Origin of the sequence: Nonomuraea turkmeniaca (assembly GCF_005889735.1) — a bacterium.
Taxonomy (GTDB): domain Bacteria; phylum Actinomycetota; class Actinomycetes; order Streptosporangiales; family Streptosporangiaceae; genus Nonomuraea; species Nonomuraea turkmeniaca.
On sequence record NZ_VCKY01000001.1, the window covers coordinates 1 to 54,793 of the forward strand.

The window sequence follows — 54,793 nt, forward strand, 5'->3', positions numbered from 1 at the left end:
CCTGGTCCCCGACTCCCTCCCCCTGCCATCCGTCCTGGACAGGATGCGCACGGCCAGGGACGACATCGCCCTGGTCATCGACGAGTACGGCGGCCTGGCAGGCGTGATCACCATTGAGGACCTGGCCGAGGAGCTGGTCGGCGAGCTGCTGGACGAGAACGACCCCGAGCCCGCGGGCGCCGTGGAACGCGAGTCCGGCGTCTGGGAGGTGCCCGGCTGGCTGCGCCTGGACGAGGTGGAGCGCGCCACCGGCATCTCGCTCCCCGAGAGCGACGACTACGACACCCTCGCCGGTCTGGTCCTGGCCAGACTGGGCCGGATGCCGGACCCCGGCGACGAGGTGACGGTTCCCGTCAGCCCACCCACCGACGACCCGTTCACGGACAACGAAGCCGACCACGTGGCGCACTTGACGGTCATGTCCCTGAACCGCCGCGTGCCCGAATGGGTCCGCCTCGTCCCCGAACCGCTCACCGAGCCGGCGGAGGCGACCCGATGACGATGCTCCTCATCAGTCTCGCCCTCCTGGCCTTCAACGCGCTGTTCGTAGCAGCGGAGTTCGCCTTCGTCTCGGCCAGACGCCACCGCCTGGAAGAGATGGCCACAGGCAGCAACCGCCTGGTGAGATTCGCCGCCAAGTCCGCCGTGGCAGGCGGCAGACAACTCTCCCTCATGCTGGCCGGCGCCCAACTGGGCATCACTCTGTGCACCCTGGGACTGGGCCAGGTCTCGGAGCCGGCACTGGAACACGCGCTGGAGCCGGTTTTCGCCGCGATAGCGATCCCGGAGTCCTTCCGCCTCCCCATCTCACTGACGATCGCCCTGGCCCTGGTGACCTTCCTCCACATGGTGATCGGCGAAATGGCCCCGAAGTCCTGGGCCCTGACCCACCCGGAACGAGCGGCCCTCCTGCTGACCCTGCCGTTCCGCGCCTTCACCCACGTGATGCGCCCCCTGCTCACGACCCTGAACGGCCTCACCAACGCCATCCTCCGCCTCTTCGGCGTCCAGCCGAGAGACGAACTGGCCACGACCCGCACCCCCCGGCAACTGGCGATGCTGGTAGGCGAATCAGGCCGAATGGGCCTCCTGGACCGAGAAGAACACGACCTTTTGACAAGGGCCCTACGCCTACAGGCAGAAGGCATAGAACGCCTCATGGTCCCGATAACAGAGGCAATCATGGTTCCATCAACGGCAACAGCAGCAGAGATCAGAGCGACCGCGGCAGAATGCGGTCACCTGCGACTCCTGGTAGGCACCCCGAACGCCGTAGAGGGAACCCTGCACGCAAGAGACGCCCTCCTGAACCCGAGCAGCAAGGCAAGGGACCTGACGCACCCCCTCCCCGAACTGGCCTGCGTAACGCAGGTCCCAGAGGCGGTGACAGCACTGCAAGAGGCGAGATCCCACCTGGCCCTGGTAACGAACCAATCAGGATCGGTCATCGGAATGGTGAGCCTCACCGACCTCTTGGGCGAACTGCTAGACACGAACGTGTGACGTAAAACACAGCAAGCAGCACGAAAGCGCCCTGCAACCACCCTGACGTACCGTCCGAAGGCGACCACGACCGCAACCAAGAAAAGAGGCCCCACCTCTTGCGATCCGCCGATGACTTCGTCAGGGTGGGGACCGGCAACAACGGCGGCCACCACGCAAGAACGGCGGCCAACCCAAGAACGATGGGCAACCCAAACAGCGGCGGGCAACCACCGCAGACAAAGGGGGGCCCGGGGGGCAAAGCGCCCCGAAAACGCTGGGGGTCCGGGGGTTACCCCCCGGAAAACACGACGAGGGGACCCGCGGAAGGAAGCAAAGCTTCCGACCAGGGGTCCCCAGTCACCGAGTGGGCGAGGAGGGATTTGAACCCTCACGTCCTTTCGGACACACGGACCTGAACCGTGCGCGTCTGCCGTTCCGCCACCCGCCCTTTTTTGGGTGCGGAGAAACAGTAGCACGGAACAGCCACTGGTACTGAACCCGGATACGATCGCATAAGACACGGGAGCGGAGGAGCTGGGCGCTACAGCCGACGGGGCGCCGGGACCGCCGCGACGTGGAAACGAGCGGAAACCGGGCGCCGTACGCGTCGGGGAAACGCGATCATATGCACGGAGGAAGGGAGGTACCCGGTGGGAGTCCTTCAGCGCTTCGAGCGAAGGCTCGAAGGCTTGGTTGAGGGGGCCTTTGCGCGGGCGTTCAAATCTGACCTTCAGCCGGTCGAGGTCGCCAGCGCGGTTCAGCGGGAGATGGATGAGCGTGCGGCGATCGTCGCTCAAGGTCGCACGCTCGTGCCCAACGACTTCGTGGTTGAGCTGTCCACGACCGACAGCGAACGGCTAGAGGTCTACGCCGACAGCATCAGTCACGAGCTGGCCAACCTCGCCAGGGAGTACGCCAAGGAACAGGGCTACTCTTTCGTAGGACCGGTCCGGGTGCGCTTCGAGACCGCCGGCGATCTGGCTGTGGGCCTGTTCCGCATCAGGTCCGGCGTCATTCGCGGCGCGACGGTCGAACAGGACGAGATCCGCCAGCCGGCGAGCGACCTGCCTCCGTCCCGGCCGCATGCGTTCAACGGGCGGCCCAGGCTGCTCGTCTCCACCCAGGATGACCCGCAGGGCGACCGCTCTTACGAGCTCACCACTCCGGTGACCTTGCTAGGCAGGGGCACCGACTGCGATCTTCGTCTAGTCGATCCCGGCGTTTCGCGGCACCACGCGGAGCTGCGTGTCGAGGGCCAGACTGTGGTCCTCGTCGATTTGGGATCGACGAACGGCACTTTCGTCAACGGCCAGCCGGTACGCAGGATCGAGCTCCAGAACGGCACGCGAGTGACCCTGGGGCGTACGACTCTGGTGTTCCGGCGCGATTAGGGGTAGACAAACGGTCCATGTCCGAGCTCACGCTGCTGCTGATCCGGCTCGCCTTCCTGGCGGTGCTGTGGTTCTTCGTCATTGCCGCAGTCGGCGTGATCCGGACTGACTTGTTCGGTTCACGCACGGCTCCCGCGGGTCCACGCAAAGCCGCCAAACCCGCCAAGGCCGTGGCGAAGCCCAAGAGCAAAAAGGGCGAGCCACGCCAGCTCATCGTCACAGGTGGCCCGCTGCAAGGCACCACCATCGATCTCACGGAGACGCCCATCACCATTGGCCGGGCGAACGACGCCACGCTGGTAGTCACCGACGACTACGCATCCAGCCGGCATGCCCGGCTCTTCCCTCAGGACGGTCAGTGGATCGTGGAAGACCTCGGGTCGACCAACGGCACGTATCTCGACCGCTCGAAAGTCACCCGCCCGACCCCGGTGCCGCTCGGTGTTCCGATCCGCGTCGGCAAGACAGTCATTGAATTGCGCAAATGACCATCGCACTCCGCTACGCCGCCCGCTCGGACGTCGGCCTCCTCCGCGAAGGAAACGAGGACTCGGCGTACGCTAGCGGCCGCCTGCTCGCCGTCGCCGACGGCATGGGCGGGCACGCACACGGCGAGGTGGCGAGCTCAGTCGCCATCGCCGCCATGGCCTCGCTCGAAGAGGCCCAACAGGGGGGTGACCTGCTCAACACCATCGAGGCAGCGGTACGCGACGCCAATCGCAAGCTGCACGAGATGGTCGGGCGGGATCCCAGCCTCAAAGGCATGGGCACGACTCTCACAGCCATGCTCTGGCACGGCACCCAGGTCGCCCTCGTGCACGTCGGCGACTCGCGCGCCTACCTGCTCAGGCGCGGGGAGCTCTACCAGATCACCCACGACCACACGCTGGTGCAGCAGCTCGTCGACGACGGGCGCATCACGCCGGAAGAGGCCGCCACGCATCCGCAGCGCTCGATCCTGCTGCGGGCGCTCGACGGCAGCGGCGAGGTCGATCCCGACCTCACGCTCCGGGAGGCGCAGGTGGGCGACCGCTACCTGCTGTGCTCCGACGGGTTGTCCGGTGTGGTGAGCGCGGAGACGCTGCACGCCACACTCACCAACATCGACGACCCGGAAGAGGTCGTCCGCCAGCTCATCGACCTGGCGAACAGGGGAGGCGGGCCGGACAACATCACGTGTGTGCTGGCCGACGTCCTGGAGATCACCGATGGGCAGCAGGTGCCTGCCGAGGCCGCCATCGTAGGCGCCGCGGGCATGACCAGGCTGCGCGGAAATCCGCAGGACACCTCGCCGGGGCGACCTGGCTCGGTGACCGCACCCCAGCCGGCGATCACCGACGACGACTTCGACGAGCCGATCGCGCAGGCGTCCCGGCGGTCGGGCAGGCGTCGTCGTCTGTGGCCCGTGCTGGTCACCGTGCTCGGCATTGGCATCGCGGCCGTCGGCGCCGGCGGCTACTTTGGATATCAGTGGACCCAGGACCAGTTCTTCGTCGGTGCCAGGGGCGACGAAGTGGTCGTGTTCCAGGGCGTCCAGAAGGAGCTGGGTCCGCTCCAGCTTTTCAGCGTCTCCAAGCCCACGGGACGGAAGCTCTCCCAGCTGTCCGAGGCCGACCAGGCACTGATCAAGAGCGGAATACCCGTCCTTTCCGTCGACGAAGGCCTCACGAAAATCAACGCGTTGAAGTTCTCCGGAGATCAGCCGAGCGAAACGACCGCGACGACTAGTGCGTCTCCCACGCCATCCGCGAGCCCGACAAAGACGAAACAGCAGTAAATGAGCGAAGTCGCCGAAGCCCCCGTCCCGATGCCGGCCAAGCGCCGCGTGGCCCAGCTGGTCATGCTCGCGCTGGCGGTGGTCATCGTCATGGGCGCGTACGCCAACGTCGGCCTGGCGATCGACGACCAGATCCCGGCGGGCATGCTGACGTACGGTCTGGGTCTGGGCGGCCTGATGCTGATCGCCTACATCGTGCTGGCCAAGTTCGCCCCATGGGCGGATCCGCTGATCCTGCCGCTGGTGACCGTGATCAACGGTCTCGGCCTGGTGATGATCTACCGGCTCGAGTCGGCGAAGATGCCCGGCGCGTCAGCCGCCAACCAGATCATGTGGACGGCCGTCGGCGTCGTCATGTTCGCGGCCACACTGCTCGTGATCCGCGATCATCGTATGCTCCAGCGCCTCACCTACACCGCCGGCGCCATCGGCCTGGTCCTGCTCGCGATCCCCGCGGTGCTGCCCAGCTCGCTGAGCGAGGTGCAGGGCGCCAAGATCTGGATCCGCATCGGCGGTTTCTCCATCCAGCCGGGCGAGTTCGCCAAGCTGGCGCTGGTGGTCTTCTTCGCCGGTTACCTCGTGGCCAAGCGGGACGTGCTGGCGCTGGCCGGGCGGCGGCTGCTCCTCATCGACCTGCCGCGGGCCAGAGACCTCGGCCCGGTCCTCGTCACGTGGGCGCTCAGCCTGCTCGTCCTGGTCTTCGAGAAGGACCTGGGCACGTCGCTGTTGCTGTTCGGCACGTTCATCGCGATGCTCTACATCGCCACCCAGCGCACGTCGTGGGTGCTGATCGGCGTGCTGCTCTTCGCCGGTGGCGCTTTCCTCGCGGGCATGGTCTTCGACCACGTCGGCGACCGGTTCCAGATCTGGCTCAACCCGAGCTCCGACGAGTTCTACAACCGGGAGATCGGCGGCAGTTTCCAGATCATGCAGAGCCTGTTCGGGCTGGGCGCGGGCGGCATTCTGGGCACCGGGCTCGGGCAGGGCAATCCCGACCTGATCCCGCTGTCGTTCTCCGACTTCATCTTCGCCGCGGTCGGCGAGGAGCTCGGCCTGACCGGCCTGATGGCGCTGCTCATGCTCTACGCGCTGCTGGTCGAGCGGGGCCTGCGCACGTCGCTCGCGGCTCGCGAGCCGTTCTCGAAGCTGCTGGCGGGCGGCCTGTCGTTCATCCTGGCCTGGCAGGTGTTCATCATCGTCGGCGGTGTGACGAACCTCATTCCCCTGACCGGCCTGGTCACCCCGTTCATGTCCCAGGGTGGCTCGGCGTTGCTGGCTAACTGGATCCTTATCGCGCTTTTGGTACGAATGTCAGATTCGGCGCGAAAGCCCCCGCCTCAGGCGATCCAGAACGAAGGACTGACGCAGGTGTTCCAGCGATGAACAAGACCCTGAAGCGCGCGGCCGTGGCCTGCCTGGTCATGTTCGCGCTCCTGATGATCAACGTGAACATCCTGCAGGCGGTCCGCGCGGAGGAGCTGAGCGGCGACTCCCGCAACACCCGCAACTACTACGCGCGTTACGCCATCGAGCGGGGACGCATCGTCGCGGGCGGCAAGGTGATCGCGCAGTCCGTCGAGACCGAGAGCAAGAAGTTCAGGTTCGCCAGGGAATACCCGGACGCCAAGCTGTACGCGCACGTCACCGGCTTCTTCTCGCCCGAGAGCGAGAGCGCGATCGAGAGGTCCGAGAACGACCTGCTCGACGGCTCCAGCGCGGATCTGCTGCTGCGGCGGAGCATCGACCTGTTCACCGGCGAGCCGACCAAGGGCGCCAACGTCGAGGTCACGATCAATCCCAAGGCGCAGAAGGCGGCCTACGACGCGCTGCGCAACAGCGGCAAGCGCGGCGCCGTCGTCGCGCTCGACCCGAAGACCGGCGCGATCCTGGCGATGGTCTCGCTGCCGACCTACGACCCCACCGAGCTGTCGGGCACCGAAAAGGGCAAGGTCTTCACGCGCTACGACGTGCTGGCCAAGGACAAGAGCCAGCCGCTGCTCAACCGCACCATCGGGCAGACGTACCCGCCGGGTTCGACCTTCAAGGTGGTGACGATGGCCGCCTATCTCGAGGACGACTCCTCACGCGGGCCGGACACCACCATCGAGGCGCCACAGCAGCTGCCGCTGCCCAACACGAACATCAGCCTGCCCAACTACGGCGGCGCGGCGTGCGGCTCTGGCCAGGTGACGCTGAAGTTCGCTCTGGAGAGGTCCTGCAACACGCCTTTCGGCAAGATGGGCTTGGAGCTGGGCTACGACAAGATGAAGGAGCAGACCGAGAAGTTCGGCATGGGCGAGCAGATCGCCGTGCCGATGTCGGTCGCCCAGAGCGACTTCGGCGAGAAGGAGGACCAGGCGGCCGTGGCGATGGCCTCGATCGGGCAGCGCAGCAACCGGATGACGCCGCTGCAGATGGCCATGATCGCGGCGGGGATCGGCAATAACGGCACGGTGATGAAGCCGTACCTCGTCAACAAGATCACCGACGCCAAGGGCGACTCGGTCGACGAGGCCAAGCCTGAGGAGCTGTCGCAGGCGGTGAGCCCCGAGACCGCGGGCAAGCTGAGCGAGATGATGGTGAGCGTCGTCAACAACGGCACGGCAAACCTCGCGCAGGTTCCAGGCGTCCAAGTAGCGGGAAAGACAGGCACCGCGGAGTCCGGCGACCGCGCCGCGCCGCACGCCTGGTTCATCTCCTTCGCGCCCGCGGAGGACCCGAAAGTGGCGCTGGCGGTCATCGTCGAGTCCGGCGCCGCGAACGTCGGCGCGGAGGCGACAGGCGGTCACACGGCCGCGCCGATCGCAAAGGCCGTGCTGGAGGCGGTGCTGAACAAGTGAGTGACGGTAACCTGCTGGACCATGCGGCTCCGTAACCGCTACTTCCTGGTCTCCCGCATCGCCACGGGCGGTATGGGAGAGGTGTGGCGTGCCCGCGACGAGCTCCTCGGCCGCGAGGTGGCGGTCAAGATCCTGCGTAGCCACATTTACGCCGACCTCACCTTCCGCGAGCGTTTCCGCAACGAGGCCAGGCTCACGGCGTCCCTGGCCGATCCAGGGATCGCGCAGATCTTCGACTACGGCGAGCAGAGCGACCTCGCCTACCTGGTGATGGAGCTGGTCCACGGGGAGCCGCTGTCGGCCATCCTGGCCCGCAACGGCGCCATCGGGGCCGAGGTGGCGCTGGACGTGGTGCACCAGACCGCCAAGGCACTGCACGCGGCGCACTCCGCCGGGATCATCCACCGCGACATCAAGCCGGGCAACCTGCTCGTCACCCCCGAGGGCATCATCAAGGTGACGGACTTCGGCATCGCGCGGGCCCTGGAGGCGGCGCCGGTGACGCAGACGGGGACGGTGCTGGGCACCGCCCAATACGTCAGCCCCGAGCAGGCGCAGGGTTTCCCGCTCACACCCGCGACCGACCTCTACTCGCTGGGCGTGGTGGCGTACGAGTGCCTGGCGGGGCGCACGCCGTTCCGCGGGGACAGCCAGGTGGCGATCGCGCTGCTGCACCTCAACGAGGCGCCCCCGCCGCTCGGCGTGGACGTGCCCGCGCCGCTGCGTGAGCTGGTCCTGGCGCTGCTGGCCAAGGATCCCGCGCAGCGCCCGGCCACGGCGCTGGAGGTGGCCGACCGAGCCTACGTGCTGCGCGAGTCGCTGGCCGGCGCCGAGCCCGGCGCCGATCTGAGCATGCTCACCGACCCGTCCGGCTTCCGCGTACGCGAGCCGTCGCCCGAGGACCAGCGGGACACCGACGACCTCGCCCCGGCGACGGCGCTGGAACAGCGCACGGGCGGGAAAGGCAAACGGCGCAAGGGCGCCAGGACGCTGGCCGCGGTGGCCACGGCCGGGTGCGTGGCCGCGGTGGGGCTCAGCGCCATCTCCCTCGCCGGCCGTCCGGCGGTGGAGACGGCGCCCGACGTGGTGGATCCCACAGAATCGGCGGTTTTGACACCGGAGCAGGCGCGCCCGAGCAAGACCAAAACGCGCAGCCGGCGCCCGGCGGTGGTTCCGGTCAAGTCACCGAGGCCTATACCCTCACGGTCAGCTACGGTAAGCAAGTCGGCAACTCCCACCAAGAAGCCGACGCCGAAGCCGACACCGACCACCCGGACCCCGACACCCACTCCCACCCCAACGCCCACCAGGACACCGACGGCTTCGACACCGACCGCTTCGCCAGACCCGGGTGAGACGAACCCGCCCAAGGAGGAGACGTGACGCGCCAGGGGGTCGATGATGGACACCGGCGGCCCCCCGAGCAGGCCGGCACCCAAGATGAACGGTAAGGGACAGTGCAGGAAATGACTCAGCCTCGGCTACTCGGAGGTCGTTACGAGCTCGACGGTGTCGTCGGGCGCGGCGGCATGGCCGAGGTCTATCGCGCCCGAGACATCCGGCTGGACCGCATAGTCGCGATCAAGACCCTCCGCTCCGATCTGGCGCGTGACCACACTTTCCAGGCCCGGTTCCGCCGTGAGGCGCAGTCGGCGGCCTCACTGAACCACCCGGCCGTCGTCGCGGTTTACGACACCGGCGAAGACGCCACCGACGGCACGCCCGTGCCGTACATCGTGATGGAGTACGTCGACGGCCGGACGCTGCGCGACCTGCTGCGCCAGGACCGGCGGCTGATGCCCGAGCGGGCGGTCGAGCTGGTCGACGGCATCCTGCGGGCGCTGGACTACAGCCACCGCGGCGGCATCGTGCACCGCGACATCAAGCCGGCCAACGTGATGATCACCCGCGCGGGCGACGTCAAGGTGATGGACTTCGGCATCGCGCGGGCGATGGCCGACTCCGCGGCCACGATGACACAGACCGCGCAGGTGATCGGCACCGCGCAATACCTGTCGCCGGAGCAGGCGCGGGGCGAGCGGGTCGACGCGCGCAGCGACATCTACTCCACCGGCTGCCTGCTCTACGAGCTGCTGACCGGGCAGCCGCCGTTCACCGGCGACTCGCCGGTCGCGATCGCCTACCAGCACGTCCGCGAGGAGCCGATCCCGCCGTCGCAGATCGACCGCGACATCCCGCCGTGGGCCGACGCCATCGTGCTCAAGGCCATGGCCAAGGACCCGGCCCAGCGTTACCAGAGCGCGGCCGAGATGCGGGCCGACATCCAGCGGGCCATGTCCGGCATGCCGACCGACGCCCAGACGATGGCGATGACGAGCAACTACGGCCAGGGCACGCGCATGATGACGGCCACGCAGGCCGGCTCCGGCCCTGGCACGCAGCGCACCAGCGCGATCCCGCCGTACGACTACGGTGATGGCGACGGCGGCGGGCGTGGCGGGCGGCGCCGGGCCTCCGGCGGCGGTGGCAACGGCGTCAAGACCGCGTTGTGGATCATCATTCCGCTGCTGATCATCGGCGCGTTCGTCACGGCCGGCTATCTGATATTCGGCGCGGGCAACACGGCGTCGGACACGACGGTGGCCATTCCGTCCCTCGCCTCGCAGGAGCAGAAGTTCGCCGAGAGCCAGCTCACGGGCCTGGGACTCAAGGTCGAGGTCGTCAAGGAGCCCAGCTCCGACGTCGACAAGAACACCGTCATCAGGACGGATCCCGCCCAGGGCACCAAGGTCGAGAAGGGCTCGTCCGTCAAGCTGTTCGTGTCCACGGGGCCGAAGAAGGTCAAGGTGCCGGACGGCCTCGTCGGCATGCAGCAGGCGGAGGCCATGCAGGCACTGGAGACCGCCGGCCTGCAGGGCACGGTCAAGACCAGGGTCTCCAGCAAGCCACAGGGCACCGTCGTCGCCACCAGCCCCAAGTCCGGGGAGGAGATCCAGGAGGGCGGCACCGTCACCCTCTGGGTGCCCAAGGAGCTCGGCGAGGTGCCTGACGTGCAGCAGCTCACGGTGGAGGACGCCACCGCCCAGCTCAAGGCCGCGGGCTTCCGCGTCAAGGTCACGGAGCAGCCCGACGAGCAGGCCGCGGGCACGGTCATCCAGCAGAACCCGGGCCCGGGCACCAAGCTGGCGCCGAACACGACCGTGACGATCGTGGTGTCGACAGGTCCGCAGCAGCAGCCGACTGAGCAGCCGAGCGACCCGTTCCCCACCGAGCAGCCCACCGACCCGTCGGACGAGCCGACCGAGGACAACCCGATCGAGGACAACCCGATCGACGACGACCCCGGCGGCCTCGGCGGCTGAGGCAGCTCGCACAGGCGGAAAGGGCCGCCCGTTCCCCGCGTGGGACGGGCGGCCCTTTGTTCGCTCATGACATGAAAGAACGCCCCCGCCGCTCGGGGGCAACGGCGGGGACGCTCACTAGGTAGTCGCCGGGCGCGCGACGTTCGTTACACGGTTCCGCGGAGCCAATTCTCAAGCAATGTGTAGCCATGTTCGGACAAGACCGACTCCGGGTGGAACTGGATGCCCTCGATGGGCGCCCTACGGTGCCGCAGGCCCATGACCACGCCGTCCGTCGTACGCGCGGTCACGTCGAGCACGTCGGGGACGGTCTCGGGCAACACGGCGAGCGAGTGGTAGCGGGTCATCCGCACCGGAGAGGGCAGCGTCTCGAACACGCCCTTGCCGTCGTGAACGATGTCGCTGGTCTGGCCGTGGAAGAGCTCGGGCGCGCGGGACACCGTGGCGCCGAAGGCGATGGCGATGGCCTGGTGGCCGAGGCAGACGCCGAGCAGCGGCTGCTCGCGCACGGCCGCGTGGCGGACGAGGGGAACGCTGACGCCGGCCGCCTCAGGCGTGCCCGGTCCCGGGCTGATGAGCACGCCGTCGAAGCCGTCGGCGTCGCTCACGCGTACGTGGTCGCGTGGCCGCACGTCGCAGTCCGCGCCCAGCACACGCAGGTACTGGACGATCGTGTGGACGAAGCTGTCGTGGTTGTCCACGACCAGCACGCGGCTCATTTCCTTACCGTCACCTCGTCGGGCGTCACCAAGGGCTCAAAAAGTGGAAAGACGACATACCAGAGTACGGCCACCGCGGCCTCTTCGGCTCGTCTCCCCCCACGACCTGCGGCGCAGCCCGCCTTCGAGCAGGTTGTCCGGGGATCGGGGGCGGCAGGGATCGCCATGACGTGTGCGTGGCGACTATTCTGGACCCCGCTTCAACTAGGCTAAACAAAGAGCCTGCGGACGATCCGGATGCCCCAGGCCCTCAGCAGGAGTTATCCAGTGCCCAAGTCCAAGGCTCGCAAGAAGGCGGTCTACACGCCGCCGCAGAGGTCTCAGCAGGTCAAGGTCAGCCCCCGCTGGCTGGCGCCGACGATGGTCGTCGCGTGGATCATCGGTATCCTCTGGATCGCGGTGTATTACGTCGCGCCGCAGACGCCCTTCATCGGTGACCTCCAGAACTGGAACCTGTTGATCGGGTTTGTTTTCATCATCTTCGGTGTGGTTCTTTCCACCCGCTGGCGGTAGTTCTTTCCACAGCTTTTTCCACACCCTGTGGGGGGTCAGACGGCGGCCAGGATGGCCGACGCCCGCACCACCACAAGGACGGCCAGCAATGCCAGCGCTCCCGTGATCGCCAGGACCTGCCACAGGGTCTTGTTGTTCTTGGGGGCGTAGGCTATTGCTCCCGCCAGCAGCGAGCCGGTGATCAGACCGCCGATGTGGCCGGTCCAGCTGATGCCCGAGACCACAAAGGTGATCACCAGGTTGATCGCGATGAGCACGGCGATGCCGCGCACGTCCATGTTGAGCTTGCGGCCCACCACGAACACCGCGCCGAACAGGCCGAAGATGGCCCCGGACGCGCCGACCGTGGGCTGGTTGAGCGGGTCGAGCCAGAGACCGAGCACCGAGCCGCCGAGTGCGCTGATCAAGTAGAGCGCCACGTAGCGCACGTGGCCGAAGGCGCGCTCCAGGTATGGGCCGACGACGTAGAGCGCCCAGCAGTTGAACAGGATGTGGAAGACGCCGCCGTGCACGAACGCGGCGGTGATCAGCCGGTAGTACTGGTCGAGCACGGCCACGCCGGCGGGCCACATGGCCAACTCCCCCGTGACCTCGTTGCCGGCGAGGTATTGGGCGCCGAAGACCAGGACGTTGATGACCAGGATGGTGTACGTCACGAACGGCGTGCGTACGACGCTGCCGCCGAACGTGGACTTGGCCTGGCGGACCCCGCGGTTGCCCTCGGCCACGCACTCGGGGCACTGGAAGCCGACCGCCGCGTCGCGCATGCAGTCAGGGCAGATGGGACGGTCGCAGCGCTGGCAGCGAACCCAGGTTTCCTTGTCGGGGTGCCGGTAGCACGTGGGCACGGCCTCAGCCGGCTGCTCGGGCTGAGGGGGTGGGCTGGGCGGCTGGCTGGTCATGACCGAAAGCCTATGGCTTGCACGGGCTTGCCGCGTGCCCGTACACCGCGCCCGGCCACCTGACGACCACGTACGCATCTGACGCCGCAGGAACCCCACCCGGCCAAGAACCAGGCGATGACCACATGGCGCCGCGCTCGTGTGAGCGCCGCGCGGTGACAGCGTGGGATGCGTGGCGGCGTGTCGGGCATCGGGCCCTCCGAGCGGAGGGCCCGTCCCGTCAGGGCCCCGTCAGGCCTGGACGCGGTCGATGGTGACCGACTCCAGGACCACGTCCTCCACCGGGCGGTCACGGCGGTCGACGCGGGTCTTGGCGATGGCGTCCACGATCTCCTGGCCCTCGATCACCTCACCGAAGATGGTGTGCTTGCCGTTGAGGTGCGGCGTGGGCACGACGGTGATGAAGAACTGCGAGCCGTTGGTGCCCTTGCCGAAGCGGATGCCCGCGTTGGCCATGGCCAGCAGGTACGGCCGGTTGAACCACAGCTCCGGGTGGATCTCGTCGTCGAACTCGTAGCCGGGGCCGCCGATGCCCTGCCCTAGCGGGTCACCGCCCTGGATCATGAATCCGGAGATGACCCGGTGGAAGATCGTGCCGTCGTAGTAGCGGCCGGTGCTCTTCTCACCGGTGCCCGGGTGCGTCCATTCGCGGCCGCCTTCCGCCAGCTCCACGAAGTTGCGTACCGTTTTCGGGGCCTTGGTGGGGAAGAGTTCTACCTTGATATTGCCGCGATTGGTCTGCAGGTTAGCGATCAGCTTCTCAGCCACGAGACAGCTGCCCCCCTCTATGCACAGGGTTGGTTTGTAGTGTTTTGAGGACTATGGCCGTACGGCCTTCAGAGCCATCCTCCCATGGACGGCCATGATTGAGCGGCCCTGCCCAGGGAAGGTCAGGCTCGGGGCTCCAACGACAGGGGAGGTTGTCGTGTCCCTGACAATGAGAAGACGCCGCGTGGTCATCGAAGTACCAGCCACGTGGATGGGCCGCGTAAGGGCCCAGGCCGTGCGAACCGGCCACCGCATGGCACCGATGGCGGACCAGGCCAAGGTGGCCGCCGCCCATCGAATCGAAGACGCCCGCTACTGGGCGGCGCCGCGGATTGAGTCCGTGGCGCACGGGTTCGAGGACCAGGTCGCCCCCAGGGTCAGCCACATGCTGACCACGGCGGCCAGGAAGATCGACCCGACGCCCACGCGGTCGCGGCAGTGGCCGTTGCTCGTTCTCTTGACCGGGATTGCCATAGGAGCCATGGGTTACATGGTCTACCGGCGCAATGCCCAGCAGTGGACCGAGCACATGAAGGAATCCGCCTCCGATGCCTCACGATGGGTCAACGAGAAGGCGGAACGGACCGCCGAGTCCGCGGACCGGATCGCGGCCAACGTGTCGAACAAGGCGGACGAGACATCCCGCAAGATGTCCTGATCTCGCCAGGAAGCGCGCCCTCGCCTTGTACGGGGGCGCGCTTCCCTTGTGCCCGCGTCCGTTGACTGTGCCCTCGTCCGTTGACGTTCCACCAAGCGCTTGCTACAACCGCGGTCATGGCGCTGTCACCGCTCGACGACTACCCCATCCACCAGGCGGCCCAGGTCATGCGGCACGTGGCCACCTCCGACCGCAACTTCTACGACCGCTACTACTTCAACTGCCACGCCGGCACCGATGAGCTCATGCTGATCGTCGGCCTCGGCCAGTACCCCAACCTGGGCGTCACCGACGCCTTCGCCTGCGTACGGCACCGTGACCTGCACCGCGTCGTCCGGGCCTCGCGCGAGCTCGGCGCCGACCGGATGGACACCGGGATCGGCCCCTTCCGCGTGGAGGTCGTCGAAGGGCTCAAGCGGCTCAGGGTGGTCCTGGAGCCGAACGAACATGGCCTGTCCTTCGACCTGCTCTGGGAAGGGACGATCCCGGCGACCCTCGAACCCCGGCACTTCCTGCGGTGGCAGGAGCGTGTGATGTTCGACTCGGTACGCCTGGCGCAGACCGGCCGCTGGTCCGGAAATATCAGGATCGGTGGGGAGGACATCCCGGTCACCCCCGACCGCTGGCAGGGCACCAGAGACCGGTCCTGGGGCATCCGGCCGGTCGGCGAGGCGGAGCCGCCCGGCATCCAGGCCAAGAACCCCGGCACGTTCTACTGGCTCTACGCGCCGATGCAGTTCGACGACCACGCCATCCTCTGCATCGTGCAGGAGGACGAGCGCGGCCGCCGGCTGCTGGAGGAGGCCGTGCGCGTCTGGCCGGACGGGCGGGAGGAGGAGTATCTCGGCCGGCCGGACTACCGCCCCGTCTATGCCCCCGGCACCCGGGACGTCGTCGAGGCCGTGATCACCTTCTCGCCGCCCGGCGGCAAGCCGTTCGACGTGCTCTGCACCCCGATCCTGCCGGTGCACCTCATGGTGGGCACCGGCTACGGGCTGGAGCCGGACTGGCGGCACGGCATGTACCAGGGGCCCGGGCCCGTGGTGCAGGGCGTGACGTACCGGCTGCCCCACGACGCCGCCAGGATGTGGGGCCTGGTGGACGCCGTCGGGCGCTTCGAGTACGACGGGCTCGTCGGCCACGGCCTCTTCGAGTACTGGGCGCTGGGGCCGCACCCGTCGTTCGCCGAGTGACTACTCGGGCTTCTTGCAGACGATGGTGACCGCCTTGCCATGGCCGCCCTCGGGGGCCTTGCCGGCCTCCGGGGGCACGGGCAGACCCTCGGCGGGCTTGGCGGGAACGGCGGCCACCGCGTCGCCCTCGGCGAGCTCGACCTTCTTCACCATCACGGGCGGCTCGGCCCCTTCGGGCAGCTTCTCCGCGGGAACGGCACGCAGCTTCACCATTTCGCCCGGATCGACCTTCTTCGCCTCCCCGTCGGGGGCGACCACGACGCCCATCGCCTTGGCCGGCTCGGCCGCGGACAGCTCGATGGTCTTGCCGTCGCTGGTCGTGCACGTCACCTTGGCGCCCGCGGTGGATGGCGGCTCGTCGGCCAGGGCGGACCCGGCCAGGCCGGTGAGCGCGAGCGCGCAGACCGCGCCGAGCACCGCGAGACGTCTCTTGAACATGGGTTCTCCTCACTGGGATCGGTCGAACGTTCCCGAGACTGGCCTGCCGTACCTGAAGCGACACTGAAGAGCCCCTAAATGATCTTCAGGCTGGCTTTAGGTGACCTGAGAGAACCTGGACGGTGTGCGAGTCTTACTGGTGGAGGACGAGGAGCGGCTGGCCGACCTGATCAAGGGCGGCCTGGCGGGCGAGGGCTTCGCCGTGGACGTGGCCCACGACGGGCGCGACGGGCTGTGGATGGCCACCGAGAACACGTACGACGTGATCGTCCTGGACGTCATGTTGCCGCGGATGAACGGGTACGCGGTCTGCGCCCGGCTGCGCGAGGCGGGCGACTGGACGCCGATCATGATGCTCACGGCCAAGGACGGCATCTACGACGAGGCCGAGGCGCTCGACAACGGCGCCGACGACTACCTGGCCAAGCCGTTCTCGTACGTGGTGCTGCTGGCCCGGCTGCGCGCGCTGGTGCGGCGGGGCGGGCGCGAGCGGCCGGTGGCGATCAGCGTGGGAGACCTGGTGATCGATCCGGCCGGGTTGCGGTGCCGCAGGGGCGAGGTGGGGATCGGGCTGACGCCGAAGGAGTTCGCGGTGCTGCACGCGCTCGCGCGGCGGCCCGGCGAGGTGGTCTCCAAGAGCGAGCTGCTGGCCCAGGCCTGGGACTTCTCCTATGACGGCGACCCGAACATCGTCGAGGTCTACATCAGCGCCCTGCGCAGGAAGATCGATGTGCCGTTCGGCCGGACGACGCTCATGACGGTTCGCGGGGCCGGCTATCGGCTGGAGGCGGTGTGATCGGACTCGGGAGGTGGCGACGTGCGGCCGTGGTCCTCGGGTCCGGGTGGCGGCGGGTTGTCGTGGCGTCCAGGTGGCGGCGGAGTGCCGTGGGCCTCTCGTCCGTGCGGCTGCAGGCGACCGCGGCGGCGACGCTCGTCGTGGCGCTCACCCTGGGGATCGTGGCCCTGCTGCTGGTGATCGTGTTGCGCGGCAGCCTGGAGACCAGCGCGGGAGCCGAGGCGACGAGGAAGGCCGAGGCCGCGGTGCCGCTCGCCCGGACGATCGAGATGGCGCCCGGCACTCCGATCAGGGTGCCCGCCGCGAAGGCAGGCGCGGTGCATCTGAAGGACGGCACGGTCGCCACGGTCGCCGACCCGGATGTCGTGCTGACCGCCGAGAAGGGCGACGTGATCAAGGAGTGGGCCGAGCCTGGCGAGTATGCCGTCGCCGGGATGAAGGTGACGACCCAGACCGGCCCCGCCATGTTGTGGTCGAGGGCCTCGCTGGCCGGCGCCACGGACGCCCTGCGGACGTTGTACGGCGCGTTGTTGCCCGGCGTGCCCGCCGTGCTGCTCGTGGTGGCCGCCATGACCTGGTTCTCGGTGGGCCGTGCGCTGGCGCCGGTGGCCGCGATCAGGGCCAAGGTCGCCCACATCACCGCCCGCGACCTCCACCAGCGTGTCCCCGTACCGCGGTCGAAAGACGAGATCGCCGCGCTCGCCACCACCGTGAACGGCACGCTCGACCGGCTGGAGACGGCCGTGGAGACGCACAAGCGGTTCGTCGCCGACGCCGCGCACGAGCTCCGCAGCCCCATCGCGACCCTGCGCGCCCGGCTTGAGCTGGCCGAGCCCAGCGAGCTGACCAGGGAGGCCCTGGCCGACATCGAACGCCTGCAGTCCCTGGCCGCCGACCTGCTCATGCTGGCCAAGCTGGACGCGGGCGAGCCGCTGCGGACCGCCGAGCTGGACCTCGGCCAGGTGGCGGCCGAGGAGTCGCTGCGGGTCAGGCGGCGGCCCGAAGTGCGGGTGGAGCTGGACATCGAGCCGGACGTGGTGATGAAGGGCTCCCGTGCGCACCTCGACCGCCTGGTGACGAACCTGACCGACAACGCGGTACGCCACGCCGCCTCGACGGTGTGCGTACGCGTGCACGCCGAGACGGACGAGGCCGTCCTCGAGGTGCTCGACGACGGGCCCGGGATCCCGTTCGAGCAGCGCGAGGCGGTGTTCGACCGCTTCACCAGGCTGGATGAGGCCCGTGCGAGGGACGCGGGCGGCGCCGGGCTCGGGCTGCCGATCGCCCGGGACATCGCGACCCTGCACCAGGGCAGTCTGGTGTACGCCGGCGGTGGGTTCGTCGCCAGATTTCCCTTGTGTCACACATGAACCATCGGTGATCTGCGAACGTGAGGACGGTTGAAGGAGGCAATCATGCTCACACGCCGCGCATTGATCATCCGAGGTGGCGCCGCGAGCGCGGAGTCGTCTTCCTGTGGCCCGGCCGGGCCGAGGCGGCGGCGGGTCCTGTGCTCGCCACGACCAAGAGCATCCCGGTCGGCGGCGGCAGGATCATCAAGGGCAAGTACGTGATCACGCAGCCGGAGAAGGGCGTCTACCGGTGTTTCAGCGCCAAGTGCACCCACCAGGGCTGCGCGGTGGCGAGCGTGAGCCGTGGCACGATCAACTGCCCGTGCCACGGCAGCAAGTTCAGCGCCTCGACCGGGGCCGTGCTGAACGGTCCTGCCACGCGGCCGCTCCCGCGTAAGAAGATCAAGGTGGCGAAGGGCAAGATCCGGCTGGCGTGATCAGCACGCTCACCCCTGACCCGGGGGCCGCCTTCGGCTTCCTTCCGGGTCAGGGGTGAAGCCTAGGCGAGCCGCGCGGTGCATCCCAGTTGGTCGGCGATGCGGGAGATGCCTTCGGCGAACGACCGGCGCGTACGCTCGGCGAAGCCGACGAAAAGCTGGTTGGCCAGCGCCACGGCCCAGTACGGGCCGGCCACGCTGTAGACGCGGTGGTCCACCCGCGCGCCCTCGGGGTGACGGGTGACCGACCATTCGCCGCGGTACCACCAGCCGCCCTGCTAGGCGACGGTGTGCTCGCCGACCTCGGTCTTCATCTCGTAGGCGGGCCGGTCGCCGAGCAGCGCCTGCCACACCTGCTCGACCGGTGCGGTCACCACGCCGGCGACCTCGGTGATGAGCCGTTTCGTCATGGTCGCCTACCGGGTGTCCGCGCGAGCAGGCGGACGATCTCTGTGGACATGGCACTGCTCCAATGGTCGCGGCGCCTATCCTGTGCATGCGCGTTCGGGCAGGGCAGGCGCCTTGTTCGGATGTCCGGCCGCCGGGGTGTTGGCGCACCCCGGCGGCCTCCTTCACCTGGAGGCCCAGTCGAGCTCCCCCTTGTCGAGCCGGCCGAGCAGGTCCTTGATCCAGTCCAGCTCGGCTTGCTGCAACGCTTGCTCGTACTCGACTTCGAGCATGAGCACGGCGGGCAGGCCGCTGTCGGCCATGGCCCGCCGGTGGGCGTCCATCCCGGCCAGGGCGCCCTCGATGGTGGCCGCCCGGCCGCGGAGCGCGCGCTGGGCGTCCGGCAGCGGCAGGCAGCCGATGAGCGAGACGGCCGCCACGAACGTGCACCGGTCGGGGTCGGGCCGCTCCAGCAGCTGCTTCAGCCGGGCGGCGAGCTCCGCGCGGCCTTCTTCGGTGATCTCGTAGACCGTGCGCTCCGGCCTGCGGCCCTCGCGATCGGTCTTGGCGGGCACGATCAACTCGTCCTTGGCCAGCCGCTCGACCGCGTGGTAGAGGCTGCGCGGCAGGCCGGTGATGTAGTCCTTGTGCGTCTCGACGATGAACCGGTGCAGCTCGTAGGGGTGGGCGGCGCGCACCGTGAGCAGGGCCAGCACGGTCAGGCCGACCAGGTCGTGGCGTCGCGCCATGATGCCTCCCTCTATATTGCAAAATGCAATATAGCCTGGCAATCCTCAGGCGTCGATCTGCAGGAAGGCGCGGTCGATGGCCTGCCTGACCACGTCCTCGGGATAGGGGAAGTGCTTGATCAGGTCGCGCAGGCCCTCCACGTGCGCCCGCTTGGCCAGCTCGGCGACGAGCGCCAGCTCGGCCTGCTGGGCCTGCGCGAACGCCCGTTCCACCACCGCGCCGTGCCCCGGCACGACCACCTGCTCGGGCATCTCGTCCAGCATCGCGGCGACGGTGGCCGGCCAGTCCAGCGGGTACGAGTCGCCGAACGCCGGAGGCGCGCCCTCCTCCACCAGGTCGCCGGCGAAGACCACACCGGCGTCGGGAACGTGGACCACCACGTCGTTGCTGCTGTGCCCGAGCCCGAAGTACCGCAGATGCACGATGCGCCCGCCGATGTCCAGGCTCGCCGCGGCCGTGAACGTCTGGTTCGGCGGCACGATCGTGACCTCCTCCAGCTCCTCCCGCCGCTCGGGCAGGCGCCCGATCACGCCGGCGCGATGTTGCTCGCCGTCCCGCTCGATCTCCTCGGCGCACCTGGCGTGCCCCCAGATCTCCGCGGGCCGGAACAGCGCGTTGCCGAAGTAGTGGTCGAAGTGGGAGTGGCTGTTGACGACCGTCCACGGTCCCGGGGTGATCCTTCTGACCGCCTCGATGAGGTCCGCCGCCTCCCGGTGCGAGGTACGCGTGTCGAGCACCAGGCAGTGCCCGTCGTCACCGACGATCAGACCCGTGTTCATGTCGAACGACCGGTGACGCCGGACATAAACCCGGTCGCCGACCTCCTGCCACTGCTCGTTCATGCCAACAAACCCTACTTTTAGGATCGGATCGACGCATCCCGCGCCTGATCAGCCCTGTCTCAGGTACGCCAGCACCGCCAGCACCCTCCGGTGCCCGTCGGCGGCCGGCGGGAGGTCGAGCTTGGCGAAGATGTTCGCGATGTGCTTGGCCACGGCCGCCTCCGTGACGAACAACTCCTTGGCGATCGAGGCGTTCGTGCGGCCCTCCGCGATCAGCCCCAGCACCTCCTGCTCGCGTGGCGTGAGCCGGTCCAGGGGGTCGCGCCGCCGCCGCAACAGCTGCCGCACCACTTCGGGGTCCACGACCGTGCCGCCCGCGGCCACCCGGTCGAGCGCGTCGACGAACTCCCGCACGTCGCCGATGCGGTCCTTCAGCAGGTAGCCGACGCCGGCACCGTCGCCGGAGTCGAGCAGCTCGGCGGCGTACGTCTGCTCGACGTACTGGCTGAGCACCAGCACGGCCAGCTCGGGGTGCCGGCCGCGGAGCTGCAGCGCGGCCCGCAGCCCCTCGTCGGTGAATCCGGGCGGCATCCGCACGTCGGTCACCACGGCCTCGGGCCAGTGCTCGGCGACGGCGGCGAGCAGGCCGGGCGCGTCGCCGACCGAGGCGACCACGGTGTGGCCGAAACGTTCGAGCAGCCCGGCCAGGCCCTCCCTGAGCAGGACGGCGTCTTCGGCGATCACTACGCGCACGGGATCTCCACTCGCAGCAGGGTCGGTCCGCCGATCGGGCTGGACAGTGACAATCTGCCCTCGACCACGGCCAGCCGGTCGGCCAGGCCGGTCAGCCCGGTGCCCTTGGCCGGGTCGGCGCCCCCGACCCCGTCGTCGCGGACCTCGACGACCAGGATGCCACGCTGGATCCGGCCGATGACGACGCCCTCGGTGGCCCGGCTGTGCTTGGCCAGGTTCGCCAGGGCCTCGCTGATCACGTAGTACGCGGTGACCTCCACAGGCGCGGGCAACCGGCCCACCTCGACGTCGACACTGACGGGCACCGGGGACCGCCCGGCCACGTCGCGTACCGCGGCCGCCAGCCCCCGGTCGGTGAGTATCGGCGAGTGCACGCCGCGGATCAGCTCGCGCAACTCGGCCAGCGCCTGCTTGGCCTCGCCATGGGCGAGGCCGAGCAGGCGGCCCGCCTCGGAGTCCTCGGGCAGGTCGAGCCTGGCCATGCCGAGCGTCATGGACAGCGCTACCAGCCGCTGCTGGGCGCCGTCGTGCAGGTCCCGCTCGATCCTGCGCCGCTCCATCTCGAACGCGTCCACCAGCCGCGCCCGCGACCGCAGCACCTCGCTCAGCTCCGACCCCTGGGGCGCCAGAATCGCCCTGGCCATGGCGCCCCTGGCGCCGCCCCAGGCCGTGACCGTGTACGCGGCCACCGGCAACAGCAGCACTCCTGCCACGCTCGCCATGACGCCGACCGTCGGCGCGACCTCCGGCTGCACGACCGGCGTCAGGATGAGCAACGCCGGCCCCGCGACGGTGAACGCCACCATGATCAGGTCGATCCACCACATCGCGAGCAGCGTCATGACGGCCAGCCCCGCCTCCCGCCTGCGCCGGTCCGGCACCTCCGGCAGGGGAACGCCGTCGACGAGCCGCAACCGCAGCCGCTCGAACCGGGCGAGGGGAAAGAGGGACAACACCAGGACGCCCGGCCCGGCGACGTAGACAAGCGGCTCGGGGAGGACCTGCGCGACCGCGGCGACAAGCCCGATGACCGCACCGGGGACGACGCTGGCCATCAGGTAGGCCGCGCACCGCCACGGCCAGGCGGACCCGAGGAACGGCAGCGGCCGCCGGGTGAGCGCCTCCAACGCTGTCCTGTTCAGCACTCTGTGACCGTATCCACTGTCGGGATGTCAGGCAGTAGTGCTGGGTTTACCTTCAAGAAGGCACCGGATGCCTCATTGGTGACGCGCGTCGTTGAGCTGGACAATCGCCTTGATGGTGGCCGAGGACCACGGGCTCGTGTGTCATTTCGCCGCTCGCGCGCTCGTGGTGTCCGTGACCACGCACGGCGGAGTCACGGGCGGAACTCGAGTCCTTCGAAGGTGTTCGACGACCGCCACCGATCGATGTAGGCGAAGTACGCCGTCGCCCCCAGCGGATACCCCACGTTGAGCCAGCCGCGCAGCCCGAGATCCTGTCCCTCGTTGTTGTAGTAGCCCGGCGTGCAGTCCGGTCCGCCCAGCAGCGTGCCCGGACCCGACAGCAGCAGTTCGATCCACGCGTCCTGGGCCTCCTTGGTCACCTCGACCTCCGCGAAGCCGTGGTCGAGGGCGTGCTTGACGATCAGCGCGATCGTCCGGCCGGCCTCGGTGAGGTTGTGCGGGATGTTGGAGAGCAGGTTCGCGCCCTGCGTGTGCTGCACCAGGAAGGCGTTCGGGAAGCCGTGCACGTGGATGCCGTGCATCGTGCGCATGCCGTCGGCCCAGCGTTCCGACAGCCGGACCCCGTCGCGGCCGGTCAGGTCGTATCCGGCGCGGCGGGTGTAGTCGGTGCCGACCTCGAAGCCGGAGGCGTAGATGACGCAGTCGACGTCGTACTCCCTGCCCGCGGCCACGACGCCCGTCTCGGTGACGCGCTCGACGCCCTTGCCGTCGGTGTCGACGAGGTGCGTGCCGGGGAGGTTGAAGGCCTGCAGGTATTCGTCGTGGAAGCAGGGGCGCTTGCAGAGCTGGCGGTACCACGCCTTGAGCTTCCGCGCGGTCTCCGGGTCCGCCACGATGGCGTCGACGCGGGCGCGGATCTCCTCCATCTTCTCGAAGTCGGAGTCCTCGAACGCGGCCCGCATCGTCTCCGGGGTGAGCTCGTCCAGCCGGCTGATCCTGGCGCGGACCCGGCGGGCGATGTCGGTCCAGCCGTCCATCACCAGGTCCTCCTCGGCCGCCGCGCCGGTCTGCATGGCCGTGAAGTTCTCCAGCCAGCGCTGCTGCCAGCCAGGTGTGGCGATACCGGCGAACCAGCCGGGGTCGGTCGGGTGGTTGCCGCGGACGTCCACGGACGACGGGGTGCGCTGGAACACGTACAGCTCCTTGCACGCCCGCGCCAGGTGCGGGACGCACTGCACGGCCGTCGCGCCGGTGCCGATGACGGCCACCCGCCGGTCGGCCAGCCGGTCCATGGGCGCGCCTGACGGGTCGCCGCCGGTGTAGGCGTAGTCCCAGCGGCTGGTGTGGAAGGAATGGCCCCGGAAGTCGTCGATTCCCGGGATGCCGGGCAGTTTCGGCACGTGGAGCGGGCCGATGCCCATGGCGACGAACTGGGCGGTGAACGCGTCGCCCCGGTTCGTGCGGACGAGCCAGCGCCCTCCGATCCACTCCAGGTCCACGACCTGGGTGTGGAACAGCGCGTGGTCGTACAGGCCATAGTGTTCGCCGATGCGGCGGCAGTGCTCGAGGATCTCGGGCGCGTGCGCGTACTTCTCGGTCGGCATGTGGCCGGTCTCCTCGAGGAGCGGCATGTACACGTAGGACGCCGTGTCGCACTGCGCTCCCGGGTAGCGGTTCCAGTACCAGGTGCCGCCGAAGTCGCCGGCCTTGTCGATGATGCGCACGTCGTCGACCCCGGCCTCCTTCAGCCGCGCGGCGGTGACCAGGCCGGCGAACCCGCCGCCGACGAGCGCGACCGCCACGTGGTCGGTCTTCGGCTCGCGCTCGGTCACCGGCGTGTGCGGGTCGTCGAGGTAGTGCGCGAAGCGGCCGGTGAGGCGCAGGTACTGGTCGTTGCCGTCCGAGCGCAGCCGTTTGTCGCGCTCCTCGCGATATTTGCGGCGAAGGGCTTCTTTGTCGAGGACCGGGCGGGTCATGCAGCCTCCGGGAGAGCCTGGACGGCCGGGACAATTCCAGAATGTCATTCGGAAATGGCCGCCGACAACCCCGGCACCGGCCGCCCGCACTATGGTGGAGAACCCCGCACACGAGGAAGCAGAACCGCCTTGGCTCACCGCGCACTGGTCATCGCCATGCTGCCCGCCATCGGGCTGCGCGTGCTCGCCGTGCTCGGGTTCCCGCCCGCGCTGCTGTTCTACGGCGACTCGTTCGCGTTCCTGCGCGAGGAGCTGACGCCGGGCACGACCAGGCCGTCCGGATACTCCCTGCTGCTGGCGGTGCTCCGCCCCGCGCACAGCCTGACGCTGGTGACGGTCCTGCAGCACCTGCTGGGGCTGGCGCTCGCGGTCGGCTTGTACGCGCTGCTCAGACGGCGCGGCCTGCCCGGCTGGGGCGCCACGCTGCTGGTGACCCCGCTCCTGTACGACGAGTTCCTCGTGCTGCTCGAGCACATGATCATGGCGGACGCGATCTTCATCGTGCTGGTCACGGCCGCCATCGGGCTCATCGTGTGGCGCGTCACCCCGGCCACGGCCGCCGTCGGCGGGCTGCTGCTCGGCCTGGCCGGCATCACGCGGACGATCGGCCTGCCACTGCTGCTGCTGACGGCGGCCTACCTCCTGGTCAGGAGGTACGGCTGGCGTCCGCTGCTGGCGCTGGTCGTGGCGGGGGCGATCCCGCTCGGCGCGTACGCCACCTGGACGAAGGCGGAGAAGGGCAAGTTCGCGCTCACCGAGGCGGACGGCAACTTCCTGTGGTCCAGGACGATGAGTTTCGCCGACTGCGACGTGATCAAGCCACCGGAACGGCTGGCCGTGCTCTGCCCGCGCATGCCCGTCGAGCAGCGCCCCTACCCGCCGCACTGGTTGTGGGAGAGCTTCTCGCCGCTGCTCAAGGTGCCGGGGACGGCCAACCGTAACCAACTGGCCGGGGAGTTCGCCAGGCAGGCCATCCTCGCCCAGCCCGGAGGCTACCTGGGTGCGGTCGCGACCGACCTCAGGCAGTTGCTGCGCTGGGAGCGCACGGCTGTGGACGAGAAGACGCCGTACAAGTTCCCGTCGGCCGAGCGGCCGATCAGCGCGTCGGTGCGGGGCGTCGCGGAGTCGTACGAGGCCGGACCGGCGGCCACCCGCGTCGTTGAGCCGTTCGCCGGATGGTTGCGTGCCTACCAGCGGTTTGGGTACGTGCCTTACCCCCTGCTGATGGTGGGGTTGGTGGCCGCGCTGGCGCTGACCGTGGCACGACGGCGGTGGGACGCTCTGCTGCCGGCGCTGGCGGCGCTCGCGCTCATCGTGGCACCGCCCTTCCTTGCCGCCTATGACGTGCGATACGTGGTGCCGGCGATCCCGTTGATCTGCCTGGCACTCGGATTGACCTTGGGCGCCCGGGCGGCGGAGGAGGCCGTGGTCCGGCCCGCTGAGGAGCCGGAGACCGTTCGCGCAAGGTGACCGTTGCCGCCGTGGGCGGCGGCTGCTACCGTGCCATCCGTAAAGAAAATCTTACACCTGATGGGATGTTATGACTACGGTCGGGCCAACGGGCGACGACCTGGTCGAGATGCTGGCCGCGCTGGCCAACCCGCTGCGGATGCGCATCGTCGCCAGGCTGGCCGACAGGCGTGATTACGTCAGCCATCTGGCACGCGAGATCGGGGTGAGCCGTCCGCTCCTCCACATGCATCTGCGCAAGCTCGAGGCCGCCGGGCTGATCGTCGGCAATCTGGAGCTGTCAGAGGACGGCAAGGCCATGAAGTACTACGAAGTCACGGACTTCAGCCTGCACCTGACCGCGTCGGCACTGGCCGAGGCGGCGAAGACGTTGACCCCGGAGAAGGGTCCTGGAGCCGAGGAGCACTCCTGATGGCAATGTCCTGGCCCGAGGCGATCTTCTACCTCGGCGTGCTGGTCCTGGTCACTTTCCTCATCTCGCTCTTCATCGTGGGCACGTTCGACGCACGCAAGAACAGGCTCCAGGCCGACCAGGCCGAGGATCTGCGGCAGCGATCCTGGACTCGCCTGACGAGGCGCCACCCCGGCGGCATAATGACGGCCGATGCCGAAATTTCCGGTCCTGGCTGAGTACGCGGCGGCGATCGCGCCCGTCATCGACGCGGCCCACGTCAACGTGCACGCCGCCGCGCTCAAGGCGGTCACCGAGCTGGCCGAGACGTCCGGCGTAACCCCGGGGCTCCTGTCCGACCTGCGGTTCGTGCTTCCCCTGCGGCCGGTGTCCCGGGCCCAGCTGGCGGGCATCTATCGATACGGCAAGGCGGACGTCCAGGAGCACCTGCGCGAGGGCACGCTGGTGGAGGACGACGGTGTCCTTCGGCTGACGGCGGAAGGGCTGGAGTTCATCGACCGGCTCTATGCGGTGCACGCCGCCGCGGCCGAGCGGGTCTGGGACGGCCACGACGTGCCCGGGCCGGCAGAGCTGGTGGGCAGGGTGCTCGACCGGGCGGTACGGGAGCCCGGCGCGAGCTCCGGCGCGCTGGAGGCGGTGGCGCCGCCGTACGAGCCGGAAGGGGCGGCACCGGGATTGGTGCTGTTCAACCGGCTCGCCGTGCTCCGCTACCACCGCGCGGACGCGCACGCCGCGGCCTGGCAGGCAGCGGGCCTGTCCGCGGCCGAGATCGTCGGACTGAGGGACGGGCCGCTGCGTGCCGGGATCGAGACGGACACCAACGTGCGGGCCGGGGCCGCGTACGAGGCGCTGTCCGCGAACGAACGGGAGACCCTGTACGACGGCCTGCTGAAGCTGGTCTAAAGCGCCGCGAGCAGGCGCCCGACCTGGGTGCGGTCGTTGACGCCGAGCTTGTCGTAGGCGGCCTGCAGGTGGTTGGCCGCCGTCCGGGTGGACAACGTCAGCCGGTCGGCGATCTGCCGGTTCGTCAGCCCGGCGGCGGCGAGCTGGACGATCTCCCGCTGCCGCGGCGTCAGCTCCGGCGTGGCCAGCTCGACCAACGCCGGCGTGGTGCCGCCGGAGCAGCGTTTGGCCAGCGCCCACGCCCGGGTCTGCGCGCCCCTGGCCTGGATGCCGCGACCGGCGTCCCGGTACGCGGCCGCCTGCTGCGCGGTGGCCTCGGCCGCGTACAACACCAGCCCTAGCCGCTCGAACTCGACCGCCACCGCCCCCAGCTCGGCCGGGTCCCCCACGGCCCGCGCGTGCCTGGCCAGGAGCGCCGCCAGAGGTCCCTCCACCTCGCCGGCCAAGGCGGTGAGCCGATCAGCGGCCGGTCCGGGCGCGCCGAGCCGGACCAGGTCGTGCAGCGCGAACATCAGGCCGCCGCGCAGCTCGTGCCGCTCCGCGTGCTCGGCCGCGGCCAGGCACAGGCGTACGGCCTCGTCAAGGTCGCCGCCCGCCGCCGCCACCCAGACGGCGGCGTGCGCCACGTGCTGCCGGGTGAACGCCCATCGAGCGGCCAGTTCCCCGGCCTCCGCCAGCGCCTGCCTGGCCTGGTCGAGCCGGCCGAGCAAGGCCAGCGCGTGCGCCTGCTCCGCCAGGACCCGACCCCGGTACGGCTCGCCCGGAGGCAACCTGGCCAGGTCGTCCGCGCACCAGCGCACCGCCCCGGTGACGTCACCGCGCAGCCTGCTGACCACCGCGCGGTAGGCGCCGAACCCCGACACCGACATCTCGGCAGCGGGCAACTCCATGGCCCGCTCGGCGGTTCCGGCCGCCTCGTCCAGCCGCCCCGTGTACGTGTACGCGGCGCACAGGGCGTCGAGGTACGACGCCAGCGCGTGCGGCGCCTCGTCCTTCCAGCTCTCCACGGTCGCCATCGCGGGCTCGGCGATGGCGAGGCTGCGCTCGCCCTGACCCGCGTACGCCGTCACCCACGCCTCCATGCACGCCGCGTGCGCCTCACCGCGCAGAGTCGTCACCCCGACGGCGCGCGCCCGGTCCAGCGCACGTGCCGCACCGGTCAGCCGGCCGCCGAAGCAGTCGACAACGCACCGGTAGACGTACGCCTCCTGCCGCCAGGCCGGATCGGTCAGTGTCTCTACTGCCACGTCGAGCACCTGGCACGCCTCGGCGTCCGCCCCCGCCCACGCCAGGTTGATCCCCAGGCTGAAGGCGTGCTGGGCACGCTCCTCTTCGGTGACCGCGTGCCGCGCCGCCTGCCGCAGCGCCGCCACCGCGGCGTCCGCGTCGCCCAGCACCATGAGCACCTCGCCGAGCAGCGCGACGGCGGCCACGCCCGCCCCGGCGTCGACCGCGGCCTTGGCCAGCCGCGCGGCCAGCCGCGGATCCTGCCTGGTCCAGGCCAGGCGTGCGGCCGCCACCAGCATCTCCGGCGAGGCGGCCGAGCCGCTGTCCAGCCGCCACACGGCTGCCAGCAGCTGGTCCTCGCGCCGCCGCAGGCCCGTGGCCTCCAGCGCGTCGGCCAGCATCCGGCGCCGGCGACGGGCACGTAACGTACCGCAGCCGGCACGTACGACCTCGCCGTAGAGGGGATGGCCGAGCCGCAGGTGCTCACGCCGTCCCTCACTTTCGGACACGACCAGGCCCCGGTCCTCCACCCGCTCGACGGCCCGGTCCGAGGTCAGCTCCGCCAGCAGCTCGGCGCCCAGCGGCTCGCCGAACGCCACCAGCTCGAGCACCTCGCGTTCGTCCTCGTCGAGGTGGCCGATCCGGTCGCTCACCAGCTCACGCAGCCGCGTGGTCATCGACAGCTCGCCCCGCCAGCGCCACTGCCCCTCCCGCTCGGCCAGGCTGCCGGAGGTGCGGCCCGCGTGCACGACCTCGCGCAGGTAGAGCACGTTGCCCCCACTGACCCTGGCCAGGTGCCGTACGGTCTCCGCGGCCACCTCGCCGCCGAGCGCGCCCGTCAACACCCGCCCGACCTCCTCCCTCGTCAGCGGCGGCAGCTCGATCCTGCCGATCAGCTCGTCCTTCCACAGCGCGGCCACGGGGGCTGGCTGCGGTTCGCCGCTGCGTACCGTGACCAGCAACCGCGCCTCGCCGTTCTCGGCGAGGTAGTGCACCAGCGCCGCCGAGGCCGGGTCGAGGCGGTGCGCGTCGTCCACGCTGACCACCAGTTCGCCGGGCCCGGCGGCACGCAGGTGGCGGGCGGCCCAGCGCAGCAGGTTCTCGCCGCCTTCAGGGGGGCCCGTCAACACGTGCGCGAACGCGCCGAACGGGATCATCGACGCGGTCTCGGTGCCCAGTGCGCGCACGACCGCGTACCCCTTCAACCCGGCCAGCGCCTGCGCCGCCAGTCTGCTCTTGCCGACTCCTGCCTCACCGGCGATCATCACGCCTGCTCCCGACCGCAGTGCCTCCCGTACGGTCGCGAGCGGCCCCCCTCGCCCGACGAACGGCCATCCGCTCCCCAGCTGCTCGCTCATCGCGCCTCCTCTCCGCCGCCATGGTGGGGCATGGAGGTTCGCGGGAGGTTCAGGATGGATCTTCATCCAGTCCGGCGGCGTCGCGCAGCAGGTCCAGCAGCGCTTCGGTCCCGTTGAACGGCACCGGCTCGCATCCCACCTCTTCGAGCAGCCCACAGAGCCGGCCGCCTGATTGTTCGGGCTCGACCAGCCGGACGATGACCGTTCTCACATGGAGCACCATCTCCCCGGCCGGTTCAGGTCTGGTTCAGGTGGGGTACGGGGCGGGCTCGACCTCCAGCTCGCGCATACGTTCCGCGTAGAGGTGGTAGCGCCTGCGGGCGTCGCCGCGGCGGCCGGCCAGGTCGAGCACCCGTACCAGGCCCAGATGGGCGCGCTCGTCGTAGCGGTCGCGCTCCAGCAGCCGCAGCCAGTGACGCGCGGCCTCGTCGTAGCGGCGCTCGCTCGCGCGGGCCACGGCGAGCCTGGCCGCGGCCTGCACGTACCCGAGCCTGGCCTGCTCGCGCAGGCCGACCGCCCAGTCCGCGTACGGGTCCTCCTCGCAGAACTCGCCACCGTACGCGCTCTCTGCGGCCGCCCATCGATCCAGCGCCTCGGCGGTGCGGCCGGCCTGGTCGAGTCTGGTGGCCACGGCCACCAGGTCCAGAAATTTCTCGACATCGAGGTCGACGTGCGACAGATCCAGGCGTAACGCGCCCTCTTCGGACACCACGATGTCGTCGGGAGGGCGTTCCCGCTCGGGGTCCAGCACCGCCCGCAACGTCGAGACCATGACGTTCAGCCGCCGCAGCCCGACGGCCTCGTCCTCCTGCTCCGGCCAGAGGATCTCCACCAGGCGCTCCCTGCTGATCCCGCTCCCCCTGCGACTGGCCAGGATCTTCAGCAGGTCGCGGGCCTTACGCGACTGCCAGGCGGTACGCGCGACGGGCACGCCGCCCCGCAACACTCGGAACGTTCCCATGGTCTCGACGACGATCCTGGCCTCAGGCTCCGGTACGGCGCGGGCGATCAGCGCGTCGATCCGGTCGTCCAGTGCCCGGCAGCCGATGGCGTGCATCCGCTCGCGAACCCTCGTGGCGGTGTCCCTGCCGGTCGCGGGGTCGGCGAGAGCCGCTCTGACGAGCTCTGCCCTGGCCTGCCCGATCGGATCGCCGATCATCGTCCACTTGCGCACCGCCTCGTCGGCGAGCTCGGCATCGCCGTCGAGCATGGCGCGCAGCTCCACGACCGCGGCCTGGGCGGCATGGTCCCTGCGGCCGACCGCGAGGGGCTCGGTCTCCTCCAGCAGCTCCCTGGCTCGGGTGGGCCGCCCGGCGGCCAGCGCCACACGCGCGGCGGCGACCCGCGCGCTCACTCCAGCGATGCCCTCCGCGTGCTCCAGCGCCTGGCCGGCGACGCGCAAGGCCTCGCCGGGATCGTCCGCAGTGAGCAGCTCGGCCAGCGCGTTGAGCGCATTGGACCGCACCTGCACGTCGCCGGGCGGCGCCTCGGCCAAGATCCGCCGGTAGATCGCGACCGCCGCCGCACGGTCGCCACGTAGCGCGTGGACCTCGGCCAGGTGGAGCAACCCGTACGTGACCATCTTGGAGCCCACGGCCTGCCACCCGGCCACCGCGGTGGCGGCTTCGGTGGCGGCCTCCTCCAGGCGGCCGAGCCCGATCAGCGCCTTGGCCCGGTTGCAGGCGTTCAGCGTGGCGAAAGGGGCGAACGCCATCAGGTCCACCAGCCGCGCGGCGCGCTCCGTCTCGGCCAGCGCCTCGGCGTAAGCACCCTCATCCAGATAACGGGAGGCGCGATTGGCGTGGATGCGGATGAGCTGGACGACGTCGCCGGCGCGCTCGGCGTGCTCCAGGGCCCGCAGATAGTGGGCGTCGTTGGCGCGGCGATCGCCGTCGAGTGAGGCCAGCATGGCCAGCACCGTGTGCGCCATCGCCAGCGCGGCCGGGTCGCCCAGAGTCCTGGCCTGCTCCATCGCCTTGTCGGCGAGCTCCGCGCAGCCGGCCCGATCGCCCTTCATCCAGAGCACGGAGGCGGCGGAGGCGGCGCACATGGCGGCGTCGGCGGCCGGGAAGCCGTGTTCATGGCCTTTGGAGTACATGGCGAGCGCACTGTCGTAGTCGCCGCGCCGGTGGTCGATGAAGGCGAGCCGCCTGGCCACGAACGCGTCGAACGCGGGCCCCGCGGCCGCTTGGGCGAGCAGGTCACGGGCCTCGTTCCAGCGGCCGCGGTTCTGCTCGGCGATGCCGGCCAGCTTGAGCATCTGAGGAGAACGCCGGGCGGCCTCGGGCAACAGCTCCAGCGCGGCCGGCACGTCGCCGCGTTCGGCCAGGCGCAGGCCGTACGCGTCCAGGAGCGAGGCGGCGAGCCCGGGGTGCGCGGTGGCGACGGCGGCACGCAGGGCCGGCTCGGGCTGGTCGTGCTCGACGTACCAGCGGGCGGCGACCGCGGCCACGTCATGGGCCTCGTCCCGGTCCAGCGGGGCGTGCCTGGAAAGGACGTGCGCGCTGGTCAGGGTCAGGCGGTGGCCGTCCTGATCGGCCTCCAGGAACAGGCCGCGGCTGGTCAGCGAGTCGAGCGTGTCGGGCGGCGCGCCGAGCGCCGCGGCCAGGCCGCCGGTCAGCACGGGCAGCACGGTGGCGGCACGCAGCAGCTCCCGCATGGTTGTGGGCAGGTCCTTGAACGCGTCGAGCGTGAGGCGTTCGAGCGTGGCGGACGTCCCGGCCAGGCCCGCGGCAGTACGTGGCCACAGAGCCGGGTCCTCCCTCGCCAGCGCGTCGAGCGCGGCCCGGACCGCGGCCGGCCATCCGCCGCAGGCGTCGTGCAGCGTGGCCGCCAGGGCGGCGCCCGGCTCCCCCAGCCGGTCGCGGGCCCAGGCGGCGGTCTCCTCAGGGGTGAGCGCCAGGTCCGTCGCGTCGAGGTCGAGCACCTCGTGATCCTGGCGCAGCCGCGCGGTCGGGAACGGCAACGGCACTCGCGACGCGGTCACCAGGTGCAGGTGCCGGGGCGCGGCCCGGACCAGCGTCTCCATGTAACGCACGGCGCCCGGGGCGCTCGCGATCGCCTCCACGCCGTCGAAGACGAGGGCGAGCCCCCGCCGCAGCCGCCTCGACAACGCCTCGGTCAGCGCGCCCGCCAGCGCCGCCGCCCTGGACAGCTCGTCGGCGTTGGGGTCGAGCGGCGCCCGCGCCGTCGTGATGAGATCGGCGGGGAGCCCGGGCACCGCCTCCGAGAGGGCCGTGGCCACGGCTCCGGCCAACGTGGGCAGGTCGCGATCCGCAGGTCCGAGCCGGTGCAGCACCGCCCCGACCGCCTCGCTCCACCCGGCCAGCGCGATGGATTTCCCATAACCTGTGGTGGCCACGAGCGTGGTGAGCCTATGCGTCAGCGCCCCGTCCAACCGCCGGTCGAGGGCGGGACGGGGTTGCACCCACCCTCGGTCCACCCCCGCATCGTACGAGCGGCTCCACGGTTCGCAAAGTGCCACCTCCCGGTAACCAGCCGGAAGGCGCACTATGGTCGTACTTCTTATCAGGAGGCACCGTGGAACAGGATCTGCCCGGCGGTGCGAGGCTGATCGTGGGGGTGGACGAGTCCCCGGCCTCGCGTTGGGCGCTTGCCTGGGCCATCGGGGCGGCCAGGCTGCACCGGATGGCCCTGGTCGCCGTGCACGTCAGCCGTGCGCCCGTCCATCCCTTCCCTGAGGCGCTGCCCGTGCAGCACGCCGTCAGGCTGGGTGAGGAAGCACGCTGCGCCGAAGTGGTCGGGGCGGCGTTCGACGACGTGGCGGGCGGGGTGCCCGACGATCTCAGGACAGCAGTGGTCGCCCGGGTGGGCGATCCCGGCTATCACCTCGTCGACCTGGCGCGGGAGGGCGATCTGCTGGTGCTCGGCCGGGGACGGCGCGGGCTGCTCAGCCGGATCTTCCTGCCCTCGACCAGCATGTACTGCGCCCGGCACGCGCGCACGACGGTCGTGATCGTGCAGCAACCGTCGGCGCCCGACGACCCGGACGTGTCAGGAGAACGGAACCGGCGCTTCTGGAGCCGCCGCCATCCGTAGGGATCTCCTCAGCAGCCGCAGCCCTTCGGGAATGCGGTCCTTGCCGATCGCGCCGTAGCCCAGGACGAGGCCCTGCTGCGCCGGGGTCTCGCCGCAGTACGACTCCAGCCGCTCCAGTGCCAGGCCGGGCGCGGGGCGTACGGACACGCCTGGTGCGAGGCGGGCGCACAGGTGCAGGCCCGCGGTCGACGGGACCGGCCGCAGGCGGTCGTCCTCGTGGAGCGTTTCCGCGATCATGGCGTGTCTGGCGGCGTACTCGCGGGTGGCCTTCCTGATGTGCCTGGCCAGGAGCCCTTCGTCGATGAAGCGGGCCAGGGCCGCCTGGGCCGGGAGCTCGCCGTGCCAGTCACTCAGCTGCCGCGCCATCCGCAGGGCCGGGGCGAGCGAGGCGGGGGCGACGAGGAAGCCGAGCCTGAGCATGGGGAGCAGGGTCTTGGAGAACGAGCCCACGTAGATCACGCGGCCGGCCCGGTCGAGGCTCTGGAGGGGTTCGAGGGGGCGTTCGCCGAAGCGGAACTCGCTGTCGTAGTCGTCCTCGATCACCACCGCGTTCCGGCGCTCGGCCCAGGCCAGGAGCGCGGCGCGGCGGGCCATCGACATGGGCGTGCCCAGGGGGAACTGGTGGGACGGGGTGACGTACACTATGCGGGCCGCGTTGGGGATGGCCTGGACGTCGACGCCCTCCGCGTCGACCGGGACGCCGGCCACGCGGGCGCCGAGGGAGCGGAACAGCAGGCGGGCGGGCGGGTAGCCGGGTTCTTCGACGGCCACGCAGGCACCGGGTTCGATGAGGACGCGGCCGATGAGGTCGAGCGCCTGCTGGGCTCCGTTCGTGATGAGCACGTCGTCGGGGGCGGCGTGGACTGACCGACTGATGCCTATATGTCTAGAAATAGCGTCTCTTAGAGGCTCGTATCCGGAGGAGTCACCATAGGTGGCGGCGCCGACCCGCAACTCGCGGGCCACCAGCCGGCGCCAGGTCTCCATCGGGAACAGGCGAGGGTCGGGCGCGCCGACGCGGAAGTCGTACGGAGCGTCCGGCGTGCGGGCGGGCGCGTCGAGCTCCCGCCAGATCGCCCGCGGCCGGACGACGCCCTTGGGCGCGGCCCGTCCGCGGACCGGCTCCGCCGACACGAACGTGCCCGCGCCTGCCCTGCCCTCCAGGAACCCGTCGGCGACGAGGCGGTCGTAGGCGAGTGCGACCGTGTTCCTGGAGATCTCCAGCCTGCGAGCCAGATCCCTGGTCGGGGGCAGTCTTTCGCCCGAGCGCAGGCGGCCGTCGAGTATGGCGTCGAGCAGCTGGCGGTAGACCTGTGCGGCCAGGTCACCGCGGCCTTGGAGGGTGACGTGGAGGTCCATCTTGGCCCAATCAGTTTAGCGAGAATTGGAGCTTATCTCAGGACAAGTATGGATCGACGATGAGTGTATGACAGAGCGAATGGATCTCGGGTCGCCGGCCGGTGCGGCACTTCACGGGCAGGAGCCGGCGGCGCTCGTGGTGGCCGTGGCCACCATCGACGCCGGGAACCGGATGGGCGTCGCCACCCGGATGACGCCGGAGTCGTACAAGTGATCGGCGCTCTCATGGCGAGGCCGCTGAGGGCGGCCGTGAACGGCCCGCGCATGCTGGCCCAGGCCCAGTTCGCGAACTCCGTCGGCGACGGCGTCTACCTCGTCACCTCCGCGTTCTACTTCGCCAGGATCGTCGGGCTGCCGGCCGCCGAGATCGGCCTCGGCCTCACGCTGGGCTGGGCCGTCGGCACAGTGGCCGGCGTCCCGCTCGGCCACCTCGCCGACCGGCGCGGCCCGCGCGGCGTCGCCGTGCTGCTGGCGATCATGACGGCAGTGGCGGTGGTCTCGTTCATGTTCGTCCGGTCGTTCGCGCCGTTCGTGCTGGTGGCCTGCCTTTACGGGACCGCGCAGACCGGCCTGTCCGCCGCCCGCCAGGCGCTGCTCGCCGGGCTGGTGGAGCCCGCGGATCGTACCGTGGTGCGGGCGGCCCTGCAGGCCACGTTGAACGGCGGCCTGGCCGTCGGGGCCGGTCTCGGCGGGCTCGCGTTGTGGATCGACACGCCGGCCGCGTACCTGACGTTGTTCGCCCTGGATGCGCTGAGCTTCCTCGTCGCCGCGGCGCTCCTTCTCAGGCTGCCTGCCGTGCGGCCCGCGCCGGCCCCCGCCACCGGGCCGAAGCTGGCCGTGCTCAGGGACCGTCCCTATGCCGTCATCACGCTGATCAACGCGGTGATGCTCGTCTACATGCCGCTGCTGAGCGTGGTCGTGCCGCTCTGGATCGCGGAGCGTACGTCCGCGCCGTCCTGGGTGGTCTCGGCGCTGCTCCTCATCAACACCGGCAGTGTGCTGCTCTTCCAGGTGCGGATGGCCCGGCGGGTCAAGGGACTGCGGGACGCGTCCTCGTCGGTGCGGCAGGCCGGGTTGGTCATGCTCGCGGCCTGCGTGGTGTTCGCCCTCAGCCCGTACGGGTGGATGTTCCTGCTGGTGGCGGCGGCGCTGCTGGTCCTCGGCGAGATGTTGCTCGCCGCCGGGGCCTGGGAGATCAGCTTCGGGCTCGCCCCGGATGACCGTCAGGGCCAGTATCAGGGTTTCTTCAGCAGCGGTGTGGCCGTGGCCAGGATGTGCGGCCCTGTGGCGCTCACCGCACTCGTGCTCGGCGGCGGGACGCTCGGGTGGCTGCTGCTCGGCGCGATCTTCGTGACGGCCGGCGCGGCGATGGCGCCGGCCGTCAGATGGGCGCTCAGGTGAAGCGGCGCAGCCGCAGGCTGTTGCTCACCACGAACACGCTGGAGAACGCCATCGCGGCGCCCGCGATCATCGGATTGAGCAGGCCGAGCGCGGCCAGCGGCAGCGCGGCCACGTTGTAGGCGAAGGCCCAGAACAGGTTGCCCTTGATCGTGCTGAGCGTGCTGCGGGACAGCCGGATGGCGTCGGCGGCCACCCGCAGGTCACCGCGGACCAGGGTCAGGTCGGAGGCCTCGATGGCGGCGTCGGTGCCGGTGCCCATCGCCAGGCCCAGGTCGGCCTGGGCCAGCGCGGCGGCGTCGTTGACGCCGTCACCCACCATCGCCACGACCCTGCCTTCGCCCTGCAGCCGCTTGACCACGTCCACCTTGTCGGCGGGCAGCACCTCGGCGATCACCTCGTCGATGCCCACCTCGGCCGCCACACTCTTGGCCACGGCCTCGTTGTCGCCGGTCAGCAACACCGGCGTCAGGCCCAGTGCCCGCAGCTGCGCGACGGCCTCTTTGCTGGTCGGCTTGACCACGTCGGCCACCACCAGCACCGCGCGCGCCCGACCGTCCCAGCCGACCACCACCGCGCTCCGCCCGGTCGCCCGCGCCTCGTGCAGCTTCCGCGCCAGCTCCGGACTCGGAGGCTCCTCCAACAAGGTGGGCCGGCCGACCAGCATTGCGTGCCCGTCCACGATGCCCCGCACACCGAGCCCTTCGACGTTGGCGAAGTCCTCGACGGTCGCGTCCGACCGCGCCGCTCGCGCGACGGCCTGGGCGATCGGATGCTCGGAGGCGTGCTCCAGCGCACCGGCGAGCCTGAGCACCTCCTCGCGGCTCTCCCCCTCCGCCACGTGCACCTCGACCAGGCTCATCCTGCCCTCGGTGACCGTGCCGGTCTTGTCCAGCACCACCGTGTCGATCCGGCGGGTGGACTCCAGCACCTCCGGACCCTTGATCAAAATACCCAGGTGGGCGCCCCGGCCGGTCCCCACCAGCAACGCCGTCAGCGTGGCCAGCCCCAGCGCACACGGGCACGCGATGATCAGCACCGCCACCGCCGCCGTGAACGCCGCCCCCACACCATCCCCGGTGCCCAGCCAGAAACCCAGAGTCCCGATCGCCAAGGCGATCACGATCGGCACGAAAACCCCCGAGACACGGTCGGCCAGGCGCTGCACCCGCGCCTTACCCGTCTGCGCCGCCTCCACCAGCGTGGCCATCTGCGCCAGCTGCGTGTCCGCGCCCACCCGGGTGGCCCGCACGATCAACCGGCCACCCGCGTTCACCGTGGCCCCGGTCACCCCATCGCCCGGCCCGACCTCCACCGGCACCGACTCGCCGGTCAGCATCGAGGCGTCCACCGCTGAGGACCCCTCCTCGATCACCCCATCAGTGGCGATCTTCTCACCCGGCCGCACCACGAACCGGTCCCCCACCGCCAGCTGCTCGACCGGGACCCGGCGGCCGTCGGCCAGCTCCACATCCTTGGCACCCAACTCCAGCAACGCCCGCAACGCCGCACCCGCCCGCCGCTTGGCACGGACCTCGAAGTACCGGCCGGCCAGGACGAACGCCGTCACCCCCGCCGCCGCCTCCAGATAGATGTTGCCCGACCCATCCGTGCGCTGAACCGTCAGCTCGAACGGATGCGTCATCCCCGGCGTGCCCGCACTGCCGAAGAACAACGCCCACACCGACCAGCCCAGCGCGGCCAGCGTCCCCATCGAGATCAGCGTGTCCATCGTCGCCGCGCCGTGCCGCAGGTTCGTCCAGGCCGCCTGGTGGAACGGCCAGCCCGCGCACACCACCACCGGCGCCGCCAGCACCAGCGACAACCACTGCCAATACGTGAACTGCAACAGCGGGACCATCGCCATCGCGACCACCGGCACCGCCAGCACCACAGCGGCGACGAGCCGGTTACGCAGCGACTGAAGCTCATCCCCCGACTCCGGCTCCGGCTCGGCCGCCTCCACCGCTGGCAGCGCGGCGGTATAGCCGGCCTTCTCCACCTCACTGATCAAATCGCGCGGATCAACGCTCCTGGCGAAGGTGACCTTCGCCTTCTCCGTGGCGTAGTTGACCGTGGCCGTGACACCGTCCAGCTTGTTGAGCTTGCGCTCGATCCGATTGGCGCACGACGCGCAGGTCATACCGCCGATCGAGAGCTCGACGGCTCGTTCCTCGGTGAGGGAGGAGGACATCGCCGCTCCTTTCTTCCGCGTCCTGCCCGTTCAGTGGGTGTGGTCGTGGTCGGCCGACGGGATGTGCCCGTCCGACAGGGTGGCCGTGGCCGTGAAGCTCGCCGTACGCACCTTGCCGTCGTGCTGGAAGTCCAGGAACAGCCGGTAGTCGCCGGTGCTGGGCACCTCGGCGTAGAAGACGATCTCCGGTCCGGCCTTCTTGCCGTCTTCCGGATGCACATGCAGGTAGGCGAGGTCGCCGGCGCGGAGTGCGACCAGGTGGCCGTACGCGCCGAGGTAGGGCTGCAGATCGGTGACCGGCTCGCCGCCCTTGTTGACCGTGAGGGTGAGCTTGCTGGGCTGGCCGGGGACGAGGTTCCCGGCGAGGTTCACCGTGTAGTCGTCGACCGTGGCCGTACGGCTGACGTGCGGGAGCGGCTCAGGCTGGAAATCGCCCGCGGCCTGGAGATCCACGCCGAGCGTGAGCTTCTCGCCATCGCTGGGGACGAAGTCGGCGAAGGCGCGGTACGCGCCCGCCTTGGGGAGCGTCAGCTTGACCGACCACGTGCCGTCGGGGGCCATCTCCGGATGCACGTGCTGGAAGCTCGTCAGGTCCCGCGAGACGACGATGAAGTGCATCTTCTTGTCATGCTCGATCTCGTAGTCCGTGACCGGCTTGAAGTCGGGGCCGATCACGGTGAACCTGAAGTCCATCGGCTGGCCGGTCACGGGCGTGGTGAGCCGTTTGAGCGTGTAGCCGCCCTGCGACACCTGGAGCCCTCCAGGTGTGTTGCTCCGCGTCTGCTGAGTGGTGCTGCCATGCCCGCCATGCCCGCCATGCGCGTCCCCCGGCTCGTCGGCACGGCCTTCCGCCAGCGCCCTCGCCAGCGCCACGGCGGGGTGGTCCTCGACCTCTGGCGAGGTCTCCGCGGGGCCGACCACGCGTCCCAGGCCGAGGGAGCCGCCGAAGACCACGGCCAAGCCCAGGACGTAGGCGCCGAGCCTGGCGGGGGCGTTCATGCGCGGGCCGCCAGCTCGTACCCCGCTTCTTCCACCGCGGCGGCGATCCGCGCCGCGTCGATCGGCTCGTCACTGTTGACCGTCAGCACGCCGCCGGCCAGGTCGACCTCCACAGAGCTGACCCCGGCGACCTCGCCGACCTCCTCCTTCACCGAGCTGACGCAGTGTCCGCAGGTCATGCCCTTGACGGTGTAGGTGGTGACGCTCATCACGGTCTCCTTCGCATGCATGTCTCGATCATGTACGGTATGCGTATCCGAACCTAACACCATACCCCCCTAGGGTATGGCGGTCTTTCGTGGCTCATATTGACGTACGCACCAGCACCCGCCCTCGGCGCCTTGTTCGCTGAGAGCTTTCTTCAGCGCCTAGACCCACGAACGGCGATCACGGCGATCACGGCGCCCATGATGCGGCTTCCCAGCCACACCCCAATGACGAGCCCAAACGCCAACCCACAAACCACGGGAAATAAATCCGATATATACCCATATATCCGATACAAGCGACGCGAGGCCTCACACATCATCACTTGGAGTAATTGCTGCTAGGTCGTGGCGCGGGGTGAGGCAGGTATGGTGGGTGGGGGCTTGAACACTTGCTCTTCGCACATTCCGCACATCTGGGCCGTGCGCAACACAGGGACCGCAGCCATCCCTTGCTAGGCTGCTTTTCAACCGTTGGGTCTCACCCCGGCAGGTGAGGCCGTCGAAGAAGTGGGGTCACACCGTGAAGAAGCTGCTCGTTCTGGCGCTGATCGCCCTTGGGGGGTTGCTGATCTGGCGTAAGGTGCAGGCCGACCGCGCAGAGCTCGATCTCTGGACCGAGGCGACCGGCAGCGAGAACTAACCCGACCGGCGAGGCGATGAGTGACATCGTCCCCATCAAGCTGGTGTGCCTGGACCTTGCGGGCACCACGGTCGGTGACATCGCCATGGTCGAGCGCGCCTTCGCCGAGGCGATCGCGACCCAGGGCATAGTGCCCGGGACCGGTGCGTACGCACGTGCCATGGTTCATGTGCACCGGTCCCGTGGCTGCCCCAAGATCGATGTCTTCCGCGGGATCTTCCCCGGCAACGAGGCCCAGGCGCAAGCGGCTAACCTGACGTTCGAGCGCTCCTACGAGGGCGCACTGGAGCGGGCAGGTCTCGTTCCCATGCCCGGAGTCATGGAGGTCCTCGACAAGCTCCGCGGCACCGGCATCAAGCTCGCCTTGATCACCGGCTTCAGCCGCACCACCCTGAGCCGCATCCTCGGCGTGCTCGGCTGGCACGACAAGATCGACCTGGCCATCTCCCCCGAAGACGCCGGCGGCCGCGGCCGCCCCTGGCCCGACATGATCCTCCACGCCGTGCTCCGCCTGGGCGTCGAGGACGTCCGCAACGTGGCGGTGGTGGGCGACTCGGAGAGCGACATGCTCTGCGGTCGCCGAGCCGGCGCCTCGATCGTGGCCGGCCTGATGACCGGCGTCCACAGCCGGGAACGCCTCCTGAAGGGCGGCGCCACCCACATCCTGGACTCGATCATCGACTTCCCGAGTTTGGTGCTGAGCGATGACCTCGGCACGACGCAGGTAGCGTCTTCCGCCCGGTAAGCTATCTTCGTCGAAGGGGCCTTAGCTCAGTTGGCAGAGCGCCTGCTTTGCAAGCAGGAAGTCAGGAGTTCGAATCTCCTAGGCTCCACCAGCGAAAACACCCCGCCACTGATCATGTGACGGGGTGTTCGTGCCATTAACGTGCCATTAGCCAGCGGGGACCAGCGCGCCTGCGCTGCCGTCGTCATCTCCCTTCTTGGGCTTCTTCGCCTTCTTCCGCTCGGCCTTGATGCGGGCCGAGAGCGCGTCGGCGATCTTCTGATCCGCGTCTCGGGTGGCGTGCTGGTAGATGAGCGCGGCCCGGTCGCTGTCGTGTCCCATGCGCGCCTTGAGATCGGCGAGGCTCGCTCCTGACTGGGCCGCCAGGGTGTTGCCGGTGTGCCGGAGATCGTGAAAGTGCAGCCCTTGCACGCCCATCTCCTTGAGCGCGTCAGCCCACTTGGCCTCACGCCGGAAGTTGCTCCCCCGAAGGAACGCCCCGCGCTTGCCGAGAAACACGAAGGCGTCTTCGGCCTCATCGACGTACGTTGCCAGGTGCTCGGCGAGGATCGGAATGATCACCGAGGGGATGCTGACAGTCCGCCGACCAGCCTTCGACTTCAGCGGCCCAAGGCGCATCTCGCCGCCGTCGAGTTCGAGGAGCTGTTCCCGTACGTTGACGGTGCGGGCTTGGAGATCGATGCTCGACCGGCGAAGTGCCGTCACCTCACCCCACCGCAGGCTGGCGAAGGTGGTCAGCAGGACCATGGCCTTGAAACGGCGGTCGGCCATCCGGTCGGCCAGCTCGAAGACCTGGGCCACGTTGAGCACCGGGCGTTCCGGTGCGTGCTCATTGCCCGCGCCCTTGATCCGGCACGGGTTACGGCTGATCATCTTGTCCTCCTCAACCGCCGTCATCAGCACGGCGCGGAGCAGGCGGTATGCCTTCGCCGCAGTGGAGACGGAGACCCCACGGTCGAGGAGTCCGGCACGCCACGCACGGACCGTCTTCGCCGTCAGCTTCCCGACAGGCACCTTTCCCAGCGTCGGCACGATGTGGCGCTCCAGCAGCCATGTGTAAAGCTCCAGAGTCTTCGGCCGCAGTCCCGGACGCTCCTTGACCCAGTCCCGCGCGTAGATGGCCAACTCGACCTTGCCTCGCTCGGGGTCGGTCCATTCCCCCGAGATCATCTGAGCTTCGATGAGCGTCAGAGCCCGATCGGCGTCCGTCCTGGTGCCGTAGGTCGTCGTACCTGTGTGGATCACGCCGTCTGGGCCGGGATAGCGAATCTGGAAGCGTCCGGAGGGGAGCTTGCGGATATTGCCGAAACGCCGGTGTCCGTCCTTGTTGGCCATCAGGCAGCCCTCCCCGTGACGTTGCTGCGCGTGAGTGGTGTGACGGTGCCTGCGACGACGAAGGCGATCAGGGCCGATTCGCGGATGCGGACGTGTCGGCCGACCTTCACGAACTCGATGCGTCGCTCAGAGATCAGGCGACGGACGAAGCGAACCGATGTGTGCAGCAGTTCGGCCGCTTCATCGACGGTCAGTAGCTGGTCCATGCGTCTACCTCCCTTCACGCTGCCTGCGGAGTTGCCGAAAGATCTTGTCCGTCTGCTCTGGCCTGGAGTTCGGCCATGTGAGCGCGCCAGCGTTGCCGCTCGCGTACGGATCGCAAGAGCCGGACGGCCAGAGGGGCGATGTTGGCATCACCGGCCGGGATCGGCCGCCAGACGTAGCGGTGTGGGTCTATGGGCTCGTCGGTCTTGCCGAGGGCTTCCAGGACCCAGGTACGGCGGTCCTGCTTGTGTTCGGCCAGAGTCTTGTTCGACCACTTGCGGGAGACGAGGACACGGCGTCCGGCGTAGCCGAGATGTTCGGGCTTGTGGGCCTTGGAGCGGCAGCGACCGGGAGCCATCCCGGCTTTGGCGCCCTTGGGCTGGATGCCATAGCGGAGCCAGTTCGGGCAGGCCGGGGAGCAAGGTTCGTAGCGCAGGGCATCGACGAAGCGGGCCGCGTGCTCGTGATGGGCCTGGTTGTCGAGCCCGTCGCCGAGGCTCTTGGTCAGGTATTTGGACAGGTAGCGGATGCACTGGTCGGCGTCCTTGGTGCCCGCGAGCACGCCCTTGACGTCCACCTGCTCACCGAAGCGGATCAGATGCAGGGGTTCGGCGTCCTCGTCGGTGTCCAGCTCGTCGAGGGCTTCGTCCCAGGTGGGCAGGACCTCTCCGGTGTCGGGGTCGAGGTAGCCGGTCCCCTCCTGCCAGATGGGCAGGTGCTCGCCCTCGAAGATCACTTGATCGACGGAGGGCCACCACACCTGGTGGTAGGTGGCCGCCGCGATCTGCTTGATCTCGGCTCGTGGGAGCGTTCCACGGATGGCCATGTGCAGGTGCGGAGCGAGCCGTTTCTGCGGCTCCACGGTCGCGAAGTACTGCACGTCGAAGCCCGCCACGCGGCGCAGGTTCTGTACGAACCGATCCACGAGCTTGGAGAAGTGCAGCGCGTCCCGGGCAGCTCGCGCGTATTCGTAGGTGTCGGGATCGACCGGTACGCCGTCGCGGACCTTGCCGTACGAGGGCAAGGTGAGCGTGACGAACAGCGAGGGCCGGTAGGTCTTGCCGTCCGGGGCCTGGAAGGTCCGGCCCAGTGTGGTGTGGGCCATCTTGCGCTTGGGCAGGTCTGGTGCGTCCTGTCGGCGCTTGGTCGAGCGGGCACGCTTGGATGCCGTCCGGCCGAGCACGTTGCCGCGCATGCCTGCCGCGTTGATCTCCTCGTCCAGGCCCTCGATGACCGCGTCCAAGTCGGTCGTGTCGTCACCGACCTGTTCGGCCTCGTCGCGCTGGGCTTGGATGTCGGCGCGGAACTCGACCAGCCAGCGCTGTTCTTCGTTCGGGTCGTCCGGGGTGATGGTGGGTTCCTCGTCGAGGTGCCAGCCTTCCCGGCACTGGGCCTTGCGGAGCTGCTGGTTGCGCTTGGCACATGGCGGGCACTTGCTGTCCATCGGCGAACCGCACGGGACGTCGATGATCTCCCACTGGCCGGTGTGGGTGTCGAGCCGCTTGAGCGGGACGGGTCGGATGCAGACGCCGTTCAGCTTGGCGACCTCTTCGACGACGTCGCGGGCGAGAGGCATCGCCAGTCGTACCGCTCGGGGTAGGGCGCGGTCGTGCGCATGGGTCATAGGGGCCTCCCTTCGTCGGTGTCGGTGAGGATGAGCGCGGTCTGGCCGCACTCGCGGCACTCGACCAAGGCGCGGGTCAGGTCGAGCCAGAGGGCGTTGAGCGTGCCGCAGGAGGCGCAGCGCAGCCCGTCGAGGACGTGGGCGAGGTTCATGCGGCCTCCCCGAACTGGGCGACCATGGCGCGGATGTCGGTGTCGGAGACGTAGGCGGCGCGGACCCGGATCGGTTCGGGTGAGGTCTCCAGTCGCATGTAGGCGACGCCGGCCCCTTGCTCGGGGATGGGTGAGATGTGGTCGGCGAGTGCACCCCGGTCGCGTGCGCCGTCGCCGAGGACCATGTCCACCTGTTCGGACTCGTCGAGCCGGAGGGCGATCTTGTCGGGGAACAGGTTGCGGATGTTCATGACCTCCTTGCGCGGGTCCTGGAGAGCCGCCATGACGCCGACGCCGACCGAGCGGCCTTGGGTGGCAAGGGTGGCCAGCGCGGCGGAGATGCGCTGCCGGAGTTGCTTGTCGGGCTGGTACGCGGTCAGGAACGCGACCTCATCGACGAGCACCAGGACGAACGGATCGTCGATCGTCGGGACGTGGGAGCGCTGGAGCCCGGCGAAGCGGGCCGCCCGCTTCTGCATGACGCTGACCGCCTCGTCGAGGAGATCGGCGCAGTCGGCGGGATCGGCGGCATAGCGGCCCTGGAACAATTCCCGTCCGAAGGACAGCTCCATCAGCTTGGGATCCAGCGCCCAGACTTGGGCCAGGCCCGCGCGGATGGCGGGAAGCAAACCGCGGATTGTGTCCCACAGGAACGAGCCCTTACCGGCCCCGGTCGCCCCCGCGATCAGGACGTGGGTGCCGTGCACCTTGAGCCGGAGTGGTCGGCCGTCTTCCTGCTTGCCGATCTCGACCGGCCCCACGGTCGGTTCGTCGGGAACGGGTAGCGCTGGGATCGGCGTGGCCAGGGGATCGCGGCGCGGGAAGATGAGCAGGAGCCTGCCGCCCTTGATCAGCGCGACACGACAGGACGTAGTACCGAAGCCGTGGGCCAGGTTCTCGATACGGTCGGACCAGTCCTTGACCGCCTGGCCGCGCAGCATGCGCACGGTGATGCGGTCGGCCCAGCCGTCGCACTGGACGCGGACGAGCCAGGGCAGGTAGGTGCGTCCATAGACCCGCTTGCCGAGACCGGAGACGTCCATGACGGACTGCCAGTGACGGCGGTAGACCGACATGAGCCGCCACCAGGCCAGCAGTCGCCAGCCGACGAGGCGGGCGAAGGACGGCCGGTCGATGAAGGCCCAGGAGAGCAGGCTCAGCGTGACGATCCCGAACAGGGACGCCGCCAGCGGCCAGCCGTACTGGTACCAGGTGAAGCCGAGCATAGCCGGGACGGCCGTCGCCACTGGGTGCCGCCAAATCGTCCGGACCAGGGCGACGAGGAAGCGGTACAGGTAGATGACCAGGGTGATGATGGCGGGTGTGCGGACGACGGCCGGTTGGAAGACGACGGCGGTGTCCGGGGTGGTGGTGACCAGGTTGCGCGCCTCGTCACCAGGAAGCCTCTTGAACATTAGGCTGGAAACCTCTCGTGATTCGCGTCAGGGGAGATGAGGGGCCGCCGGAAGGACCAGTTCCAGCGGCCCCGCTTGCTTGTCAGGCCGCCGACTCGGCCGCATCCTGGGGCGACTGTTCGGCGTACAGGCACTCGCAGTCGGCCAGGTAGCGGGCGGCGGCGTTGAAGATCTGGCGGGCGAGGTCCAGGTCGGCGTCGGTGACCGGCCCGGCCCCGGTGGTGGAGATGTGCACGTTGGCCTCCGAGGAGCGGAGCTCCAGGTACGGGCGCGGGTTGCTGAGCAACATCCCGGCGCTGACCTTCAGGTGCGGCGTGTGGAAGGAGACCCCCACGTACGGCGTGGACTCGGGCATCATGGACAAGGTGACGTAGGTGTAGGGACGGTGTTCGCTCATGCGGCGGCCTCCTTGCTGTTGTTGGTGGACTTGACGTTGGTGCGGGGCGCGAGTATCTGCCGCGCCTTGATGGAGTAGGCGAGTCGCCCGGAGCCGTTGACGTACGGGGTGACGGTCAGTCCGTCGAACTCGACCGGTGTGAACGGCAGCCCCGCGACGGGAGCCGGGGCGACCGGCTGGGTGGGGCTGAGGATCTTGACGGCCACGGTCTTCTGGGCCGCCTTGAGCGTCGGGTCGGCGTCCATGACGGGGATCTGCCAGACGGGTTCGCCCGTCTGCTTGTCCCGCGCCTGGACGAACCTGCCGTTCGTGGAGGCCTCGAAGTCCTTGACCGGCTCGACCTCCCCGACGGTGTAGCAGCCGTGCGGGAAGACCTGGGCGAACGTCACGGGGATGGGTCCCTGCATTGCCATGTTGAATCACTTCTCCTCTTGGGCGGTCAGCCATCTTGACTGACCAAGTTGTAAGCCCATTAAGCACAAAGCCCACTTGGCCAGTCAAGTGCACCAAGCGGGCTTCGTAAGAGAAGTTGGAACTCCAGCTACCGAATTGGGTAGGCATCCTCCAATTCGTGCCGGTCACCAGGCAGAACAGACTCCACCACCACCCACGGCTTACCGGTCGCGTCGCACGCAACGGCGTAGACGACGAGCAGCGCAGCCGAACTCTTGACCCCCAGGAGCGAGCACTCCTCCTTGGTCGGATTGCGCGCGGTGACGTGCTCGATGATGTGATCCAACGAAGCGCCGGCCACGCTCTCCACGTAGCGGCGAACGCCCTGCTTCAACTCCTCCGACTCGGCCAGCGCCGTACCTTGCGCCGCCTCAATCGCCAGCCAGGTGGAAGAGATCTCGGTCGGCTCGCCGTCGTGCTCGGTGAGTGATCGCCGCAGTATGACCGGCGACTTGGGCTTGAGCCCCAGATACGAGGCGATCCGGTTGGGTGCCTCGACCTCTCCGGTCACCAGCAAGCGGCTGGAGACCTGGGCTTCCTTGCGGTCGAGGAGTTCGCGTCCGGCCCGTGCCTGCTGACCGGTGGGGATGGCCGGGCGCCCGCGCACGAACCGGCCCTTGCCTTGGTGGGTGACGATCCAGCCCTGATCGCGCAGTACACCGAGGGCCTTGACGACGGTCGGGCGCGCCATCGCGAATTCGGCCATGAGCTGGTGTTCACTGGGCAGCGGGGAGCCGGGCGGATACTCGCCCGAGTCGATGCGCCGCTCAAGTTCCGCGATCAGTTGCGCGTACTTCGGGGGCGTGTACTCAAATGACATCAGGGCTCCACATTCAACATGCCTGTCTAGCCAAGCAGGCTATCAGCGCATGCTGCTTAGGCAATCCCTTCTAGCGACAGATGGGCGTACCCCTGGTACGACGACGGCGCGGCCCCCACATTCAGGGAACCACGCCGTCAAGGGACACCTACACCGTCTGACCTTGCAGCAGGGTGCGCCAGACCTCGGCAGCCTTGTTGTACGACCACCGATGAGTCTCGTAGATCGTCTCCCCGCCGTCACCGTCATATTCCGTCCGGCGGATGTACGACTGACCACCCAGGCGACGCAGCTCGTACACGGTTGACCGGCAGTGGCACGACCAGGCCACCACCCGGGCACGGTCTTCAGGCTTCGCAGCCTGGCGCCAGACCAACTGCATGTGCCCCTCCTGAACCTTGCTGACGTGTGGACTGATGCAGTCCGTGATGATCTCCACTACGTGGCCCGCTTTCTGCCGACTCCGGAACACTCGAAGCAGGTCACCTGCACAAGCTCGACCGCCGTCCCGTCAAGACGGCGTAGCGCCTCGGCACGGCTCTTGCGCACCCAACGCCACCCCTGGGCCCGACAGGCCCGGCACCTCTCACTTGTCGGTTGATCGCTCCGAGTCATGGGACAAGCGTCTTCACCTGCGGCAAGGCAACCCATCCCGAGCCGGAATCCTCGGACGGGATCAGCAATATCCCTTGACGGGATAACCACGAACCGTGAGCGTTGAGTTACCGGCAGTCCAAGGACGCAAGGGGAAACGGCACATGCCCGCAGACGGGGCCGAACCGGTCGTCATACCAGCCGACCTGTGGCAACGCCCCGACATGCACACCGCCCTCACAAATCGCGACATCGGCCACCTCTTCCGGCTCGTCCGCCAGTACGCAGGCATCAGCCAAACCCGCATTGGCGTCGCAGTGGGCTTCAGCCAGGGCAAAGTCAGCGAGTACATGCAAGGCAAGGCCCAAGTCACCGCACTCGACGTCTTCGAGCGCATCGCCGACGGCCTGCACATGCCCGACCCCGCCCGCATGCTCCTCGGCCTCGCCCCACGCATCCTCACCGGCGTGACCTTCCCGCCCACACCCATCCCGCCACGGGATGGAACACCAGCAAGCAGCCTTCTTAGCGTGGAACAAGTAGTCATCGGCTCGCGCCAGCCCGACGACACTTGCGACGTTGACATGCTGACGCTGGCCTGGATCGTGGGAAGGCTAGATGGCCACATGGACCGCCGAACAATGCTGCTCATCGCAGCAGGACTGACCGCCGAAAGCGCCACCTCCATCGCCAACCCCTGGGAGCGCCTCACTCTCGCCCTCTCCGGCACCCGTGCCGACCAAGAGGACACGGTCGAACGCTTCGAAGCCCGAACCATCGGCTTCCACCGCCTCGAAGAGACCATGCCCGCCCGCAGCCTCTACCAGGGCCTCACCGCACACCTCAACGAGCTGAGCACTCTCCTCCAAGCCGGGCTTCCGGACCGCCTCCGCCGCCGGCTAGCCGCCACCACCGGCGAAGCCGCTGTCCTGGCCTCCTGGATCGCCTGGGAGATCAAGCAACCCGGACAGTCCGCCGCATTCGACCGCATCGCCACCTTGGCGGCGCAGGAGAGCGGGCACCCAATCATCCAAGCCTGCGCCTACGCCTACCGCTCCTATGCCGTCCGAGGCGCTCCCGCCGTCCAGAACATCCGCCTCGCCCAGCAGCACCTACCGGCCCTGGGCGACAACGCCACTCGCGCGTGGCTGCTGGCTCGCGAAGCCGAAGAACTCGCCAACCTCGGCGACCGTCAGGCGCTCGTCCGCCTGGAACAGGCAAGGGACGCGTACGGCGAAGCACGTCCCCAGCGCGAACGGGCCTGGACCCGCTTCTTGGACCCTGGCCGGATGGCCGCCTACCGGCTCTCGACGTACGTCAACCTCGGCGACGAACACCGCGTCATCGACGAAGGCCAAGCCGCCCTCAATGCCCTCTCGCACGAGACCGACCACAAGAAGATCGCCGCCGTCCACGCCGACATTGCCGCCGCTCAACTCCGCATCGGTGACCTTAACGAAGGCATCGCCAACGGACGCCTGGCTCTGGAAACCGCCCAGCGCACCGAATCCCGCTGGGCCTTCCAACAACTCGCCGGAGTAGAGAACGCCCTCACCGGCAAGCGCGACACCTCAGCCCGTGAACTGCTGGCCGCCATCAACTCGGCGCACCGAAGCTTGAGCCAACCGTCTGCGTGATCGCATCGGGCATGTAACCGTGCACTGCCGAATTGTTCTTGTAGGTATCAAGGCGGCGGCGCACGCGCCGCCGCGCGGCCCGCGCCCGCCCGCACGCTGCGCGTGCGGCCTGGGGGCCGTTCTCGCGCGCGACGCGCGCGGGCCGCTACACAGGACCGTCGGACTGATCCTGAACCTCATGCGGGTAGTACCCGTAGTGCCGTTGACCCCAGCGCGTGATGTAGCCCAAGCCCACCATGCACACTCCCATGACGGCGGCAAGGCCAAGGCAGAAGAGCAAGTTGAACAGCGTGAAGACGTACCGCGCTCCTAGCGCGGCACAGAGCAACGCGACGACGCCCATGAATGCCCCGAGTGCAGAGCCCATGATCAGCCCGAAGCGCACAGGATGGGCCGCAGTGAATCGCTGACGGCGATTCGGTTTGACGCCACCGCCTAAGAATGAATCCACTCGCCAGTACCAGTCCGCAAGGAGCCTCAACAGATGCACAGACAATCCCTTCCATGCCTCCGGCGGGGGCGCTCCGACTCCGGGATGATCGCCGTGCGGTACGCCGCGCCGTAGATGCTTGAGGTGGAAGCCTGATCATCCCGCCCGCCATCGACCCGGGACAAGCCGAGCAGACCAGGGCCACGGGTACCAGATCGTTCGTCCGGTGGGGCGCTCCATCTGGTACCCGTGGCCCTGGCCCGCTTCCCCTGCGGGCGGGTCGACGGCAGACGGGATGATCAGGCGGGCGGGGTGTGCGCGTCGCGTGGGAAACACCAGGTGACGGGCCAATCGTCGTGCCATTAGCGTGCCATTAAGGGCGGGCAACAGGGGTCAGTCACGGTCACTGGCGGACTGCCTGCCGCCCAGGTCGAGACGGTTCTCTTCGAAGATCAGACCGATTTGCAAGCAGGAAGTCAGGAGTTCGAATCTCCTAGGCTCCACAAGATCAGAAGGGCGATGACCAGGCTGAACGGCCTGGCAATTTCTCATTTCTATGATCTTCGCGCCGCCGATGGAAGGAATTTGGGAGGACACCACCTAGGGGCGCAGGTACGGCCGCAGAAGCTCCTGCACTATCGGAAGCCTCGAAGGGCCGGTTTTGGCCCTTCGGCGCAGCGAGCCCTCCCACCGCTTTTGCAGCGCCGCCACGAGCTGCTGACGCATCGGCTCCGACACGTGCGAGTAGCGGTCCGAAATGTGCGTGGCCCTGCCCTTGATCGACGCGATGGAGTGGGCAAGTCGCTCCGCCTGCGCCACGTCCGGGATCAGGTCCTCGTCCATCCACACCTTGTGCGAGTGCTTCAGGTCATGAGGGGTCAGGCCCTCGACGACCGGTAGCCACACCTCCGCCGCCCAGTCCTCCAGTGCCTGTATGGTCTGCCTACCGCGGCGCACCACCTGGCGGCCGTCAACGTCCAGCATGATCCTGTGTCGGACTCGTGGCCCCTTCGCCACCAGCTGGCCGTCCGTCGCCGGACGGAACAGCCGGTTGGCGAAGTTGCTGCGACCCCAGTGGAAGCCGCCCGGTGGCCGGAACACATAGTCGCCCCGGTGCGTTCCGCAGTCGCACATCTTCCGGTCGACTCGCTTGAGCTGATCGGACATGAGTGCCGTCAGGAACGGCGGGATGGGCACTGTGCCCCCGCCCTGTGCGCAGGCGTGTGCCGCGCCCAAGCCGAGCAGCAATTCAGCTCGGCGGCGGCCTTCTTGCGAGCCGGTAGGCCGTGGCCACTGATATGGCGAGTGTTCGGTCCCAGGCAACCTGGCAGTGTCTCACCGGAGTGCGTAGGACTCAGGCCGGATCCTGCCAGGCTCCCTGTCCCTGGGACCGAACACTCCTCACCCTCCTAGTGCAGGGTTAATCCGGCCGCCACGCGGCCGGTAGCAAGGTAAGTCCGGACGTGGCATGGTTCGCGCGGACCGGACACCGCCGCCGGGGGCTTGGGCGCTGTCCCGCCGCATGGCGGAGCCATACATGGATTCTTATGTTGATCATGGCCCTCAGATAATGATGACCTCTATTAGTCGGAAATTTCAACAATGTGAGTCAGTGAATGGTGTGGCTGAGTGCGTTTGATGGGATGGAGGGATCTTTCGTAGAGATCTTGGCTCTCGTGTTCGAGGTCTCTGGGCGTGCCCGTGTTGAGCGACAAGTTTCTGGGCTCTGGCAGTGGCTCGCGACAAGTTGATGTAAGTGAAGGGTGCCACTCCGTCGCTGAGCTTCTGGAGGCGCAGTCGGACGGCGCGCGGCCTGTGAGCCGTCTCGCGACGCGTGGGTGTCGCCCAGCGCGCTGGGGCGGCGGTCGAGGCCAAAACGGCGGTCCCGGCTGCTCCCGCGGGTTCGGGAGCAACACGCCCAAACGGGCGGTAGCAGGCGGACCTCGATCGTCTGACTCTTCGCCCCGGCTCGGCGGCGTGCTCCAGCAACGGTCGGAAGTCGGTGTTACCCCGTACCGAAAATCTGTTGTCGCTGTGGTAGACATTCGCCGCTGTGGGCCCTATGGTTTCTGACATCGCAAGGAACGGATCCACCGGGCAGCAGCAGTTAGCACGAGCACCACGACGAACTGCCCGCAGCAGGATGAAGTCGGTAGTTGATTGGCAGAAGGTCGGACGTGACGGGCCAGCGCAGTGGTAAGGGCCCAGAGCGTGGACGCGCTGCCGAAGCTGAAAGATTGACGGCAGAAGGTCGGACGTGACGGGCCAGCGCAGTGGTAAGGGCCCAGAGCGTGGACGCGCTGCCGAAGCTGAAGTTGAACCAGTGGTCCGGAAGAGAAAGATGAAGGGAGTGTTGACGCCATCGGGATCGCCCGTTGCCGGCTGAAGTTTCGCCGCTCGGGTACCGCAGTTCCACAGATAGGAAGGTGGTCTACGGTCACGCATCCGCGATCCGCGCATCACCGCCGCTCTAGTACGGCGGCTGCGCAAAACAGTAAGCCGGCCGATGGCCGGTAGATGGTGTTGAACTCTTCGGGGCCCCGGCGCAACAGGCGCCGGGGCCCCTGTGCGCGTGATGAGAAAGGAATGTATGGATCAACGTCGCTCGGCTGCCGAGGGTGACACGCTCACTCACGGCAGGATTACGGATACGGCCGAACTCACGGCCGACGACCGGTTCGACGATGAGGACTACCCCGCTTACAGCATGGGCACGGCCGCCGAGATGCTCGGCGTCACCCCCACCTTCCTGCGGGCGCTGGGCGCCGCCCACCTGATCGAGCCGAAACGCTCCAGCGGCGGCCACCGCCGCTACTCTCGCTACCAGCTGCGCCTGGCCGCGCGCGCCCGGGAACTCGTCGACCAGGGCACCCCCGTGGAAGCCGCCTGCCGGATCATCATCTTGGAAGACCAGCTCGCCGAAGCGCTGCGCATCAACGCCGCATACGAACGCGAGCGAGCGGCCGGGGACTGACAGGGAACTGACACGGGGGTCTTCTCCCGAGCGTGACCCCAGCCCCAAAGTAGCTCTGGGTAATCCCTGTGACATTGCGTGATCTAAGGGGTGGAGGTCACCGATGTCGGGCAGCCGGGTCCCCGTCCTTCCTGCCAGCGAGCCAGGGCCTCAGGAGAGACGCGCGCGTACCGAGCGAGGGATGCGACGGAGGTGTGGCCGGAGTAGGCGAGCGGGGTGGAGGTGTTGGCGCCGTCTTCGGCGGCGTGGGTCAGCGCGCTGTGGCGCAGTTGGTGCAGTGTCAAGGGAGAGAACCTTGCTGTGACATTCCCGGTTCCGGCTACCTGACGTATCCGCGAACCGGTGCTTGGGGACGGCACGATCAGCCCGTCGTCGGCGCGGGCAGCGGTGGGCGGCGTCTTGCGGAAGCGTCATCGGAGCAGGTCGTTTAGCTTGTACGCGAAGTCGCTCGCGGATGGCGTGGGCAGGTGGGGCGCTGATCGCGTGGTTGCCGGCCGCCCATTCGGTTCGATGACCAACACACCGTCGAGGAGGCCAAGGCCCACCCGGAGGTCTTCGCCCACAAGACCGTCGGCCAGGTCGCCGACCACTTCGAGTCGCTGATCGCCAAGCTGGAGCGCAAGCCGGTGATCATCGGCCACTCCTTCGGCGGCCTGCTCACCCAGATCCTCGCCGGCCGCGGCATGGCCTGTGCCAGCGTGGCCATCGACCCCGCCCCCTTCCAGGGCGTGCTTCCCCTGCCTTTCCACCGTTATCTGGGGTTGTCGAGCGTTGTAGCTGGTCAGCCGCTTGAAGGTCGTTCAGGCACGTCAGGCAAGTAGGTCCCAACATGCCGAACGCGGCCCGGCCTGGCGCGAAGGTATTCAAGTGTGTGGCGAGCAGTTGATCAAGAGCTGTTTCGATGCCTCGAACCCAAAAGCTGTGATCTCGTTCCGTTGAACCGAAGGCCGTTTGCTGGTGACCGGGCTGCGGGTTGACAGTCCTCATGGCCTGCTCTCAGGCCGTATTCGGCAGCTGCTCGCCTCGGCTCACCTTGGCTGGGCGGTGCCCATCGAGAGCACCTGTCAGCGGCCCAGGCCCGTCGCGCTGGAGGTGAGCGGCGGGTAGGGCTCGCCGCAGAAGTAACGGTTCAGCGCGTCGACGGCGGCTAGCAGCATGGTCGCGACCTTCGGATCGTTGCGCTGCACGTTGACCGACACCGTCATCCGGCGCTTGCCGGTGGCGTCGGCGAAGGCGAACGTCTGGTAGCCGGGGATGGAGCCGGTCGCGCCCCACATCTCGCCGCAGGTGAGGCCGACCGACTCCAGCCCCAGGCCGTACTTGGGGAAGACCGGCGCCTGCGGCGTCGCGACCCCGGTGCGCATCTGGGCGAGCAGGTCCGCGCCGATCAGCCGGCCGCC

Annotated in this window: 58 protein-coding genes and 3 tRNA genes (1 of these 61 cut by a window edge); 29 read left to right on the forward strand and 32 right to left on the reverse strand. The window is 69.0% G+C overall.

Features of this window, described 5'->3' with window-relative positions:
• On the forward strand, window positions 1-499 hold a 499-nt coding region (locus ETD86_RS00005; RefSeq protein ID WP_138663976.1), incomplete at its 5' end, for a transporter associated domain-containing protein.
• Window positions 496-1,503 carry a hemolysin family protein gene (locus tag ETD86_RS00010; protein WP_138663977.1) on the forward strand — a complete coding sequence of 336 codons (1,008 nt, stop codon included), beginning with the start codon at window positions 496-498 and terminating at the stop codon, window positions 1,501-1,503. The genes ETD86_RS00005 and ETD86_RS00010, both read left to right, overlap by 4 nt.
• A gap of 347 nt (window positions 1,504-1,850) precedes the next feature.
• Here the strand turns inward: ETD86_RS00010 and ETD86_RS00015 are convergent.
• A tRNA-Leu gene (locus ETD86_RS00015) sits at window positions 1,851-1,933 on the reverse strand.
• A gap of 202 nt (window positions 1,934-2,135) precedes the next feature.
• Between ETD86_RS00015 and ETD86_RS00020 the strand changes: the two genes are divergently transcribed.
• The 7 genes from ETD86_RS00020 (at window position 2,136) to pknB (ending at window position 10,816) form a co-directional block, all read left to right on the forward strand.
• Window positions 2,136-2,876 (forward strand): FHA domain-containing protein, encoded by a 741-nt coding sequence (locus ETD86_RS00020; protein WP_080044004.1) that lies wholly within the window; start codon window positions 2,136-2,138, stop codon window positions 2,874-2,876.
• 17 nt (window positions 2,877-2,893) lie between these two features.
• Window positions 2,894-3,364 (forward strand): FHA domain-containing protein FhaB/FipA, encoded by a 471-nt coding sequence (locus ETD86_RS00025; protein WP_138663978.1) that lies wholly within the window; start codon window positions 2,894-2,896, stop codon window positions 3,362-3,364.
• Complete coding sequence (locus ETD86_RS00030) at window positions 3,361-4,653, forward strand: Stp1/IreP family PP2C-type Ser/Thr phosphatase (RefSeq protein WP_138663979.1); 1,293 nt, start codon at window positions 3,361-3,363, stop codon at window positions 4,651-4,653. The genes ETD86_RS00025 and ETD86_RS00030 overlap by 4 nt, the downstream gene beginning before the upstream one ends.
• Window positions 4,654-6,036 (forward strand): FtsW/RodA/SpoVE family cell cycle protein, encoded by a 1,383-nt coding sequence (locus ETD86_RS00035; protein WP_211369721.1) that lies wholly within the window; start codon window positions 4,654-4,656, stop codon window positions 6,034-6,036.
• The gene (locus ETD86_RS00040; RefSeq protein ID WP_138663980.1) at window positions 6,033-7,493 is read left to right on the forward strand and encodes a peptidoglycan D,D-transpeptidase FtsI family protein; all 1,461 of its coding nucleotides are present in this window, start codon (window positions 6,033-6,035) and stop codon (window positions 7,491-7,493) included. The genes ETD86_RS00035 and ETD86_RS00040 overlap by 4 nt, the downstream gene beginning before the upstream one ends.
• 21 nt (window positions 7,494-7,514) lie before the next feature.
• Window positions 7,515-8,876: a protein kinase domain-containing protein gene (locus ETD86_RS00045; protein WP_138663981.1), complete on the forward strand. Its 1,362-nt coding sequence runs from the start codon at window positions 7,515-7,517 to the stop codon at window positions 8,874-8,876.
• An 83-nt stretch (window positions 8,877-8,959) separates the two neighbouring features.
• Entirely contained in the window at window positions 8,960-10,816 is a 1,857-nt protein-coding gene (gene pknB, locus ETD86_RS00050) for a Stk1 family PASTA domain-containing Ser/Thr kinase (protein WP_138663982.1), read from the forward strand.
• A gap of 146 nt (window positions 10,817-10,962) precedes the next feature.
• On the opposite strand, the gene ETD86_RS00055 is transcribed toward pknB, so the two are convergent.
• A complete protein-coding gene (locus ETD86_RS00055) occupies window positions 10,963-11,535 on the reverse strand; it encodes an anthranilate synthase component II (RefSeq protein WP_138663983.1) in 573 nt (190 codons plus the stop codon).
• A gap of 267 nt (window positions 11,536-11,802) precedes the next feature.
• Here ETD86_RS00055 and ETD86_RS00060 point away from each other — a divergent pair, with 267 nt between their 5' ends.
• Window positions 11,803-12,048, forward strand: a complete 246-nt coding sequence (locus tag ETD86_RS00060; RefSeq protein WP_127938089.1) for a cell division protein CrgA — start codon at window positions 11,803-11,805, stop codon at window positions 12,046-12,048.
• 35 nt (window positions 12,049-12,083) lie between these two features.
• Here the strand turns inward: ETD86_RS00060 and ETD86_RS00065 are convergent, their stop codons facing one another.
• A complete protein-coding gene (locus ETD86_RS00065) occupies window positions 12,084-12,950 on the reverse strand; it encodes a rhomboid family intramembrane serine protease (protein ID WP_246147461.1) in 867 nt (288 codons plus the stop codon).
• Between the two features lie 231 nt (window positions 12,951-13,181).
• Window positions 13,182-13,718 (reverse strand): peptidylprolyl isomerase, encoded by a 537-nt coding sequence (locus ETD86_RS00070; protein WP_138663984.1) that lies wholly within the window; start codon window positions 13,716-13,718, stop codon window positions 13,182-13,184.
• A gap of 253 nt (window positions 13,719-13,971) precedes the next feature.
• Here ETD86_RS00070 and ETD86_RS00075 point away from each other — a divergent pair, with 253 nt between their 5' ends.
• The gene (locus ETD86_RS00075; RefSeq protein WP_138663985.1) at window positions 13,972-14,376 is read left to right on the forward strand and encodes a hypothetical protein; all 405 of its coding nucleotides are present in this window, start codon (window positions 13,972-13,974) and stop codon (window positions 14,374-14,376) included.
• A 116-nt stretch (window positions 14,377-14,492) separates the two neighbouring features.
• Window positions 14,493-15,569: an Rv3169 family protein gene (locus tag ETD86_RS00080; RefSeq protein ID WP_138663986.1), complete on the forward strand. Its 1,077-nt coding sequence runs from the start codon at window positions 14,493-14,495 to the stop codon at window positions 15,567-15,569.
• On the opposite strand, the gene ETD86_RS00085 is transcribed toward ETD86_RS00080, so the two are convergent.
• Window positions 15,570-16,007 carry a hypothetical protein gene (locus ETD86_RS00085; protein ID WP_138663987.1) on the reverse strand — a complete coding sequence of 146 codons (438 nt, stop codon included), beginning with the start codon at window positions 16,005-16,007 and terminating at the stop codon, window positions 15,570-15,572.
• 124 nt (window positions 16,008-16,131) lie between these two features.
• On the opposite strand from ETD86_RS00085, the gene ETD86_RS00090 reads away from it, so the two are divergent.
• The 3 genes from ETD86_RS00090 to ETD86_RS00100 all read left to right on the forward strand — a co-directional run bounded on the left by ETD86_RS00090 (window position 16,132) and on the right by ETD86_RS00100 (window position 18,592).
• On the forward strand, window positions 16,132-16,803 hold the full coding sequence (locus tag ETD86_RS00090; protein ID WP_138663988.1) for a response regulator transcription factor: 672 nt from the start codon (window positions 16,132-16,134) through the stop codon (window positions 16,801-16,803).
• 89 nt (window positions 16,804-16,892) lie between these two features.
• Complete coding sequence (locus ETD86_RS00095; RefSeq protein WP_138663989.1) at window positions 16,893-18,173, forward strand: sensor histidine kinase; 1,281 nt, start codon at window positions 16,893-16,895, stop codon at window positions 18,171-18,173.
• Window positions 18,174-18,193: 20 nt separating this feature from the next.
• Window positions 18,194-18,592: a QcrA and Rieske domain-containing protein gene (locus ETD86_RS00100; protein WP_170222798.1), complete on the forward strand. Its 399-nt coding sequence runs from the start codon at window positions 18,194-18,196 to the stop codon at window positions 18,590-18,592.
• 62 nt (window positions 18,593-18,654) lie between these two features.
• On the opposite strand, the gene ETD86_RS56575 is transcribed toward ETD86_RS00100, so the two are convergent.
• The 7 genes from ETD86_RS56575 to ETD86_RS00130 form a co-directional block, all read right to left on the reverse strand.
• A complete protein-coding gene (locus ETD86_RS56575; RefSeq protein ID WP_211369722.1) occupies window positions 18,655-18,810 on the reverse strand; it encodes a hypothetical protein in 156 nt (51 codons plus the stop codon).
• Between the two features lie 60 nt (window positions 18,811-18,870).
• Window positions 18,871-19,002 (reverse strand): hypothetical protein, encoded by a 132-nt coding sequence (locus ETD86_RS58925; protein ID WP_281286847.1) that lies wholly within the window; start codon window positions 19,000-19,002, stop codon window positions 18,871-18,873.
• 162 nt (window positions 19,003-19,164) lie between these two features.
• Window positions 19,165-19,728, reverse strand: a complete 564-nt coding sequence (locus ETD86_RS00110) for a PadR family transcriptional regulator (RefSeq protein ID WP_138663990.1) — start codon at window positions 19,726-19,728, stop codon at window positions 19,165-19,167.
• A gap of 45 nt (window positions 19,729-19,773) precedes the next feature.
• Window positions 19,774-20,571, reverse strand: coding sequence for an MBL fold metallo-hydrolase (locus ETD86_RS00115; RefSeq protein WP_138663991.1), 798 nt, complete (start codon window positions 20,569-20,571; stop codon window positions 19,774-19,776).
• 48 nt (window positions 20,572-20,619) lie between these two features.
• Window positions 20,620-21,264, reverse strand: a complete 645-nt coding sequence (locus ETD86_RS00120) for a LuxR C-terminal-related transcriptional regulator (protein WP_170222799.1) — start codon at window positions 21,262-21,264, stop codon at window positions 20,620-20,622.
• Entirely contained in the window at window positions 21,255-22,409 is a 1,155-nt protein-coding gene (locus tag ETD86_RS00125; RefSeq protein WP_170222800.1) for a sensor histidine kinase, read from the reverse strand. The genes ETD86_RS00120 and ETD86_RS00125 overlap by 10 nt, the downstream gene beginning before the upstream one ends.
• A 191-nt stretch (window positions 22,410-22,600) precedes the next feature.
• A complete protein-coding gene (locus tag ETD86_RS00130) occupies window positions 22,601-24,385 on the reverse strand; it encodes a flavin-containing monooxygenase (RefSeq protein ID WP_138663992.1) in 1,785 nt (594 codons plus the stop codon).
• Between the two features lie 129 nt (window positions 24,386-24,514).
• On the opposite strand from ETD86_RS00130, the gene ETD86_RS00135 reads away from it, so the two are divergent.
• The 4 genes from ETD86_RS00135 to ETD86_RS54695 all read left to right on the forward strand — a co-directional run bounded on the left by ETD86_RS00135 (window position 24,515) and on the right by ETD86_RS54695 (window position 27,170).
• Window positions 24,515-25,855, forward strand: a complete 1,341-nt coding sequence (locus ETD86_RS00135) for a hypothetical protein (protein ID WP_138663993.1) — start codon at window positions 24,515-24,517, stop codon at window positions 25,853-25,855.
• A gap of 70 nt (window positions 25,856-25,925) precedes the next feature.
• Complete coding sequence (locus tag ETD86_RS00140; protein ID WP_138663994.1) at window positions 25,926-26,267, forward strand: ArsR/SmtB family transcription factor; 342 nt, start codon at window positions 25,926-25,928, stop codon at window positions 26,265-26,267.
• On the forward strand, window positions 26,267-26,485 hold the full coding sequence (locus ETD86_RS00145) for a hypothetical protein (RefSeq protein WP_138663995.1): 219 nt from the start codon (window positions 26,267-26,269) through the stop codon (window positions 26,483-26,485). Before ETD86_RS00140 ends, ETD86_RS00145 begins: the two co-directional genes overlap by 1 nt.
• Window positions 26,460-27,170: a hypothetical protein gene (locus ETD86_RS54695; protein ID WP_170222801.1), complete on the forward strand. Its 711-nt coding sequence runs from the start codon at window positions 26,460-26,462 to the stop codon at window positions 27,168-27,170. Before ETD86_RS00145 ends, ETD86_RS54695 begins: the two co-directional genes overlap by 26 nt.
• Here the strand turns inward: ETD86_RS54695 and ETD86_RS00155 are convergent.
• The 3 genes from ETD86_RS00155 to ETD86_RS00160 are packed head-to-tail and all read right to left on the reverse strand — an operon-like array spanning window position 27,167 to window position 33,197.
• Entirely contained in the window at window positions 27,167-29,755 is a 2,589-nt protein-coding gene (locus ETD86_RS00155) for a LuxR C-terminal-related transcriptional regulator (protein ID WP_138663996.1), read from the reverse strand. The genes ETD86_RS54695 and ETD86_RS00155 overlap by 4 nt on opposite strands.
• A 49-nt stretch (window positions 29,756-29,804) precedes the next feature.
• Window positions 29,805-29,966 carry a hypothetical protein gene (locus ETD86_RS54700; protein WP_170222802.1) on the reverse strand — a complete coding sequence of 54 codons (162 nt, stop codon included), beginning with the start codon at window positions 29,964-29,966 and terminating at the stop codon, window positions 29,805-29,807.
• Between the two features lie 36 nt (window positions 29,967-30,002).
• Window positions 30,003-33,197 (reverse strand): AfsR/SARP family transcriptional regulator, encoded by a 3,195-nt coding sequence (locus ETD86_RS00160; RefSeq protein ID WP_138663997.1) that lies wholly within the window; start codon window positions 33,195-33,197, stop codon window positions 30,003-30,005.
• Window positions 33,198-33,295: 98 nt separating this feature from the next.
• On the opposite strand from ETD86_RS00160, the gene ETD86_RS00165 reads away from it, so the two are divergent.
• On the forward strand, window positions 33,296-33,814 hold the full coding sequence (locus tag ETD86_RS00165; RefSeq protein ID WP_138663998.1) for a universal stress protein: 519 nt from the start codon (window positions 33,296-33,298) through the stop codon (window positions 33,812-33,814).
• Here the strand turns inward: ETD86_RS00165 and pdxR are convergent.
• Window positions 33,770-35,173, reverse strand: a complete 1,404-nt coding sequence (gene pdxR, locus ETD86_RS00170) for a MocR-like pyridoxine biosynthesis transcription factor PdxR (RefSeq protein ID WP_138663999.1) — start codon at window positions 35,171-35,173, stop codon at window positions 33,770-33,772. The two genes, ETD86_RS00165 and pdxR, sit on opposite strands and share 45 nt — an antisense overlap.
• Window positions 35,174-35,240: 67 nt before the next feature.
• Between pdxR and ETD86_RS00175 the strand changes: the two genes are divergently transcribed.
• Together ETD86_RS00175 and ETD86_RS00180 are read left to right on the forward strand one after the other, a co-directional pair.
• Window positions 35,241-35,387, forward strand: coding sequence for a hypothetical protein (locus tag ETD86_RS00175; RefSeq protein WP_211369723.1), 147 nt, complete (start codon window positions 35,241-35,243; stop codon window positions 35,385-35,387).
• Window positions 35,388-35,398: 11 nt separating this feature from the next.
• Entirely contained in the window at window positions 35,399-36,574 is a 1,176-nt protein-coding gene (locus ETD86_RS00180; RefSeq protein ID WP_211369724.1) for an MFS transporter, read from the forward strand.
• Here ETD86_RS00180 and ETD86_RS00185 read toward each other — a convergent pair.
• From ETD86_RS00185 to ETD86_RS00195, 3 genes are read right to left on the reverse strand one after another with little or no spacing between them, the layout of a single operon-like run.
• The gene (locus ETD86_RS00185) at window positions 36,567-38,765 is read right to left on the reverse strand and encodes a heavy metal translocating P-type ATPase (protein ID WP_138664000.1); all 2,199 of its coding nucleotides are present in this window, start codon (window positions 38,763-38,765) and stop codon (window positions 36,567-36,569) included. The genes ETD86_RS00180 and ETD86_RS00185 overlap by 8 nt on opposite strands.
• Before the next feature lie 30 nt (window positions 38,766-38,795).
• Window positions 38,796-39,764: a hypothetical protein gene (locus ETD86_RS00190; protein WP_138664001.1), complete on the reverse strand. Its 969-nt coding sequence runs from the start codon at window positions 39,762-39,764 to the stop codon at window positions 38,796-38,798.
• Entirely contained in the window at window positions 39,761-39,973 is a 213-nt protein-coding gene (locus ETD86_RS00195) for a heavy-metal-associated domain-containing protein (RefSeq protein ID WP_138664093.1), read from the reverse strand. Before ETD86_RS00195 ends, ETD86_RS00190 begins: the two co-directional genes overlap by 4 nt.
• 520 nt (window positions 39,974-40,493) lie before the next feature.
• On the opposite strand from ETD86_RS00195, the gene ETD86_RS56580 reads away from it, so the two are divergent.
• The 3 genes from ETD86_RS56580 (at window position 40,494) to ETD86_RS00205 (ending at window position 41,449) form a co-directional block, all read left to right on the forward strand.
• Window positions 40,494-40,613, forward strand: coding sequence for a DLW-39 family protein (locus ETD86_RS56580; RefSeq protein ID WP_020542320.1), 120 nt, complete (start codon window positions 40,494-40,496; stop codon window positions 40,611-40,613).
• A 16-nt stretch (window positions 40,614-40,629) separates the two neighbouring features.
• Complete coding sequence (locus ETD86_RS00200; protein WP_138664002.1) at window positions 40,630-41,358, forward strand: HAD-IA family hydrolase; 729 nt, start codon at window positions 40,630-40,632, stop codon at window positions 41,356-41,358.
• Between the two features lie 15 nt (window positions 41,359-41,373).
• A tRNA-Ala gene (locus ETD86_RS00205) sits at window positions 41,374-41,449 on the forward strand.
• A gap of 56 nt (window positions 41,450-41,505) precedes the next feature.
• Here ETD86_RS00205 and ETD86_RS00210 read toward each other — a convergent pair.
• The 9 genes from ETD86_RS00210 to ETD86_RS00245 form a co-directional block, all read right to left on the reverse strand.
• Window positions 41,506-42,693, reverse strand: coding sequence for a tyrosine-type recombinase/integrase (locus ETD86_RS00210; RefSeq protein WP_138664003.1), 1,188 nt, complete (start codon window positions 42,691-42,693; stop codon window positions 41,506-41,508).
• Window positions 42,693-42,899 carry a helix-turn-helix domain-containing protein gene (locus ETD86_RS00215; protein WP_138664004.1) on the reverse strand — a complete coding sequence of 69 codons (207 nt, stop codon included), beginning with the start codon at window positions 42,897-42,899 and terminating at the stop codon, window positions 42,693-42,695. Before ETD86_RS00215 ends, ETD86_RS00210 begins: the two co-directional genes overlap by 1 nt.
• A gap of 14 nt (window positions 42,900-42,913) precedes the next feature.
• Complete coding sequence (locus tag ETD86_RS00220; protein ID WP_138664005.1) at window positions 42,914-44,521, reverse strand: replication initiator; 1,608 nt, start codon at window positions 44,519-44,521, stop codon at window positions 42,914-42,916.
• Complete coding sequence (locus tag ETD86_RS54705; RefSeq protein ID WP_170222803.1) at window positions 44,518-44,673, reverse strand: hypothetical protein; 156 nt, start codon at window positions 44,671-44,673, stop codon at window positions 44,518-44,520. Before ETD86_RS54705 ends, ETD86_RS00220 begins: the two co-directional genes overlap by 4 nt.
• Window positions 44,670-46,088 (reverse strand): FtsK/SpoIIIE domain-containing protein, encoded by a 1,419-nt coding sequence (locus tag ETD86_RS00225; protein WP_138664006.1) that lies wholly within the window; start codon window positions 46,086-46,088, stop codon window positions 44,670-44,672. The genes ETD86_RS54705 and ETD86_RS00225 overlap by 4 nt, the downstream gene beginning before the upstream one ends.
• A gap of 82 nt (window positions 46,089-46,170) precedes the next feature.
• Window positions 46,171-46,485 (reverse strand): hypothetical protein, encoded by a 315-nt coding sequence (locus tag ETD86_RS00230; RefSeq protein WP_138664007.1) that lies wholly within the window; start codon window positions 46,483-46,485, stop codon window positions 46,171-46,173.
• Window positions 46,482-46,898, reverse strand: coding sequence for a plasmid replication, integration and excision activator (locus ETD86_RS00235; RefSeq protein WP_138664008.1), 417 nt, complete (start codon window positions 46,896-46,898; stop codon window positions 46,482-46,484). The genes ETD86_RS00230 and ETD86_RS00235 overlap by 4 nt, the downstream gene beginning before the upstream one ends.
• Window positions 46,899-47,026: 128 nt before the next feature.
• Window positions 47,027-47,758, reverse strand: a complete 732-nt coding sequence (locus tag ETD86_RS00240; protein WP_138664009.1) for a GntR family transcriptional regulator — start codon at window positions 47,756-47,758, stop codon at window positions 47,027-47,029.
• A gap of 148 nt (window positions 47,759-47,906) precedes the next feature.
• Window positions 47,907-48,140, reverse strand: a complete 234-nt coding sequence (locus ETD86_RS00245) for a hypothetical protein (RefSeq protein WP_138664010.1) — start codon at window positions 48,138-48,140, stop codon at window positions 47,907-47,909.
• A gap of 376 nt (window positions 48,141-48,516) precedes the next feature.
• On the opposite strand from ETD86_RS00245, the gene ETD86_RS00250 reads away from it, so the two are divergent.
• A complete protein-coding gene (locus tag ETD86_RS00250; RefSeq protein WP_246147462.1) occupies window positions 48,517-49,989 on the forward strand; it encodes a helix-turn-helix domain-containing protein in 1,473 nt (490 codons plus the stop codon).
• Between the two features lie 145 nt (window positions 49,990-50,134).
• Here the strand turns inward: ETD86_RS00250 and ETD86_RS00255 are convergent, their stop codons facing one another.
• The gene (locus ETD86_RS00255) at window positions 50,135-50,479 is read right to left on the reverse strand and encodes a hypothetical protein (RefSeq protein WP_138664011.1); all 345 of its coding nucleotides are present in this window, start codon (window positions 50,477-50,479) and stop codon (window positions 50,135-50,137) included.
• A 340-nt stretch (window positions 50,480-50,819) separates the two neighbouring features.
• Between ETD86_RS00255 and ETD86_RS54710 the strand changes: the two genes are divergently transcribed.
• Window positions 50,820-50,922 (forward strand) — tRNA-OTHER (locus ETD86_RS54710).
• A 97-nt stretch (window positions 50,923-51,019) separates the two neighbouring features.
• Here ETD86_RS54710 and ETD86_RS00260 read toward each other — a convergent pair.
• Window positions 51,020-51,616 (reverse strand): hypothetical protein, encoded by a 597-nt coding sequence (locus ETD86_RS00260; protein ID WP_138664012.1) that lies wholly within the window; start codon window positions 51,614-51,616, stop codon window positions 51,020-51,022.
• Between the two features lie 1,510 nt (window positions 51,617-53,126).
• Between ETD86_RS00260 and ETD86_RS00265 the strand changes: the two genes are divergently transcribed.
• Window positions 53,127-53,393 carry a helix-turn-helix domain-containing protein gene (locus tag ETD86_RS00265; RefSeq protein WP_138664095.1) on the forward strand — a complete coding sequence of 89 codons (267 nt, stop codon included), beginning with the start codon at window positions 53,127-53,129 and terminating at the stop codon, window positions 53,391-53,393.
• Between the two features lie 83 nt (window positions 53,394-53,476).
• Here the strand turns inward: ETD86_RS00265 and ETD86_RS00270 are convergent, their stop codons facing one another.
• Window positions 53,477-53,752: a tyrosine-type recombinase/integrase gene (locus tag ETD86_RS00270; protein ID WP_281286848.1), complete on the reverse strand. Its 276-nt coding sequence runs from the start codon at window positions 53,750-53,752 to the stop codon at window positions 53,477-53,479.
• A gap of 141 nt (window positions 53,753-53,893) precedes the next feature.
• Between ETD86_RS00270 and ETD86_RS00275 the strand changes: the two genes are divergently transcribed.
• A complete protein-coding gene (locus ETD86_RS00275) occupies window positions 53,894-54,214 on the forward strand; it encodes an alpha/beta fold hydrolase (protein WP_138664013.1) in 321 nt (106 codons plus the stop codon).
• Window positions 54,215-54,457: 243 nt separating this feature from the next.
• Here the strand turns inward: ETD86_RS00275 and ETD86_RS00280 are convergent, their stop codons facing one another.
• Window positions 54,458-54,793: the final stretch of a serine hydrolase domain-containing protein gene (locus ETD86_RS00280; protein ID WP_170222804.1), read on the reverse strand. It continues 804 nt past the right edge of the window; 336 of the gene's 1,140 nt are visible here — the last part of the coding sequence; its start codon lies off the right edge, out of view — the gene reads right to left on this strand; its stop codon occupies window positions 54,458-54,460.

What these genes read in the sequence shown, in the direction of transcription:
- ETD86_RS00010 (WP_138663977.1), top strand. Translation starts at nt 496, where the DNA reads ATGACGATGCTCCTCATCAGTCTCGCCCTCCTGGCCTTCAACGCGCTG.
- ETD86_RS00025 (WP_138663978.1), top strand. Translation starts at nt 2,894, where the DNA reads ATGTCCGAGCTCACGCTGCTGCTGATCCGGCTCGCCTTCCTGGCGGTG.
- ETD86_RS00030 (WP_138663979.1), top strand. Translation starts at nt 3,361, where the DNA reads ATGACCATCGCACTCCGCTACGCCGCCCGCTCGGACGTCGGCCTCCTC.
- ETD86_RS00035 (WP_211369721.1), top strand. Translation starts at nt 4,654, where the DNA reads ATGAGCGAAGTCGCCGAAGCCCCCGTCCCGATGCCGGCCAAGCGCCGC.
- ETD86_RS00040 (WP_138663980.1), top strand. Translation starts at nt 6,033, where the DNA reads ATGAACAAGACCCTGAAGCGCGCGGCCGTGGCCTGCCTGGTCATGTTC.
- ETD86_RS00045 (WP_138663981.1), top strand. Translation starts at nt 7,515, where the DNA reads ATGCGGCTCCGTAACCGCTACTTCCTGGTCTCCCGCATCGCCACGGGC.
- pknB (WP_138663982.1), top strand. Translation starts at nt 8,960, where the DNA reads ATGACTCAGCCTCGGCTACTCGGAGGTCGTTACGAGCTCGACGGTGTC.
- ETD86_RS00055 (WP_138663983.1), bottom strand. Translation starts at nt 11,535, where the DNA reads ATGAGCCGCGTGCTGGTCGTGGACAACCACGACAGCTTCGTCCACACG.
- ETD86_RS00065 (WP_246147461.1), bottom strand. Translation starts at nt 12,950, where the DNA reads ATGACCAGCCAGCCGCCCAGCCCACCCCCTCAGCCCGAGCAGCCGGCT.
- ETD86_RS00075 (WP_138663985.1), top strand. Translation starts at nt 13,972, where the DNA reads ATGGCACCGATGGCGGACCAGGCCAAGGTGGCCGCCGCCCATCGAATC.
- ETD86_RS00080 (WP_138663986.1), top strand. Translation starts at nt 14,493, where the DNA reads ATGGCGCTGTCACCGCTCGACGACTACCCCATCCACCAGGCGGCCCAG.
- ETD86_RS00085 (WP_138663987.1), bottom strand. Translation starts at nt 16,007, where the DNA reads ATGTTCAAGAGACGTCTCGCGGTGCTCGGCGCGGTCTGCGCGCTCGCG.
- ETD86_RS58925 (WP_281286847.1), bottom strand. Translation starts at nt 19,002, where the DNA reads ATGACGAAACGGCTCATCACCGAGGTCGCCGGCGTGGTGACCGCACCG.
- ETD86_RS00110 (WP_138663990.1), bottom strand. Translation starts at nt 19,728, where the DNA reads ATGGCGCGACGCCACGACCTGGTCGGCCTGACCGTGCTGGCCCTGCTC.
- ETD86_RS00115 (WP_138663991.1), bottom strand. Translation starts at nt 20,571, where the DNA reads ATGAACGAGCAGTGGCAGGAGGTCGGCGACCGGGTTTATGTCCGGCGT.
- ETD86_RS00130 (WP_138663992.1), bottom strand. Translation starts at nt 24,385, where the DNA reads ATGACCCGCCCGGTCCTCGACAAAGAAGCCCTTCGCCGCAAATATCGC.
- ETD86_RS00140 (WP_138663994.1), top strand. Translation starts at nt 25,926, where the DNA reads ATGACTACGGTCGGGCCAACGGGCGACGACCTGGTCGAGATGCTGGCC.
- ETD86_RS00145 (WP_138663995.1), top strand. Translation starts at nt 26,267, where the DNA reads ATGGCAATGTCCTGGCCCGAGGCGATCTTCTACCTCGGCGTGCTGGTC.
- ETD86_RS54695 (WP_170222801.1), top strand. Translation starts at nt 26,460, where the DNA reads ATGCCGAAATTTCCGGTCCTGGCTGAGTACGCGGCGGCGATCGCGCCC.
- ETD86_RS00155 (WP_138663996.1), bottom strand. Translation starts at nt 29,755, where the DNA reads ATGAGCGAGCAGCTGGGGAGCGGATGGCCGTTCGTCGGGCGAGGGGGG.
- pdxR (WP_138663999.1), bottom strand. Translation starts at nt 35,173, where the DNA reads ATGGACCTCCACGTCACCCTCCAAGGCCGCGGTGACCTGGCCGCACAG.
- ETD86_RS00175 (WP_211369723.1), top strand. Translation starts at nt 35,241, where the DNA reads ATGACAGAGCGAATGGATCTCGGGTCGCCGGCCGGTGCGGCACTTCAC.
- ETD86_RS00180 (WP_211369724.1), top strand. Translation starts at nt 35,399, where the DNA reads ATGGCGAGGCCGCTGAGGGCGGCCGTGAACGGCCCGCGCATGCTGGCC.
- ETD86_RS00185 (WP_138664000.1), bottom strand. Translation starts at nt 38,765, where the DNA reads ATGTCCTCCTCCCTCACCGAGGAACGAGCCGTCGAGCTCTCGATCGGC.
- ETD86_RS00190 (WP_138664001.1), bottom strand. Translation starts at nt 39,764, where the DNA reads ATGAACGCCCCCGCCAGGCTCGGCGCCTACGTCCTGGGCTTGGCCGTG.
- ETD86_RS00195 (WP_138664093.1), bottom strand. Translation starts at nt 39,973, where the DNA reads ATGAGCGTCACCACCTACACCGTCAAGGGCATGACCTGCGGACACTGC.
- ETD86_RS00200 (WP_138664002.1), top strand. Translation starts at nt 40,630, where the DNA reads ATGAGTGACATCGTCCCCATCAAGCTGGTGTGCCTGGACCTTGCGGGC.
- ETD86_RS00210 (WP_138664003.1), bottom strand. Translation starts at nt 42,693, where the DNA reads ATGGCCAACAAGGACGGACACCGGCGTTTCGGCAATATCCGCAAGCTC.
- ETD86_RS00215 (WP_138664004.1), bottom strand. Translation starts at nt 42,899, where the DNA reads ATGGACCAGCTACTGACCGTCGATGAAGCGGCCGAACTGCTGCACACA.
- ETD86_RS00220 (WP_138664005.1), bottom strand. Translation starts at nt 44,521, where the DNA reads ATGACCCATGCGCACGACCGCGCCCTACCCCGAGCGGTACGACTGGCG.
- ETD86_RS54705 (WP_170222803.1), bottom strand. Translation starts at nt 44,673, where the DNA reads ATGAACCTCGCCCACGTCCTCGACGGGCTGCGCTGCGCCTCCTGCGGC.
- ETD86_RS00225 (WP_138664006.1), bottom strand. Translation starts at nt 46,088, where the DNA reads ATGTTCAAGAGGCTTCCTGGTGACGAGGCGCGCAACCTGGTCACCACC.
- ETD86_RS00230 (WP_138664007.1), bottom strand. Translation starts at nt 46,485, where the DNA reads ATGAGCGAACACCGTCCCTACACCTACGTCACCTTGTCCATGATGCCC.
- ETD86_RS00235 (WP_138664008.1), bottom strand. Translation starts at nt 46,898, where the DNA reads ATGGCAATGCAGGGACCCATCCCCGTGACGTTCGCCCAGGTCTTCCCG.
- ETD86_RS00240 (WP_138664009.1), bottom strand. Translation starts at nt 47,758, where the DNA reads ATGTCATTTGAGTACACGCCCCCGAAGTACGCGCAACTGATCGCGGAA.
- ETD86_RS00245 (WP_138664010.1), bottom strand. Translation starts at nt 48,140, where the DNA reads ATGCAGTTGGTCTGGCGCCAGGCTGCGAAGCCTGAAGACCGTGCCCGG.
- ETD86_RS00250 (WP_246147462.1), top strand. Translation starts at nt 48,517, where the DNA reads ATGCCCGCAGACGGGGCCGAACCGGTCGTCATACCAGCCGACCTGTGG.
- ETD86_RS00265 (WP_138664095.1), top strand. Translation starts at nt 53,127, where the DNA reads ATGGGCACGGCCGCCGAGATGCTCGGCGTCACCCCCACCTTCCTGCGG.